This window comes from Roseibium album, assembly GCF_001404515.1.
GTDB lineage: Bacteria > Pseudomonadota > Alphaproteobacteria > Rhizobiales > Stappiaceae > Roseibium > Roseibium album.
The window spans coordinates 57,672-115,342 of the sequence record NZ_CXWE01000008.1 but is presented as its reverse complement, the minus strand read 5'-3'; the positions used below and the strand labels follow the sequence as shown (position 1 = coordinate 115,342).

Annotated in this window: 51 protein-coding genes and 1 tRNA gene (2 of these 52 cut by a window edge); 32 read left to right on the top strand and 20 right to left on the bottom strand. The window is 56.8% G+C overall.

Annotation, left to right across the window (positions count from 1 at the left end):
• The 3 genes in view from yidC to rpmH are tightly spaced (at most 58 nt apart) and all read right to left on the bottom strand, a layout consistent with a single transcriptional unit that may run on beyond the window.
• Positions 1-1,696, bottom strand: partial view of a membrane protein insertase YidC gene (yidC, locus tag LA5095_RS24910; RefSeq protein WP_055120388.1) — the 5' portion only. Its footprint begins 134 nt before the window's first position; the window shows 1,696 of its 1,830 coding nt (coding positions 1-1,696); the start codon lies at positions 1,694-1,696; its stop codon lies off the left edge, out of view.
• A 9-nt stretch (positions 1,697-1,705) separates the two neighbouring features.
• Positions 1,706-2,107: a ribonuclease P protein component gene (gene rnpA / locus LA5095_RS24905; protein WP_055120006.1), complete on the bottom strand. Its 402-nt coding sequence runs from the start codon at positions 2,105-2,107 to the stop codon at positions 1,706-1,708.
• 58 nt (positions 2,108-2,165) lie between these two features.
• Positions 2,166-2,300, bottom strand: a complete 135-nt coding sequence (gene rpmH / locus LA5095_RS32165; RefSeq protein ID WP_006934271.1) for a 50S ribosomal protein L34 — start codon at positions 2,298-2,300, stop codon at positions 2,166-2,168.
• A 337-nt stretch (positions 2,301-2,637) separates the two neighbouring features.
• Between rpmH and LA5095_RS24900 the strand changes: the two genes are divergently transcribed.
• The 8 genes from LA5095_RS24900 to LA5095_RS24865 all read left to right on the top strand — a co-directional run bounded on the left by LA5095_RS24900 (position 2,638) and on the right by LA5095_RS24865 (position 12,153).
• Complete coding sequence (locus LA5095_RS24900; RefSeq protein WP_235808895.1) at positions 2,638-3,447, top strand: TVP38/TMEM64 family protein; 810 nt, start codon at positions 2,638-2,640, stop codon at positions 3,445-3,447.
• 55 nt (positions 3,448-3,502) lie between these two features.
• Complete coding sequence (locus LA5095_RS24895) at positions 3,503-4,933, top strand: dihydrolipoyl dehydrogenase family protein (protein WP_055120384.1); 1,431 nt, start codon at positions 3,503-3,505, stop codon at positions 4,931-4,933.
• A gap of 51 nt (positions 4,934-4,984) precedes the next feature.
• Entirely contained in the window at positions 4,985-6,457 is a 1,473-nt protein-coding gene (locus LA5095_RS24890; RefSeq protein WP_055120004.1) for a sensor histidine kinase, read from the top strand.
• Positions 6,458-6,687: 230 nt separating this feature from the next.
• A tRNA-Arg gene (locus tag LA5095_RS24885) sits at positions 6,688-6,764 on the top strand.
• Between the two features lie 391 nt (positions 6,765-7,155).
• Entirely contained in the window at positions 7,156-7,755 is a 600-nt protein-coding gene (locus LA5095_RS24880) for a VPLPA-CTERM sorting domain-containing protein (RefSeq protein WP_055120002.1), read from the top strand.
• 334 nt (positions 7,756-8,089) lie between these two features.
• Positions 8,090-8,674 carry a VPLPA-CTERM sorting domain-containing protein gene (locus LA5095_RS24875; RefSeq protein WP_055120000.1) on the top strand — a complete coding sequence of 195 codons (585 nt, stop codon included), beginning with the start codon at positions 8,090-8,092 and terminating at the stop codon, positions 8,672-8,674.
• A gap of 255 nt (positions 8,675-8,929) precedes the next feature.
• Positions 8,930-11,602: an AsmA family protein gene (locus tag LA5095_RS24870; RefSeq protein WP_055119999.1), complete on the top strand. Its 2,673-nt coding sequence runs from the start codon at positions 8,930-8,932 to the stop codon at positions 11,600-11,602.
• A 173-nt stretch (positions 11,603-11,775) separates the two neighbouring features.
• Complete coding sequence (locus tag LA5095_RS24865; protein WP_144436159.1) at positions 11,776-12,153, top strand: hypothetical protein; 378 nt, start codon at positions 11,776-11,778, stop codon at positions 12,151-12,153.
• A 15-nt stretch (positions 12,154-12,168) separates the two neighbouring features.
• Here LA5095_RS24865 and LA5095_RS24860 read toward each other — a convergent pair whose 3' ends face one another.
• Complete coding sequence (locus LA5095_RS24860) at positions 12,169-13,128, bottom strand: helix-turn-helix domain-containing protein (RefSeq protein ID WP_144436158.1); 960 nt, start codon at positions 13,126-13,128, stop codon at positions 12,169-12,171.
• Between the two features lie 326 nt (positions 13,129-13,454).
• Here LA5095_RS24860 and LA5095_RS24855 point away from each other — a divergent pair, with 326 nt between their 5' ends.
• From LA5095_RS24855 to LA5095_RS24835, 5 genes are read left to right on the top strand one after another with little or no spacing between them, the layout of a single operon-like run.
• The gene (locus LA5095_RS24855; protein ID WP_055119993.1) at positions 13,455-15,296 is read left to right on the top strand and encodes an amidohydrolase; all 1,842 of its coding nucleotides are present in this window, start codon (positions 13,455-13,457) and stop codon (positions 15,294-15,296) included.
• A 58-nt stretch (positions 15,297-15,354) separates the two neighbouring features.
• Entirely contained in the window at positions 15,355-15,783 is a 429-nt protein-coding gene (locus LA5095_RS24850) for a putative quinol monooxygenase (protein WP_055119991.1), read from the top strand.
• A gap of 28 nt (positions 15,784-15,811) precedes the next feature.
• Complete coding sequence (locus LA5095_RS24845; protein ID WP_055119989.1) at positions 15,812-16,636, top strand: hypothetical protein; 825 nt, start codon at positions 15,812-15,814, stop codon at positions 16,634-16,636.
• Positions 16,637-16,666: 30 nt separating this feature from the next.
• Entirely contained in the window at positions 16,667-17,431 is a 765-nt protein-coding gene (locus LA5095_RS24840) for a DUF3299 domain-containing protein (protein WP_235808900.1), read from the top strand.
• Between the two features lie 9 nt (positions 17,432-17,440).
• Positions 17,441-18,715, top strand: coding sequence for a carbohydrate porin (locus LA5095_RS24835; RefSeq protein ID WP_055119985.1), 1,275 nt, complete (start codon positions 17,441-17,443; stop codon positions 18,713-18,715).
• A gap of 57 nt (positions 18,716-18,772) precedes the next feature.
• On the opposite strand, the gene LA5095_RS24830 is transcribed toward LA5095_RS24835, so the two are convergent.
• Positions 18,773-19,798, bottom strand: a complete 1,026-nt coding sequence (locus LA5095_RS24830) for an AraC family transcriptional regulator (RefSeq protein ID WP_055119983.1) — start codon at positions 19,796-19,798, stop codon at positions 18,773-18,775.
• 461 nt (positions 19,799-20,259) lie between these two features.
• On the opposite strand from LA5095_RS24830, the gene LA5095_RS24825 reads away from it, so the two are divergent.
• From LA5095_RS24825 to LA5095_RS24805, 4 genes are all read left to right on the top strand, one after another.
• On the top strand, positions 20,260-21,612 hold the full coding sequence (locus LA5095_RS24825; protein WP_055119981.1) for an aspartate aminotransferase family protein: 1,353 nt from the start codon (positions 20,260-20,262) through the stop codon (positions 21,610-21,612).
• On the top strand, positions 21,609-22,724 hold the full coding sequence (locus LA5095_RS24820) for an anhydro-N-acetylmuramic acid kinase (protein WP_055119979.1): 1,116 nt from the start codon (positions 21,609-21,611) through the stop codon (positions 22,722-22,724). Before LA5095_RS24825 ends, LA5095_RS24820 begins: the two co-directional genes overlap by 4 nt.
• Before the next feature lie 711 nt (positions 22,725-23,435).
• On the top strand, positions 23,436-24,443 hold the full coding sequence (locus tag LA5095_RS24810) for a YncE family protein (RefSeq protein WP_055119976.1): 1,008 nt from the start codon (positions 23,436-23,438) through the stop codon (positions 24,441-24,443).
• A gap of 79 nt (positions 24,444-24,522) precedes the next feature.
• On the top strand, positions 24,523-25,140 hold the full coding sequence (locus LA5095_RS24805) for a GntR family transcriptional regulator (protein ID WP_029062244.1): 618 nt from the start codon (positions 24,523-24,525) through the stop codon (positions 25,138-25,140).
• 44 nt (positions 25,141-25,184) lie between these two features.
• On the opposite strand, the gene LA5095_RS24800 is transcribed toward LA5095_RS24805, so the two are convergent.
• The 7 genes from LA5095_RS24800 to LA5095_RS24770 form a co-directional block, all read right to left on the bottom strand.
• Positions 25,185-25,796 (bottom strand): pyridoxamine 5'-phosphate oxidase family protein, encoded by a 612-nt coding sequence (locus LA5095_RS24800; protein WP_055119974.1) that lies wholly within the window; start codon positions 25,794-25,796, stop codon positions 25,185-25,187.
• Positions 25,797-25,822: 26 nt separating this feature from the next.
• Positions 25,823-27,037, bottom strand: coding sequence for an aminotransferase class I/II-fold pyridoxal phosphate-dependent enzyme (locus LA5095_RS24795; RefSeq protein WP_199485850.1), 1,215 nt, complete (start codon positions 27,035-27,037; stop codon positions 25,823-25,825).
• Entirely contained in the window at positions 27,034-27,675 is a 642-nt protein-coding gene (locus LA5095_RS24790) for a helix-turn-helix transcriptional regulator (protein ID WP_055119973.1), read from the bottom strand. Before LA5095_RS24790 ends, LA5095_RS24795 begins: the two co-directional genes overlap by 4 nt.
• Before the next feature lie 204 nt (positions 27,676-27,879).
• Positions 27,880-28,284, bottom strand: a complete 405-nt coding sequence (locus tag LA5095_RS24785) for an MAPEG family protein (protein WP_104702420.1) — start codon at positions 28,282-28,284, stop codon at positions 27,880-27,882.
• Positions 28,285-28,425: 141 nt separating this feature from the next.
• The gene (locus tag LA5095_RS24780) at positions 28,426-30,021 is read right to left on the bottom strand and encodes a bifunctional aspartate transaminase/aspartate 4-decarboxylase (protein ID WP_055119969.1); all 1,596 of its coding nucleotides are present in this window, start codon (positions 30,019-30,021) and stop codon (positions 28,426-28,428) included.
• Positions 30,022-30,040: 19 nt separating this feature from the next.
• Complete coding sequence (aspT, locus tag LA5095_RS24775; RefSeq protein ID WP_055119968.1) at positions 30,041-31,750, bottom strand: aspartate-alanine antiporter; 1,710 nt, start codon at positions 31,748-31,750, stop codon at positions 30,041-30,043.
• Between the two features lie 115 nt (positions 31,751-31,865).
• Positions 31,866-33,260 carry an L-serine ammonia-lyase gene (locus LA5095_RS24770; RefSeq protein ID WP_055119966.1) on the bottom strand — a complete coding sequence of 465 codons (1,395 nt, stop codon included), beginning with the start codon at positions 33,258-33,260 and terminating at the stop codon, positions 31,866-31,868.
• A 286-nt stretch (positions 33,261-33,546) separates the two neighbouring features.
• Between LA5095_RS24770 and kynU the strand changes: the two genes are divergently transcribed.
• Positions 33,547-34,767 carry a kynureninase gene (gene kynU / locus LA5095_RS24765; protein ID WP_055119964.1) on the top strand — a complete coding sequence of 407 codons (1,221 nt, stop codon included), beginning with the start codon at positions 33,547-33,549 and terminating at the stop codon, positions 34,765-34,767.
• Here the strand turns inward: kynU and LA5095_RS24760 are convergent.
• On the bottom strand, positions 34,760-36,799 hold the full coding sequence (locus LA5095_RS24760) for a putative bifunctional diguanylate cyclase/phosphodiesterase (protein WP_055119962.1): 2,040 nt from the start codon (positions 36,797-36,799) through the stop codon (positions 34,760-34,762). The genes kynU and LA5095_RS24760 overlap by 8 nt on opposite strands.
• Positions 36,800-37,425: 626 nt before the next feature.
• Here LA5095_RS24760 and LA5095_RS24755 point away from each other — a divergent pair.
• The 9 genes from LA5095_RS24755 (at position 37,426) to hemP (ending at position 45,864) form a co-directional block, all read left to right on the top strand.
• Positions 37,426-38,196, top strand: coding sequence for an ABC transporter ATP-binding protein (locus tag LA5095_RS24755; RefSeq protein ID WP_055119960.1), 771 nt, complete (start codon positions 37,426-37,428; stop codon positions 38,194-38,196).
• Positions 38,193-38,900, top strand: coding sequence for an ABC transporter ATP-binding protein (locus tag LA5095_RS24750; protein ID WP_055119958.1), 708 nt, complete (start codon positions 38,193-38,195; stop codon positions 38,898-38,900). Before LA5095_RS24755 ends, LA5095_RS24750 begins: the two co-directional genes overlap by 4 nt.
• A 5-nt stretch (positions 38,901-38,905) precedes the next feature.
• Positions 38,906-39,778, top strand: coding sequence for a branched-chain amino acid ABC transporter permease (locus tag LA5095_RS24745; protein WP_029062232.1), 873 nt, complete (start codon positions 38,906-38,908; stop codon positions 39,776-39,778).
• 15 nt (positions 39,779-39,793) lie between these two features.
• Positions 39,794-40,759: a branched-chain amino acid ABC transporter permease gene (locus LA5095_RS24740; RefSeq protein ID WP_055119956.1), complete on the top strand. Its 966-nt coding sequence runs from the start codon at positions 39,794-39,796 to the stop codon at positions 40,757-40,759.
• 93 nt (positions 40,760-40,852) lie between these two features.
• Positions 40,853-42,058, top strand: coding sequence for an ABC transporter substrate-binding protein (locus LA5095_RS24735; RefSeq protein WP_029062230.1), 1,206 nt, complete (start codon positions 40,853-40,855; stop codon positions 42,056-42,058).
• Positions 42,059-42,336: 278 nt separating this feature from the next.
• The gene (locus LA5095_RS24730; protein ID WP_055119955.1) at positions 42,337-43,515 is read left to right on the top strand and encodes a BaiN/RdsA family NAD(P)/FAD-dependent oxidoreductase; all 1,179 of its coding nucleotides are present in this window, start codon (positions 42,337-42,339) and stop codon (positions 43,513-43,515) included.
• 95 nt (positions 43,516-43,610) lie between these two features.
• On the top strand, positions 43,611-44,648 hold the full coding sequence (locus LA5095_RS24725) for a LacI family DNA-binding transcriptional regulator (RefSeq protein ID WP_055119953.1): 1,038 nt from the start codon (positions 43,611-43,613) through the stop codon (positions 44,646-44,648).
• Positions 44,649-44,729: 81 nt separating this feature from the next.
• Positions 44,730-45,194 carry an Rrf2 family transcriptional regulator gene (locus tag LA5095_RS24720; RefSeq protein ID WP_029062227.1) on the top strand — a complete coding sequence of 155 codons (465 nt, stop codon included), beginning with the start codon at positions 44,730-44,732 and terminating at the stop codon, positions 45,192-45,194.
• 415 nt (positions 45,195-45,609) lie between these two features.
• Positions 45,610-45,864, top strand: coding sequence for a hemin uptake protein HemP (gene hemP / locus LA5095_RS24715; RefSeq protein WP_235808894.1), 255 nt, complete (start codon positions 45,610-45,612; stop codon positions 45,862-45,864).
• A gap of 173 nt (positions 45,865-46,037) precedes the next feature.
• Here hemP and LA5095_RS24710 read toward each other — a convergent pair whose 3' ends face one another.
• The 4 genes from LA5095_RS24710 to betI form a co-directional block, all read right to left on the bottom strand.
• Positions 46,038-47,321 carry an adenylate/guanylate cyclase domain-containing protein gene (locus LA5095_RS24710; RefSeq protein WP_055119951.1) on the bottom strand — a complete coding sequence of 428 codons (1,284 nt, stop codon included), beginning with the start codon at positions 47,319-47,321 and terminating at the stop codon, positions 46,038-46,040.
• A 145-nt stretch (positions 47,322-47,466) separates the two neighbouring features.
• Entirely contained in the window at positions 47,467-48,930 is a 1,464-nt protein-coding gene (gene betB / locus LA5095_RS24705; protein WP_055119950.1) for a betaine-aldehyde dehydrogenase, read from the bottom strand.
• Positions 48,931-48,976: 46 nt separating this feature from the next.
• Positions 48,977-50,635 carry a choline dehydrogenase gene (betA, locus tag LA5095_RS24700; protein WP_055119948.1) on the bottom strand — a complete coding sequence of 553 codons (1,659 nt, stop codon included), beginning with the start codon at positions 50,633-50,635 and terminating at the stop codon, positions 48,977-48,979.
• 14 nt (positions 50,636-50,649) lie between these two features.
• Complete coding sequence (gene betI / locus LA5095_RS24695) at positions 50,650-51,252, bottom strand: transcriptional regulator BetI (RefSeq protein ID WP_055119946.1); 603 nt, start codon at positions 51,250-51,252, stop codon at positions 50,650-50,652.
• A gap of 204 nt (positions 51,253-51,456) precedes the next feature.
• On the opposite strand from betI, the gene LA5095_RS24690 reads away from it, so the two are divergent.
• The 3 genes from LA5095_RS24690 to choV all read left to right on the top strand — a co-directional run bounded on the left by LA5095_RS24690 (position 51,457) and on the right by choV (position 54,365).
• A complete protein-coding gene (locus LA5095_RS24690; protein WP_082442946.1) occupies positions 51,457-52,404 on the top strand; it encodes a choline ABC transporter substrate-binding protein in 948 nt (315 codons plus the stop codon).
• 75 nt (positions 52,405-52,479) lie between these two features.
• Positions 52,480-53,322, top strand: coding sequence for a choline ABC transporter permease subunit (choW, locus tag LA5095_RS24685; RefSeq protein ID WP_055119944.1), 843 nt, complete (start codon positions 52,480-52,482; stop codon positions 53,320-53,322).
• A complete protein-coding gene (gene choV / locus LA5095_RS24680) occupies positions 53,319-54,365 on the top strand; it encodes a choline ABC transporter ATP-binding protein (protein ID WP_055119942.1) in 1,047 nt (348 codons plus the stop codon). The genes choW and choV overlap by 4 nt, the downstream gene beginning before the upstream one ends.
• Before the next feature lie 260 nt (positions 54,366-54,625).
• On the opposite strand, the gene LA5095_RS24675 is transcribed toward choV, so the two are convergent.
• Positions 54,626-54,838, bottom strand: coding sequence for a cold-shock protein (locus LA5095_RS24675; RefSeq protein WP_029062219.1), 213 nt, complete (start codon positions 54,836-54,838; stop codon positions 54,626-54,628).
• 377 nt (positions 54,839-55,215) lie between these two features.
• On the opposite strand from LA5095_RS24675, the gene LA5095_RS24670 reads away from it, so the two are divergent.
• Positions 55,216-55,572 carry a BA14K family protein gene (locus LA5095_RS24670; protein WP_029062218.1) on the top strand — a complete coding sequence of 119 codons (357 nt, stop codon included), beginning with the start codon at positions 55,216-55,218 and terminating at the stop codon, positions 55,570-55,572.
• Positions 55,573-55,772: 200 nt separating this feature from the next.
• Here LA5095_RS24670 and LA5095_RS24665 read toward each other — a convergent pair whose 3' ends face one another.
• Positions 55,773-56,231 (bottom strand): YaiI/YqxD family protein, encoded by a 459-nt coding sequence (locus tag LA5095_RS24665; protein WP_055119940.1) that lies wholly within the window; start codon positions 56,229-56,231, stop codon positions 55,773-55,775.
• Positions 56,228-57,451: a TIGR03862 family flavoprotein gene (locus tag LA5095_RS24660; RefSeq protein WP_055119938.1), complete on the bottom strand. Its 1,224-nt coding sequence runs from the start codon at positions 57,449-57,451 to the stop codon at positions 56,228-56,230. Before LA5095_RS24660 ends, LA5095_RS24665 begins: the two co-directional genes overlap by 4 nt.
• Positions 57,452-57,653: 202 nt before the next feature.
• Here LA5095_RS24660 and LA5095_RS24655 point away from each other — a divergent pair, with 202 nt between their 5' ends.
• Positions 57,654-57,671: the 5' end (the start) of an HD domain-containing phosphohydrolase gene (locus LA5095_RS24655; protein WP_055119936.1), read on the top strand. 1,176 nt of this gene lie beyond the right edge of the window; 18 of the gene's 1,194 nt are visible here — the first part of the coding sequence; its start codon is at positions 57,654-57,656; its stop codon lies off the right edge, out of view.

Here is a 57,671-nt window from a genome sequence, read left to right as displayed (position 1 = left end):
AGTAAATAACAAGTCCTGCCGGGAACGATGCCAGCATGAAGGTGAAGACAACGGGCATCCAGGTGAAGATCATTTGCTGGGTGGGATCAGGCGGTGCCGGGTTCATTTTCATCTGAACGAACATGGAGATACCCATGACCAGCGGCCAGACGCCCAGCATCAGCAATTGCGGCGGATCCCAGGGGATCAGGCCGAAGAGATTGAAGAGCGAGGTCGGGTCGGGTGCGGACAGGTCCTGAATCCAGCCGAAGAAGGGCGCGTGACGCATTTCGATGGTGACGAACAGAACCTTGTAGAGCGCAAAGAAGACCGGGATCTGTATCAGGATCGGCAGGCAGCCGGCCAGCGGATTGATCTTTTCCTTCTTGTAGAGTTCCATCAGCGCCTGTTGCTGTTTCTGTCGGTCATCGGAGTATTTCTCGCGGATTTCCGTCATCTGCGGCTGCGCAAGTTTCATCTTGCTCATGGAGACGTAGGACTTGTTGGCCAGCGGGAAGAAGATCAGCTTGATGATGACGGTTACCACCAGAATGGCGACGCCGAAGTTGCCTATCAGATGGAAGAAGTAGTCGATCGCGAAGAACATCGGCTTCGTCAGGAAATAGAACCAGCCCCAATCGATCATCAGTTCGAACCGGTTGAGATTGAGCGATTCCTCGTAGGCATCGATCAGCTTCGTTTCCTTGGCACCGGCGAACAGATATGAGCTGGTCTCCGCCGTGCCACCTGCAGGGACGGCAACACCGGTGCCCAGATAGTCAGCCTGGAAATTTCCTGTCGTCCGGGAGAAACTGAAACTCGGCTGGAACTCCTGGCCGGGGACCGGCATGAGCGTCGCGGCCCAGTACTTGTCGGTTATGCCGAGCCAGCCGTTGTCTACGCTGGCCGGACGGATCGTGCCTTCGTCTTCCAGGTCGGAATAGTCGATTTCCTGAAGGCCTTCCTCGCCGAATACACCCAGGAGGCCTTCGTGAAGGATCCAGATGCCCGTGGTTTCAGGCACGCCTTTCCTGGCTATCAGGCCATAGGGATAAAGCGTAACATCTGCCGAAGACGTGTTTTCGACGGATTGGGCAACTGTGAACAGATAATTCTCGTCGACGGAAAAGGTTCGTTTGAAGGTGAGGCCCGCACCGTTGTTCCAAACAAGGGTCAACGGTGTGGTGGGTGTCAGGGTCGTCTCGCCGTCGACCGACCAGACCGTGTCGGGGCCGGGCAGGGGCACGTTGGCTCCCGGATCGGCAACCCAGCCGTAGTCGGTGTAATAGGGGTTCGGGCTGCCCTTGGGTGAAAACAGGGCGATCGTCGGACTGCTCTTGTCGACGGTCTCGTGGTAGTCCTTCAGCCGCAGGTCATCGAGACGCCCGCCCGAAAGGTTGATCGACCCTTCAAGCCGGGGAGAGTTGATCACGACGCGCTTGTCGGCAGCGACAGCTTGTTCCCGGTTTGCAAACACGGCAGGTCGGTCCGCCCCTTGCGCCGGCAAGGCCGCGTTGCTGCCGGGGGCCGCAGAAGGCTGCGGAGCATCCGGATTGGCGCCACCGTTGGCGGCCTGGCGTTCCGCTTCGGCTTGCTGCTGCGTCTGGAGAGCTGCCTGTTGACGCTCCAATTCGGGATTGGCAACGAAATATTGCCAACCCAGCAGAACAATCAGGGACAAAACGATTGCCAGGATCGTGTTTCGGTTTTCAGAAATCAACTGGTGTTACCCCTGTTTCCTGCGCAGTGTCGCTGAAGATGTCCGGTTACTCCGGTGCGGTTTTCCCCGTCCGCGCGGTGTCTCCGGGTCAAGCACTTGGTTAAGGCCAGACTTAAGGTCTGCAACGAGTTTTTGAAAGGGAAGAGTGAGCGCTGAATCGCGAGCGACAAGCACAAAATCCGCTTTTTGCGGAATATCGCCGGTTTTGAGCGCGGCAACGGCAGCCCGCAGCCGCCGTTTGATTCGGCTGCGCACGACGGAATTGCCTGTTTTCTTGGTAACGGTATAGCCCACACGCGGTGCATCATCCGTGTCGCGCGTCAGACCCTGAACGAGAAAAGCGCGCCGACCCAACCGGCCGCCTTTGGCGACCGCCAGGAATTCGGAGCGCTTTTTCAAAGTGTCCATGGCGCCAGATTGGTGTTGGCAGACGCCGCCAACCGACGCACTGCGCGCGGGTTGCCGATCAGGCGCTGAGGCTCTTACGGCCCTTTGCACGCCGGCGAGCAAGCACCTGACGACCGTTTTTGGTTGCCATACGTGCGCGGAATCCGTGGCGGCGCTTGCGGACAAGACGGCTCGGTTGATACGTACGCTTCATTGTTCTTCCCCGCGCGGTTTTGAGCGCGGCCCTTGTTCATTTAAATTCTTTGGAGAAAGCACTCGAAGCGCTGGAAGCGCGCGGCTCAAAACAGCCTTGGGTCCGAATGCATGTCCCGATCGAGCGCGCTTATAAGCGCCGCGCAGCTCCAAGTCAACGTTGCGCTGCAAGAATCTCGGAACGAAATGCAGTTCACGCACAGGTGAATTGGCAACACCTTGGCGTCACTTATCGGTGAAAGACGCTTCTTTTTACCAGCTATAAGGTACATCTGGCTTAAAGAACACCTTGGCGGCAACAAGAACCGCCCTGGAAAGACAAGCTGATGGGAATGGACATGCTGGGGGATAAGGCAGACACCATGACTGGGCCGAAGGAAACAGAGCCGGTAGTCGAAACTCCGTTGAAGGCGTCTGTGTACGGCAGGATCAAAAAGTGGCTTCCGCTGGCCGTATTGCTTCTGCTGATGATCGCTGCCTTTTCACAGGGGTTGCACCAGCAGCTCACGCTTTCCAACCTCATCATGCAGCGGCAGGATCTGGTCGGATTTGTTCAGCAGAATTTCGTCCTTGCCTCACTGGTGTATCTGGTCGCCTATGTTGTTTGTGTTGCTCTTTCCTTTCCCGGAGCGTCGCTGCTGACAATTGCAGGTGGCTTCCTGTTCGGGTGGATCGCCGGAGGCTTTGTCACCGTGATCGGCGCAACGCTCGGTGCCTGCGCTGTCTTTATCGTTGCCAGGTCCTCTTTCGGGGAAGTCCTGACCCGCCGGGCCGGTCCGTTTCTGTCGCGCCTTGCCGAAGGATTCCGCCGGGAAGGTTTCAGCTACCTTCTGTTTCTGCGCCTGACCCCCGTCTTTCCCTTCTGGCTCGTCAACATCGCACCTGCCATCTTCCAGATGCGCCTGCCGACATATGCTCTGGCAACATTCATCGGCATTATTCCCGGGACGTTTGCCTTTGCCTTCATCGGCTCGGGTCTCGACAGCGTTATCGAAGCCCAGGAGGCGGCCAGCCCCGGATGCGCAGCTGCAGGTACTTGCCAGGTCGATGTGTCCGCCCTCGTGACACCCCAGCTTCTGGCGGCATTTTTTGCTCTCGGGATCGCCAGTCTGATCCCGGTGGTTCTGAAAAAAGTCCGTGCGCGCTGACGTCATCCTCTAAACTCGATCCAACAATGTTCACCTAATTGAAATGGAACCCTCCATGACGGAACTGCTGACCCCGGATATTTGTGTGATCGGTGCCGGTTCCGGGGGTCTTTCCGTGTCCGCCGCCGCCGCGGCATTCGGGGTTGATGTGGTTCTGGTGGAAAAGGGCCTGATGGGAGGCGATTGCCTCAATTATGGCTGTGTGCCGTCCAAATCCCTGCTTGCAGCCGCGAAGGCTGCTTCAGGCGTCCGCCGAAACGCCATGTTCGGAATTCATTCCAGCGGTCAGGACATAGACTTCGCCAAGGCGAATGATCATGTGCGCAGCGTCATTGCGGCGATCGAACCGCATGATTCGCAGGAACGCTTCGAAGACCTAGGGGTGACGGTTCTGAGAGAGCCTGCCAGGTTTACCGGAGCCGACACCGTTTTGGTCGGTGACACGGAAATCAGGGCGCGCAGGTTTGTCGTCGCCACCGGGTCGACGGCCTTCATCCCTCCTGTACCGGGTCTCGATGACGTTCCCTATCTCACCAACGAGACGCTGTTTGAACTGCGCGAGGTTCCCGAGCATCTGGCGATCATAGGCGCGGGACCGATCGGGCTGGAAATGGCCCAGGCTCATCGCCGCCTGGGCGCCAGGGTGACGGTATTCGAAGCTGCAAGGGCACTTGGAAAGGATGATCAGGAACTTGGTGCTGTCGTTCTGGAAACGCTCAGGAACGAAGGGATCGAAATCCTCGAAGAGACCGCGGTAGAAAAAGTCGCGAAAACAGACGAGGGCACAGCGATCTCGGCAAGAACCTCGGACGGGGCGGTTGTTGAACTGGTTGCCAGCCATTTGCTTGTCGCGACCGGCAGGGCGCCCAATGTCGACGGCTTGGGACTTGACGCTGCCGGGATCGACTACGATCGCAAGGGGATCAGGGTCGACAAGGGACTGCGCACCACAAACCGCAAGGTCTATGCGATCGGCGATGTCGCCGGCGGGCTGCAGTTCACCCATGTTGCCGGATACCAGGCCGGGCTGATCATCCGGTCCATCCTCTTCCGCATGCCGATCGCAATGGACGACACGATTGTTCCCTGGGTTACCTTTACATCTCCCGAGCTTGCGCATGTGGGGATGTCGGAGGCCGAGGCCCGGGCCGAATACGGGGCCAGGGTCAAGGTTCTGACGTCAACCTATCTCGGCAATGACAGGGCCCAGGCGGAAGGTCTTACCGCAGGGCGGCTGAAACTGATCGCCGGGCCGCGCGGACGCTTGCTCGGTGCCGACATTGTCGGGGCCCAGGCGGGCGAGATCATCAATCTTCTCTCCCTGGCTCTTTCGAAAAAAATGACCATGAAGGACCTCGCGGGTTTCATCGCCCCTTATCCGACGCTCGGGGAACTGGTGCGACGTGCGGCAATTTCGTACTATGCGGAAGCGCCAAAGAATGTTTGGTTGCGACGGGTTATCGGTATGTTGCGCAAGTTTGGATAAGATATTGCAATTGGTGCTGCGCGGCACGGTTGGCATTTGGGACGATTGGACATGAAGCATGAGGGCGCGCCGGAAGGCGCCGCAGTCCCGACAGACGATACGGGCGGACAATCCGGACCGGGCGATCGGTTTGACCGGCACCGGCTCGGCGGCCTGTCGGGAAAACTCCTGCTGCTGACCGTGTTGTTCGTCATGCTGTCGGAAGTCTTCATCTACGTTCCGTCCATCGCCAACTACCGCAACACCTGGCTCATGGATCGCCTGACGACAGCCGGCGTGGCCGCGTCGGTGCTGGCGGAAACCAGCACGATCGCCCCGCGCCTTCAGGAAGAATTGTTGCAGACGACAGGGGCTGTGGCCATTTCGCTTGATCAGGGTTCCCGGCGAAGCCTGATCGCGATGAACGATGTACCGGGCGAGGTTGATTTCGTCGTCGACATGGCCAATGTGAGCGCCTGGTCGTCGATCATCGGCAGTTTTCAAATTCTGACCTACCGGGGCGACGGCGTGATGCGTGTGGTCGGTGTCGGCCAGATGGGCCACACGGAGCGTGTCGATGTCGTGTTGCCGGTCGAACTCCTGCAGCAGGACATGCTGGCCTTCTCCGGGCGCATTCTTGCCCTGTCTCTGTTCATCTCGGTCATCACCGCGGGGCTTGTCTATATTACCTTGCGCGCCCTTTTCATAAGGCCGCTGCGCCGCCTGACCCGTTCCATGGAGCGATTTGCGGAAAATCCCGAGGATACCTCCCGTATTGTCACGGTGTCGGGCCGCCAGGATGAATTGGGGGATGCGGAAATCCGGCTGGCAGCCATGGAAGAAGCCCTGTCGCGCGCATTGCATCAGAAACAGCGACTTGCCGATCTTGGTCTCGCGGTCTCCAAGATCAACCACGATTTGAGAAACCTGCTGGCGTCCGCGCAACTGTTTCTTGAACGTCTGGAACATGTCCCCGATCCGACGGTCAGCCGTCTTGCACCGAAGATCCTGGCAACGCTCGACAGGGCTGTCGGCTACACCCAGGCGGTGATGTCCTATGGCAAGGCCCAGGAGCGCCCGCCTCAGCGGCGCCTGCTGGCGCTCCAGCGGGTCGGCGACGATGTTGCCGATGTACTTGGACTTGTCGATCACGAGACGGTGGCTTTCGAAAACAAGGTTCCGGACCACATCGAGATTGATGCCGATCCTGAACAGATCTTTCGGGTCCTGCTCAATCTCGTCCGCAATGCCCTTCAGGCGCTCGAAGCCGAAAAGGACGAGACGCTGGTGCGCCGGATTTCCATGGATGCGATGCGCGAGGGCGATTGCGTTCATGTCATGATTTCCGACACCGGTCCCGGGATCCCCGGCAATATCAGAAAGGCGTTGTTCAAGGCCTTTCACAGCGGGTCCAAGAAAGGCGGTGTCGGTCTTGGTCTTGCGATTGTCGCCGAACTCCTGAAAGCCCATGGCGGCAGCATACACCTGGACGAAAGCAAGCCCGGGGCGTGCTTCCGCCTCAAGGTGCCGGACCGCTCGTCCTGAAAAGGCATTGTTTTGCACAGGGTGCCAAGGCAGAAACGAATAAGTCACGAGGATTTCTGCGGCTTTGCGGCTCGTGTGACAATTCACCGAAAAAAAGTTCCGCAAGTCCCTTGCAATCCCTGCCGGACCGCAGTACGTAAGCGCCCTGTCCGGGGCACACAGCGCCCCGCAGAGCCAAGGCGGGCTTCCGGTGATTAATCATCAGGATAACCCGATCTTCGCACCCATAAGCACCGGTAGCTCAGCTGGATAGAGCACCAGACTACGAATCTGGGGGTCGGGGGTTCGAATCCTCCCCGGTGCGCCAATCCCGAAAATCCCTGTAAAGTTTCCAGGATCGCCGCGATGGACGATTCTTGAAGACGATCTGGATGAGTGCTTGCAATTTCTGGCGTTTTCAACCAGTGGGCGTTGGCGCCTTTGCCGGTCGTTTTGTGCTTTTGATTGATAAATCATTGAAAATTAACAATAAAAATGCTTCTCGACGGACCTGGCGATACTGCATGTTGTTTCAATGTAAAAACTAACAAAAAGTTAATAATCTGTTTCGTCTTGATACGCGTCATGGTAACGTGCCGCAGCGTAAGAGGGATTTTGCAATCATTGATGCAACCTCGCGCAACAGGGGTTAATACGATTCACTAGAGCGATTTGCTTTAAGTCATCGTGACCAAAAAGTCATTTGGAGGTTAGGGTTTATGAAGCTTCACAAGCTGACAATTGCCGGCGCTGTCGCCGGTGCCGCGATGTTCGCTGGCATATCTGCCCAGGCAGCAGTATTCAACAATGTATCGGGCGTCATTCACGAAGGTGGCGGTGCGGGTACCATCAGCACGGCTCCAGCAGCCAGCTCCGGTATCACCATTTCCGATTTCAGCACGACAACTGCCGATCCGCTGTTCAACGTGATTGGCGACACCAGCATCTATGGTGGCGTCAGACACAGCAGCCCGACGAATTTCGTCGACGGCTGGTCAATGGACTTTGGCTCTGGTGTCTACGATCTCGTGTTCAACTGGCAGCACGACGAAAAAGAGACGCCGAAGGTTGTTGACGGCAGGATCATCGTCAACGGTGTCGCCACTGCGTTCTCCGGTGTCAGCGGCACCATTTTGTCCCTGGGGTCCGTGACCGGACTGGTGACTTTCGTCGTCGACCCGATTTTCGGATCGGTCAAGCCGACGGAAGACATGCACTGGGATCTTCATGCAACGGTTGTTCCGCTTCCGGCGGGTGGCGTATTGCTTTTGACCGGCCTGGCAGGGCTGGCTATGGTCCGGCGCCGCAAGAACGCCTGATTGCGTTCATGTAAGCTGCCTGACAGCAGATTTCGCCAATGCGAAATGCAAAAAACCGCAGACGCCGCCCGAACGGGCGGCGTTTTCGTTTTGTGCGGATGCCTCGCTGATGGCCGGGCAACTTTCGGCGATCCTGTGCAGAACATCGGAATTCCGCTACGTAAGCCTTTCTGGCGTCGTTAACGAAGTTTTAAAAATCTCTTTTGAATCAGAGTGATTTCGATTGTCTCCCACCGAGCAACGCTATAGATGCTTTCCCTGAGAGATCCGGCCCCAAATGCCCTCGAGAGCACAGGCCGGATGATTTGAGACAATGCAAGACAGGGAGTGGAGCATGCGACTTCACGGTGTAGTTTTGGCGGGCGTCATCGCAATGACGGCCCCGCTTGCAGTACAAGAAGCAGCGGCAGTGCCGGTGTCCGGTGTTGCCCATGAAGCTGGTGGTCCGGGTGTGAACCCTGGCGCTCCTGCCGCAAGCCCGGGCCAGTCGTTCGGTGATTTCAGCAATGCTGTCGGTAGCCCGGTTCTGGAACTGACGGGTGATCTGGCTCTTTATGGCGGCGTCACCCACAATGGTGGTGGCGGCAACAAATGGAGAGACGGCTGGACGATGGACTTCGGCAGCTCCGCTTACAATGTCGTCTTCAACTGGCAACCGACAACGAGCGTCTTTGATGGCGAACTCGTCGTGGGCACCACGACCTACATCCTTGGCATGACCGGATTGACTATTGATCTGGGCACGTTGAGCGGCGTAGTGAGCTTTCTCGTCGATCCTATTGCCGGATCGTCTCTTTCCACCAAGGAATCCGCACATTGGGATGTACAGGCCACGGCCGTTCCGATCCCGGCCGGCGGAGTGCTTCTGCTCGGTGGACTTGCCGGCCTGGCATTTTTCAGGAACCGGAAAAAAGCCTGATTGCGTCCGGGCGTTCTGCGACAGCGCCCGAGCATCGAAACAACATCACGAGTTGAAAAACGCCGCCTTGGTCAAGGTGGCGTTTTTTGTTGATTTGGGAGAGGCCAGCCGTTTGGAGCGTCACACCTGCCAAAACGTGACCCCAGGACCGGGCTTTGTGAACCCGGTCAGATTTATTTGGCGCCAAACTTTACCAAAACAGGTTTAGAGTGGGCATCGAGGGCTTTCCTCGGGCACATATTGAAGGCTGGCAGCTTGAGCGACGCGGCTGAAAATCCATCAGGACGAATTGCCAGGCTGTTTCGCGTCCTGGCGTTCGGCTCAGGTGCGCTTTTGGTAGCGGCATTCGCGGTTGCATATTGTGTGGCCACACTCGAACTTTATTCTCCTGTCCGTCAGGAACAGGCAGGCGAGATGCTGACCCGTATCTTCGGCCGGCCGGTTGAGGTTCGAGGCCCGGTCGTTCTGACGCCCGGTCTGCGACTGGGAGTGCGTATCGAGGATTCCTATATCGAGCGGTCATCAGGTGGCGGCAGCGCAAAGGCGCGGGTCTTTGAAACCGTCGAATTCGATGCACCCTATAGCCTGCTGCGAGGTAACGCATCGGGAATTCGAAATTTCCGCATGAGTGGAGCGGAGATCGAGTATCACGCCGACGGGTCTGGCAGCACCGAGCAAACCACTTCGGCGTTCGAATTGCCGTCGACACTCATCAACAGCGCCATATTCGACAATCTTGAACTGACGGACGTGCTGTTCCGTTTTGTGGATGAAGCCGACGGCTGGAACGAAACCTTTCAGATCAAGTCCCTGAAACTCGAGACGCCGGAGGGGGCTCAATCGACGGACGCTCAAATTGACGCCGCAGTGAATGGCACGCCGCTCACTGCAACGGGGACGGTTCCCGCGTCGGCGAGGGCGCTGGAAGAAAAATCAGGTCCGTTTGAGCTCACGATCGCGTTTCCCGGACTGGAAACGGGTTTGAACGGGACCGTCGATACGTCAGAAAAAATAGCACGGATCAAGGGCAACCTTACGTCAAATTCGCCATCGATCGCCGCGTTGCTGGCCTCGTTGGGCCTGGAAAGCGCGGTGGATGGCAAAGCCACGCTGACATGGTCTTCGTCCGGTCCGGTGAACAGCCTGGACATAGACGAACTCAAGCTTGATTTCGAGGGTGACAATGGAGATGCCGTCACGATCGCTGGAAAGGTAGATGACATTTTCCAGGGATCTATATTCGACGTGCGTTTCGATACAAGACTGGCGCCGCCGGAGAAGGCACCTGAAAGTGCATTCGCGGTCAACTTGAAAGAAATATCCGGGCGCGTGAGCGGGCCGCTTGATGCACTGGCAGTGGATCAGGCCCATATCACCACAGATGCCGTTCTATTGGAGTTCGATGAAATCGGGCCGATCACCGTCGGGCGGGTGATCAAGGGTGCGGATGACAGGGTTGGTCTCAAGGACATTACGATACTGGATGGTCCGAAGAACGCGCCTTATCTCGAAATGAAAGGTGAGGTTGAAGACATACTCGCCTTTGCAGGTGTGAGCCTTTCCGGTTCCTATCGCTTCCCGGCGGCATTGCTGCTCAATCGTCCGGCGGAAGATGCACCGGAGCTCGGCCAAGTCAAGGGCACGGTTTCGCTGAACGAGGCATCGGGAGCATTCGGCCTCGATGAGTTGAGCGGAGAAGTAACAGGGTCGGATCTTCTGAAACTGAAATTCGAGATGGCGATTCCGGAGTTCCGGGTGCTTGAAGATCTGGAATTCTCCACGCAACTTGCAATGAAGCAACCGGAAAAGATCCTGAAGGCACTTGGCATCGAAACGGCCAGATCGTTTCCCGCCTTGGGTTTCAATGGTTCCAGCGGCCTGTCACCTGCTGGCGCGAAACTGTCGGGCGAACTGAGCGCAGGGGTTACGCAAATCAGGACAGAACTCGATCTGAAGCCCGAGCAGGACAGCAACGCCCTGATGCTGGCAGGTTCGATTTCTTCAACTGAAATGGACTTCACGGATCTGGCCGATCTGTCCGAATTTGCCAAACTCGCAACGGCCGGTGTGGAAGATGATGACAGCATCGAACTGAACAAGGAGTTCGAGGAAACCTTGCGTGCGGATATAGCCCTCAATGTGAAGAAAATCGTCGCGGGCAAGAAACACGCCGGCAATCTCACCGGAAACCTGAGATATGACAACGATCACCTGCAGCTGGCCGGTCTCAAGCTCGACTTTATCGGAGGCAAGGTAACCGGTGATTTCGGCGTGACCCTTGGAAAGGACAATTGGCCGGCAAGCGCACACGGGCGTATGGAAAAGTTCCCTCTCAGCAGCCTGATGAACGAAGTCGGAATGCAGGCGCCGGTTTCCAGCACCGTCTATGCCAGCTTTGATGTCACGGGCAACGCGGCCTCCGAGACCGGCTTTCTCAAATCGCTTTCAGGCAATGTGACGGCCTCTCTCTGGGGCGGAACGCTGCCCAACCGGCTGCTGGACCTGACCGGCCTCAATGTGTTCACCTGGCTGGTGACAAGCAATCAGGACCATACAACCAAAATCGTCTGCGCCGTGCTGCCCCTGCATTTCAAGAACGGCACTGCAACGTCAAAGCGAATGATCGTCGAAACACAGAACGTTCAGCTCGTCGGAGCGGGCAGCGTCGACTTCAGGTCCGGTGCGCTTGACCTGTCCTTTGCCCCGCGCGCAAAGCGCAAGCAGCTCGTCGAGATCGTCTCGCCCTTTGAAATCCACGGGACACTTGGCAAGCCGGATGTCAAGGTAAGGGATGCCGGGCCGGGCCGGGCAATCGGCGAAGTGGTTTCCCTGCCGCTCAATCTTGTCAGTCACATTTTTCGGGGGTCGGGCCCGATCGACGAAATGGCAAAGCCCTGCGTCCTGCCGAAAAATTCAGGTCCGAAGTAAAGGTTCCGGCTTTCGTGCAACTGCCTCACACCACCCAGTTTCATTTTTAATGTTGTCCCAGCTGACACCGCACCCCCGGCTGTGCAACGCTGCTTGAGACGTTTAACTGCTTGTCACCATTGTGCTTTTTGCCGATGTTGTGCCGGCGTGAAGACTGGATGGGAGGTCTTTCATTGAATTCCGCAAAACTGATTTCGCTCGCAACCGCTTTGCTGCTGGGAGCATCGACCGTGTCGCTGGCCCAATCCGCACGACTCAATCCCACAGCTGATGTTGCCCTGATCAATGGAGCCATCCACACAATGGATGTCGACGGAACGGTTGCCGATGAAGTGGCCGCAATCCGTTTCTCCCATGAGGCGGGAGTGGAATTCGTCCCGTCCGCGGGCCTGCGTCACGTCGAGCACTACGACCTGATCACCAGCATCAATGCCTTGCAAAGCGTCTGGCGGGATGAATTGAGTTACGCGGAGACGGTCGAACGTAACCTGGTCTGGAGCGCAGAAGGTGTCAGGAAAATGACGCTGTCACTTGTGTTTGCATCGAGGTGAATTGGCAAAGCGTGATCATGAACAGTCTTGTGTGGTTGTCCTTTTGAACCGCAACGCGGTCGTCGCCTTGGGGTATTCGTAAAAGAGTTCGCTGTAGCGTCTTGCCGTCCGTCCGGCATTGGTGAAGCCGAATTCCGTCATTGTGTCTGCAATCTTGTGGTTCGTCCGTTCCTCGGAAAGCAAGGCTCGCCTAAGGGCATGAAGGCGTAGCAGTTCGATGTAACGGGTTGGACTCATGCCGAGCTGGTTTTCGAAAGCCCGATAAAATCGTCGTTCCGAGATGCCGATCTGCCCGGCAAGGTCAGAGTTCGTTACCGGCTTTGTCATGCCGGTTTTCATAAGAAGCTCCTCGCACAGGATCAGAACTTCGAAGTCCGACACCCGCACCTGATTTCCGCTGTTTGAGTGACCGCTTGCGATTGCCGGGAAAAGCATCTCTCTCAGCAGGCGCAGGAGATTGTTCCGCTTAAAAAACAACTGCGGACTGGCGTCTCTGTCCGGTTGTTGTGCAGTCAGATCAAAACAGTAACGGACAAATCTTTTTCGCGGTTCGGAGGCGACCGTCATTTGTCCGTTTTTCAGGTCGTGCCAGCCGAGACTCTGGATCAGTTGCTGGCCGATATCGACGTAAATGGCCTGCGTGTTCGCGCCAACGATGAAATGCTGTTCTTCGCCCGTTCCCTGCACGACAACGCTTGCATTCGACATTTCCCTGCCCCGCCAGCGCACGTCTCCTGCACTGTGCAAGGGGATGTAAATAGCGGTGACCGGAATGTGGGGGTACTCGCACCAGCGAAGCGGACGCGTATGCGTGTCAATGAAAACCTTGAGGTCGGGAAGGTTGATGGAAAGACCCGAATACCCGAAGCGTCCCGCTTCCATCTGGGTAACCGTGTGCGTCCAGCCATCAAAGAGGTCGCTGTAGTCCTCGACGTCTTCGCACGATAGTCTTTTGACAAGGGGTTGTTCTTCCAAACCTTCACCCGGGTACGCAGAGTTGCACGCCGATCCGCAATCAGAATATCCCGAACGGGATCAAATGCAACGGTGCGCGTCTGTTTCAGCGTTGGTTGCCTCGTCGCGCTGTTCGTCCAGATGAGGCGGATGCGGTAGTATTGGCAAAAGCAACTAGGTATTCAGCTGCCGATGCTCCGACGTCGGAGGCGCCAAGGGGACAAAACGACGGCGGTTCTGCAAGATTCATTTCTTCTGAAAGTCATATTACACAATAAATACAATGCTTTAATTGAATTTCTTGCCCCGGTTACATTTAGGCAGAATTTGTCCTTTTGGGAAGTACCGTGACCTTTTCACTTGCCGTGGGAAAACCCGTTTCAGATAATTTCAGCTTCGACTTTACGCTCGCTCATTTGTTCGAACCGAGGAAGCACATGATGAAATCCGTCTGGTCAAAAACCATATTGTCGCTTTTGCTCGTCTGTTCATCGTCCGTCGCTGTTGGGCAAACTGCCGACTTGGTTTTCACCAACGCCTCGGTTCTGACGATGAACGATGATAGTCCGACCGCCGAGGCGGTTGCGGTGACCGGCAATCAGATAACCTATGTGGGCGATGCCGCAGGCGCGGAAGCGCTGGTTGGGGACAACACCGAGGTTTTCGATCTTGGCGGAGACACCCTCCTGCCCGGGTTTGTGTCGGGCCATGACCACCTGATTGCCCAGGGATGGAATACGCGTGGGGTCAACCTCTTTGGGGTCGAGAGCGTTGAAGACGCACTCGCTTCGATAAAGGAATATGCAGACGCGAATCCGGACGAGGACATCATCTTCGGTTTCGGTTTCAATCGCAGCGTCTACGGTCGCTGGCCCACCAAGGAAGAGTTGGACGGAGTTTTGCCAGATCGGCCAGCTTTCATCCTGGACTACACAATTCACGACATCTGGATGAACTCCAAGGCTTTTGACCTGGGTGAAGTCTCCATCGATGAACCGGACCAGGTGCCAGGCGTTATGTACTGGCAACGAGACGCTGAAGGCGAGTTCACAGGCATCGGGATCGAGTTTCAGTGGGCACCCGCCTATCGCACCGCAGGTGGCTGGAACATCGAAAGCGACCTTGCAGGCTTTCAGCAGGTGAATTATGCCGCCGCGGTCGAAACGGGCATGACAGCGGTACACGTTCCGTTGATTGCGATGCCGACCGTGACGGACGCTGAACTGGTGAAGGAAGACGAAGCCCTGGTGCTTGAATATCTTCAAGGTCTCGAGCAGGCGGGTGAATTGAATTTGCGGACCTTCGTTGCCACCGCCTTCAAGGACCCGACCGGTGATCCGGCCGCGGTGGTTGAACATACGCTGTCGCTGCGCGAAAAATACGACAGCGACATGTTGCGGATCTGGGGGATCAAGATCCACCCGGAGGGCAACTGGGGCTCCAAGACCTCGTGGCAGCTGGAACCCTACGAGGGAACGGATTCTCGCGGGGCAGCGGCTATTGAAGGCGAGAAGATCATGGCGACTTATCTCCTGGCCAATGCCGCCGGCATCCCGGTTGGCACCCATGTCGATGGTTCCCAGACCGTGCGCAATACGGTGAACGCCATCATGGCCGCCAGGGGTGCCGGGTTCGATGTCCCGAACAACCTGCTGCACCATTACTTCACCGTTCCGGACACGGAACACCGGCTGGTGATCGAGAACGGCATCATGGTGAACACGACGCCCGCGTTTCAGTCCGACTGGGACGGCGAGGACGAAAACGCATTGGCCCTACTCGGCCGTGCGCGGGTAGAGGCCCAATATGCGCGTTACTCTTCGCTGATGGCGATCGGGCACAACGTTTCCATTGCGTCCGACGTGCCCTCGTCGCCCATCGACATGATCGCACCGCTTTTCAATGTCGAGATCGCGATGACCCTGCAAGACCCGCAGAACCCCGAAAGCAAGCCGTTTCCGCTGTCGCGCAAACCGGCGACGTTGGAGCAGGCCCTGAAAGCCATCACGATCCACCCTGCTGCGCAGCAAGCGATGGAAGACAAGATCGGATCGATCGAGGTAGGCAAATATGCAGACCTGGTTGTTCTTGATCAGGACATAACCACCGTCGCGCCGCGTGATATCTCCGACATCAAGGTGCTTGGAACAGTCATGGACGGCCGCTTCACGCACCGCGATGGAATTTGACGCGATCCGAACGGATAGGCCCTTTGTGTAGGTCGGATTTTGTTCAGGAGGAATTGAGGTGGTTCTTCGTTTTCTGAAAACATGCGCAACGGTGTTGTGCCTGTCAGTTTTGATCGGCACGACAGCGAGAGCTGATGTCGCCTTCTTGGTCATATTGAAGGTTCCGCAGGCGAACGAGGACGCTTTTGACGCACTGGCCGAGAAAATGCTCGATGCCTCCAAGGCCGATGAAGGCCTTTTGATCTACGAGTTCGCACGAACAGGGGAGACCGTCTACGGCTATGAGAGATACACCGACGATGCCGCCCACGAACGCCACCAGGTGTTGATCAAGCCGTTTTTGCCGGAGCTGATCGAACTTGCCGAATTCGAAAGAATTGTCACGCTGACTGACATCAGCGAGCGTAGCCGCCCCGGCTTCGAAGCCATGGGAGCAGAGATTGGAGCGTTGATCGGCGGCGTCGCTCAGGGAAGCCTGGGTGACTGAAGTTCGTAATTTGCAGGGGTAAGATCAAATGAAACCGTTTGTATTGCTTGTGGCAACAGTGTTCATGAGCCTTTTGGTGCCGAGGGCATTTGCCGAAGACTGCGACGCGGAGTGCCAGGCGCTCCGCAATGCGCAGGACCCGCTTGCGGACGTGCGCGCGATCATGACCGACAACACGATTGCTTTCGGGACCGCAGACGAGCAGACCGGATACGGCTTCCAGATTCAGCCGGTCTATTCGATCCCGACTGAAAACGGCTTCAACTTCATCGCGCGGGGCGTCATCCCGGTGGTCGGCGTCCATAACGGCGCAGCCTTCCCCAAACTCGGACCGGACCAGATCGGCGGCAGCGGCTACACCTGGGGCCTTTCCGACATCGTTCTCCAGGGCTTTGTCGTGCCGCAACTCGAGAATGCGCCGATCAAGTTCGGTTTCGGTCCACAGGTGTCGTTGAGAAGCCGCACGGATGACGCCGTTGCAGGTCCCGGCTGGGGTGCCGGTCTCGCGGCCGTTGCTTTCGGATTTGCCGGAAATCTCTCCTATGGAGGCATCGTCGGGCACCACTGGGGCGAGGACAATTTCAACCTGACCACGGTCCAGCCGATCGTCTTTTACAATACCGAATTCCTGGGCGGCTCCTATATCGGCTACAATAATTCGATCACTTACAACTGGACGGCAAATGCCGGTGACCGCTGGCAGGTGCCGGTCGGTCTGACCGTTGGCAAGACCTTTCTTCTGGACGGCGGCTATGCGGTCGATGCCAATTTGGGCGGATACGCGCTTGCCGCGCATCCGAACGGCGGTGCGGACGCGCAATTCAAATTCGGCGTGTCCGTGTTCTTTCCTTAAATGGCGAAACGGAGAAGCAAAGTGTCCCGGATGCTCGTACTGGCGTTTTTCTGTGTCGCGGCAGCCTTGTTTTCAACGGCAGGTGTCGCTGGCTCAACCGAAAGCTTGAGAGACCGGGTCTCCACGTTTCAAACGCCGTCCGGTTCGCTTCCCTTCGCGAGATCCATGGTAACCGCAGCGCCTGCTGCTCCGGCCGGCACGACAAATGGCAACACACTTGCCTGGACCGACCTGCGGCCGGTCGCGACGTCGCTTGAGGCACCCTTTGCATCCCTTCCGGAGCCGCTTCTGGAAGCCATGCGAACACACGTCCGGTGGAGAACATCCAAGCGCAGTGCCCGCTCGGAGGAAGAGTTCATCGCTGAAAACGAGGCGGCAATCGCATTGCTCGAAGCGCATGAAATTGATGTTGAAGCATTGATGCGCGAACGCCGGAAGATCATTGCCCGCAACGGACGCATTGCACGTGGGGCGAATCCGGACATCCTGGGTACCACTATCCGCTTACCCGGTTACGTGGTGCCTCTGACTTTCAATGATCAGGCGGTCACGGAATTCCTGTTTGTGCCGGTCGCGGGAGCATGCGTGCACACACCGACCCCGCCTCCGAACCAGATCGTTCATGTCAAGTATCCGGAAGGGATAGCTTTTTCGTCGATCTTCGGTGCTTTCTGGATCGAAGGGGAATTGGCTGCGGAAGATACCAAAAGCGATGTTCTCTTTTATGATGGCGCGGCAACCGGCGTTCAGGCGAGCTATGCGCTCAATGCCACGGATGTCAGATCCTTTCAGTAGCGGGGCAGGATGACCAGATTGCGCCAATACCGCCTGCTTGCAATCGCCGGGCTTTTGATGGTGAGTCAGGGAGCCTCTGCGCAAGACGCCGGGGACGATGATGGTTTCCGCAGCGCCGACGACATTCCGAACATCATCGAGAGCGCCAACACGCCGAAGGAAAGTCGCCTCAACCCACCAGTTTCCCAATCCTTCATTGAAAGATGGAGTGCGTTCAAGAAGAGCATTGACGATGCCGCGGGGATCAAGTTCTCCATTGCCTACACCCAGGTTCTTCAAGCTGCTTCGAGCAACAATCAATGGAAAACAGGTTCGGGTGCGCAGGCCGAGTTCGATTTCACCTGGGAGCTGTTCGGCAGAAATGGGGCCGGGCCGAAGGGCCTGATCGGCGGCAAGTTCGAGACCCGGTTCAATCTTCTGAACGCGACCGCGCCGCAGTCGGTTGCAACGGCTGCCGGGTCGATCTGGTCGGGCGCCATCGGCTATGGCGAACAGGACCCGTCCCTGTCACAGCTTTGGTATGAGCAGCACCTGATCCGCGACCGCTTGCTTCTCCGCATCGGCAAGATCGCGCCCTTCACGGTGTTCGACTATTACAAGTACAAGAGTCCGCGCGTCGCCTTTCTCGGACAGCCGCAGAATTTCAACCCGACGATCCCGTTCCCACCCTCCGCGCTCGGCTTCGGTGCAGCGGCTAGGCTAACCAATGGCGGCTATGTCGTCGGCGGCGTGTTCGATGCAAACGGCTCGCCGATCCGGCCCGGCTTCGACACTTTGTTCGAGGACGGGGAACTTTTTTCCATTGCAGAGGTCGGCTGGGCCCCCGACTTTGTCTTCGGCCTGGAGCCGGGCAAGGACTTCCGGCCCGGCAATGATGATTACCACCTGACCGTCTGGCACTCCGATGCCCGGGAAAAGATCGGCCGCCCCGAAGGCTGGGGCTTTACCGCTTCTGCGCAAAATGGCTTCGGCAATATCGTGCCCTATGCCCGCTATGGTTACTCCAATGGCGGCGCGACGACGCTGAAGCAGTTTGCAAGTATCGGCGCTGGGTTTGAAAACGTCTTCGGGTACGACGCGGATGTCATCGGCATTGGCCTGAGCTGGGGCGACCCCTGGAACTCCGCACTCGACAATCAATATGCCATGGAGGCGTTTTATCGAATGCAACTGACGCCGCAGTTCGCCCTGACGCCAGACGTCCAGGTGATCGTTGATCCGGCAACCGACCCGTCCAGCGAGTTGCTGGGCGTGTTCTCAGTGCGCGGACGGGTAGCATTGTGAGGATTGGAAAGAAACGCAATCCCGCAAGCAGACGACGCAGCGGGCCTGCCAGAAAACCTAGCCTGTTTTCAGGCGTCTGACTTCAGACGCGCGTGCTCCGGGGGTAACGCCGAACCAGCGTTTGTAGGCGCGGATGAACGCAGGTGAATCCGAATAGCCCAGCAGGAAAGCGATTTCCGGCAAGGAGAGATCGCTCTTGTGCAGATACTCCTCCGACAGATTGCGTCTGACATCCTCAAGGACCTCCGAAAAGGTTGTGCTCTCGTCGGCAAGCCGCCTTGCGAAAGTACGTTCGGTCATTCCCAGTTTGCCTGCGACCAGGCTTGCCGAGCTCTGGCCTTTCGACAAGCCGTCAATCACGTGAAATTCGACATTGGCGAGAAAGGACTTCGGAACGGCGCGTCGCTTTTCCAGCATCCTGTCGGCGACATTCGACATCAGCTCAAGAAGATCCCTGTCGGAATGCACGAGAGGCGTTTCAAGGTCCTTTGTGTGAAACACGATGCCATGGATGTCGCTGCCGAAATGAATGGGGCACCCGAAAAAGAGTTTCATTTCCGCGGGTGCTTCGGCTCTCTGGTGATGAAAATGAATTTCCGCCGGACGCAGGATCCTGCCTGTACCGTACCGGTAATTCGACAAGAGCGCGGCCATTCCCGCCTCATTGGCCTGTCTCTTGAAATAGGAGCTGCGATCCACCTCCTGGTAGGAAAGCTTGGCGGTGTTGCCTGTCCTGGCAAGCGAGAGACGGTAACTGTCGACAAAGATATTGACGTATTTGACGTGGTTCAGGATGGCCTGTTCCAGCGTTGCTGAGGAAATGCCGAGATAGGCGATCACACCAAAGGTACCTGTCGGAGTGGTCTTGCCGACATTAAATCCGAACAGGTCATCATCCAGATGCTTCGCGGCCTGTTCCAGGAAAGCGTCGGATTTTCTGAGCGGGACCCGGCGATCAAAACCTTCCAGGTCCGCAGGGGAAAGTCCCGTCGCGTGAAGAGCTTCTTCGTGATCTTCTCCACGTTGTTCCATGATCTTGACAGCAGCCCTGATCAATACGGCATCAACTTCGGCTTCGCTCAATATGGGCCCCCGTAACAATTTGGCACCAAATGACAGCATATTGGCTGTCGCTGACAATCGAAACCACCAATCAATGCATAAATAAATATCGAACAGACGGACACACTACAAAAGCAAATTCCGCGCGATGGTACCGTCGACAATAATAACACGTCATTGCGGAATATCTGGGAACTCTGGCTGAACGGTCGTTTGTCAGGTCTTGTGCTCCCCACAGGATCCGGTGAACGGGCTGCGGTTCCCGGCCACGGCAAACCGTCAGCCCCTTGACCGCGCTTCGGCGCGGTTTTTTGTTTTTGCACCAACAGCAAATGCCGTCACGAAACCGGCTGTCTCCCCTATCTGAAATTTCTCGTTGTGCTTGTCGTTTTGCGGTACTAGCGTGGCTTTGTCGGTGCAGGGCTGTTCAAAGCCAGCTTGCCGCCGAACCATCCAGCAAGCTTTCCAACAAGAGGTGTCTCATGGCGCAGTTGCCGAATTCGCTCGAAGCCCGCGATGTCGCTTTCCAGCTCCACTCCTATGCGGATGCACGCAAGCAGGAGCAAACCGGTTCGCTGGTGATCGACAAGGGCGAGGGCATCTATGTCGAGGACGTGAGTGGCAAGCGCTACATCGAGGGCATGGCGGGCCTGTGGAGCGTTGCCGTCGGTTTCGGTGAAAAACGTCTTGTGGAAGCTGCCGCCCGTCAGATGGAAAAGCTGCCCTATTATCACACCTTTACCTTCAAGACCCACGGACCATCCATCGAGCTTGCAGAGAAGCTGATTGAAATGGCGCCCGTGCCGATGTCGAAGGTCTATTTCACCAATTCCGGATCCGAGGCCAACGACACGGCGATCAAGCTGATCTGGTACCGGTCCAACGCACTTGGCCAGCCGGAACGCAAGAAGATCATTTCCAGGATGCGCGGTTACCATGGCGTGACGGTGGCCTCCGCCAGCCTGACCGGCCTGCCGAACAACCACAAGTCCTTCGACCTGCCGCTGCCGCAGATCCTGCATACGACCAGCCCGCACTATCGCACGATGAAGAAGGACGGCGAGAGCGAGGCGGAATTTGCAAGACGCTGCGCGCGGGATCTGGAGGACCTGATCCTGGCTGAGGGTCCCGAAACCATCGCCGCATTCTTCGCCGAACCGGTCATGGGAGCCGGCGGCGTTGTCGTGCCTCCGGACGGGTATTGGCAAGCGGTTCAGCCGGTCCTCAAGAAATACGGCATTCTTTTTGTTGCCGACGAGGTGATCTGCGGTTTCGGACGAACCGGCAACATGTTCGGGACTGAAACTTACAATTTGCAGCCGGACATGATGACCTTGTCGAAAGCCCTGTCATCTTCCTATCAGCCGATTTCTGCGCTTTTGATCAACGACACGGTGTATGAACCGATTGCAGACGAGTCCCACCGGATCGGTGTTCTGGGACACGGCTATACCGGCAGCGGGCACCCGGTTGCTGCAGCTGTGGCGCTGGAGAATCTGAAAATCATCGAAGAACGGGACCTGGTCGGGCATGTCAGGGAGATCGCACCGACCTTCCAGAAACGGCTGGCAGGTCTTGCCGACAACCCTCTGGTCGTCGAGACACGCGGCATTGGTCTGATCGGCGCGGCCGAGCTGCATCACCCGGCGCATTCGGATACGCCCGGGTCGCTCGGCGCCGCCGCGAATGCCGCCTTTCAGGAAAACGGCCTGATCTCGCGCGCCATGCTTGATGCCATGGCCTTCTGTCCTCCACTGATCATTACGGACGGGCAGGTCAACGACCTGTTCGATATCGCCGAGGAGAGTCTGAAAAAGGTGGCCGCCAGCCTATGACGGGCTGGTCGATTGTCGGAACCATCAGCGGAACCTCCGCTGATGGCATTGACCTGGCTGAAATCGAGACGGACGGCCAAACGGTCAGCCGTTTCGGTCCGGCTACGACGACAGGTTATCGTTCCGATACTCGAAGATTGGTTCTTGAGGCTGCCGGCCGGAAGGGTGAGAATCGGGACACCTGGCCGGAGATCGCCGAAGAAGTGACCGCGGATCATGCGGCTGCCATTGGAGACTTCCTGCAGGAGCATCACCTGACACCGGATGCGATCGTCTTCCACGGACAGACCGTCTGGCACGATCCGAAGAAAGGCGAAACGGTCCAGCTTGGTGACCCGCAGGTGCTTGCCACCGTGCTCGGTCTGCCGGTCATTGGTGACGTCCGGCTTGCCGACATGGAAGCCGGAGGCGAAGGTGCACCGCTTGTGCCGATTTATCACCAGGCACTCGCCAGAACGCTGGTCGGCACGGACAGGGAACCGCTCTGCTTCCTGAACATCGGAGGTGTCTCCAACCTGACCTTCATCAGCGGCGACCATCTGCTTGCCTTTGATATCGGGCCGGGGAATGCTCTCCTGGATGACTGGATCAGGGTGCATGGCGCGGGTGACTATGACGCCGGTGGAGTGATTTCGGCAAAGGGGCGGGCAGACGAAGAGCGGCTGATCAAAGCGTTGAAGCATCCGTTCCTGTCGGAAACCGGACCGAAGTCGCTTGACCGCTACAGTTTTTCCGCGGACTTCGTTGAGGGCATGAGCCTTGAGGACGGAGCTGCAACACTGCTGACTTTCACTGCCGAGGCAATTGCGAAGGCGGAAACGCTCTTGCCCCAAAAGCCCGGCCTGTGGCTTGTTTGCGGAGGCGGTCGCCACAACCCGGTTCTAATGCAGGCGCTCAGGGTTCGTCTTGCAGGCGATGTCGTGTCTGCGGACGACTACGGCATTGATGGCGATGCGCTTGAAGCTCAGGCCATGGCGTTTTTGGGCGCCCGCCTGAAGGCCGGATTGCCGACAACATTTCCCGAAACGACTGGAGCGCGTTCGCCGGTCACAGGAGGGAAAATGTTTCTGCCGAATGCTTGGGATAAGAATGAAGTAAAAAGACCTAAATAGTGAAATTACTCACATACTCGGAGTTTTAATGTATTATTTTTAATTGGCGAGTAGTGAATTTTATTGTTTTAGGGTGGTGGTATGAGTAACAGAGAAATAGTGACGTTTCTGTTTTTCCTGTGTTTCTCTATTTATAATGTAATTCTGTTATTTAGATTTTACAAAGACGTAAAATTCTATGCGAGGAACGGTTGGAAATTTGACCAGATAAGAAAAGGCTCAATGGAAATCTTTGATGGAGATCCACCATCAGGCCCTCCTTTGAAGGGACGAAACAGATTTTTTAGTATGGTGTTTTTAGTGCTTGGGAGCAACGTCGTTGTAAGCGTCTTGTTTTTTGGAGGTGTTCTTCCGGTTATAAAGAGAATTTTATAATAATGAACAATGATCTTAATTTCTATTATTTGTTTAAACCTATTTGAAAAGATAGTTCTATTGAATTTCACGAAGTATAATATTAATATGAGCACGGTTCGAAAATATGTTTATGAAAAAAAGTACTTGAATAAGAATTTTTTGATCTTAAAGAGAGTAATTTAAGTAGAATTTTTAATTGTGTTAAATATAGAGAAATGTATAGAGTCGATTTATTATTAACCAAATTTAATTTTGTGAAATGTAGTTTTATAACCATCTGTCTCTCAAGGCGTTTCTTCTTCGGGTGAAGACAAGGGGTGTCTATCCAAGATTTAAACGGAATGGAGGCAGAAAATGTCATTTACCAGATATCTCATCACCACAGCATCCACGGTTTGTCTTGTTGCCGGCACGGCGCTCTCAGCAAGCGCGGCCACGCTGATCGTCGGCAACAAATATGCGGGGACCGTCAGCTTCATTGATCTGGAATCGGGTCAGGAGGTGAAACGGCCGGTCACAGGCGGCTCGCCTCATGAACTGGTCTTGTCTCCGGACGGTGAGCAGGTTGTGGTCGTTTCCTACCTCGAAGACGGCTATATCGGCCGCGAGCTCAATGTTTTCGATGTTGCCACTGCTGCACATCTGAAGACGATCGATATCTCGCCGCACATGGCACCGCATGGAATCGCGTGGCTTGGAGATACCGACAGCGTAATCGTGACAACAGAGGAAACGCGGGACGTCATTACTGTTGATGTTGTGAAAGGAACAGTCACCGGGCAAGCCGAACCGGGACTGATCGGCACGCATTTGCTTGCACTGTCACCGGATTCCTCGACGGCATACGTGACCAGCCGGGGATCGGACAAGGTCTCGGTAGTTGATGCGGAGACAATGAAAATCACCCACACGGCAAACACGGATGTCGGGCCCGAGGCTGTCGATGTCAGCCCCGACGGCAATCAATTGTGGGTTGGAAACAATCAGTCCGAAACGATCATCGTGTTCGATCCGCAAACCATGGAGAGGCAGGAGGTGATCGAAGCCGGTTTCCTGCCGATCCGGGTCCGGTTTCACCCCGAAGGCCAGGCGGTTGCCGTGGCCGATCTGCGCGGTGATCGCGTAGTTGTCTATGAAAGCGGAAACCGGGAGGTCAAGGCGGAAATCGATCTTGCACCACACGGAGCCTACGGGCCGGCATCGCTGCTCTTTTCACCCGATGGCAATTCCCTGTTTGTCGGTGCGCAGGATGGCGCGCGGGTCGCAGAAATCGATACGTCGTCCTGGTCGGTTATCCGGGTCATCGAAACGGATGAAGGCGCGGACGGCCTTGCTTACAGTGACATGAAGGTCAGCGTTTGACGGCACGGGCAGGGCGGCACGAGACGCCCTGCCCGGACCCGCCCTTGCACAACGTCCTTCTTGCCGCTAACCAGATTGCATGAACGGATCTGAAATCTACAAACGCCTGATCGGTCTGATCGAAGAACGGGTGCTCAAACCGGGAGATCGACTGCGCGAGGCTGATCTCGCCGAGGAATTTGGCGTCTCGCGAACTCCGATCCGGGAAGGCCTAAAGCGCCTGGAGGCACAGGGCCTTGCTGTCCATGAGCCGAACCGGGGCATGGTGGTTCCGACGCTGGACCATGGCCAGATCAACGAAGTCTATTTCATGCGCGAAATGCTGGAGGGAACGGCAGCAGGTCTTGCCGCCAAACATGCCTCGCTGCCTGAAATCGAGATCCTGCAGGATCTGGTCAGGGCGGACAGGCAACGCATTGCCGACAAGGACAGCCTGGTGCGCTCCAACAGGGAGTTTCACCGGCGCCTCTGCCTTGCCTCGCACAACCGCTACCTTGTCGACCTGATCGAACACCTGCGCCTGTCCCTGATCCTGATGGCGGGCACAACTCTGGACACGCCCGAACGCCGTGAAACGGCAGTGGAGGAGCACGCAGCCGTGGTGGCCGCCATTGCCAGGGGAGACAGCGAAGCCGCAGAGGCCGCAGCCAGAACCCACATCGCGCATGCCCACAAGACCCGGCTGCAACAGATCTGATTGCCTGGTGTGCGAGGCGACCGGACGAAAGAAGGTCCGCTCTGTTAAGGCGCGATCCAGTTCAATAATTCCAGATCACCATTGTCATCGTATATGAAACGAGCACGCAGGTTGTTTTGTCGCTCCAGCCGACACCAGTCCAGAGACGCCGCCTTGAAGAAAAGCACGCCAAAACACTGTTTGCCCGTTGCATGCACTTCTGCTTCGGCATTTTTGCTTGAAACCAGCGGACGGGTCGGAAGTTCGTCACCCGGCGGTCCGCCGGCATAGGTCGACCTTGTCTGCGATGACAGCTGGTTCCAGGCCATTTCCGTTTGATCTGACCCTGGATGCGACAACTGGATACTGCCGCGCAGGCGCAACTGCACGCGCGTTCTGTTCGAATATCCAAGCACCGTGGCATTGCCGTTCCGGTGGAACTCCTGCCACTTCGGACTGCGTGTGTCTGTATGGAATTCCAGCCTGTGCCCGGCCCGATCAACGGACCGCAACACGACAGTCCGTGCCTCCGGAAAGTCGCAACGGCCGAGGGAAGCCAGGGTCAGGTATCGATAGGGCAGATCTCGGTCCAGCGTGGCTGACTCAAGGGCTTTCCAGGCGTCTCTTTCGATTGTTTTCAGATTATCCGGCAAACGTGCTCCTGTTTGAAACGTCATGCGATACCTGACAGCACAGGCGCATGTCAGTCGGGCGCAACCTTGTGGTCAGGGTAGTGCTTTTCAAGATGCGCCGCCATGGCCGCAAGGCCCTCCTTGAACACCTGGTTCCTGCCGAAACCGATCCGGAAATGGTTTTGCGGAGTTTCGCTAAGGTCACTTGAATAGATCGACGACGGCAGAAGCAACACTCCGCTCTCTTCAATGAGCTTTCCGGTAAAGGCTTCGGCTCCGTCCGGTCCGCAGTATTTTGGAAACGCAACACAACCCCCCAGCGGCCGGAACCATTCAAACAGGCCTGGAAACATGTCGAACACCCTTTCCAGGGCCAGGACGTTTTCCAGCATGATTGCGCGATTGCGGGCAAGGATCTCGTGCCGAGACTTGAGCGCGATCAGCGCAAGTATCTCGGCGGGTCCTGAATTGCATATGGAAAGATAATGCTTGAACCGTTCAACCCTTTGGAGAAACGCTCGGTCCTGCGACGCAATCCAGCCAATTCGGAGCCCGGGCAATCCATAAGCCTTTGACACTACATTGAGGGAAACACCGCGTTCATAGACGTCTGCAATCTGCGGCATGCGATCTATCGGATCCAGCTCAACGCCCCTGTAAACCTCGTCGGCAAGTATGTAGATGCCACTTTCTCTGGCAATCGAGACGAGGTCTGCCAGGTCATTACTGTTCATGAGTGTGCCTGTCGGGTTGTGTGGAAAATTCAGGGAAATCAGTTTGGTGTTCGGTCTGATCGCATCTCGCAATTGGCCAATATCGATGCGCCACCCGCCTTTTTCAGCGCCTGACCCAATGCCGGAGGGCGATGAATAAACCATGGGAAGCCCGGTTACCTCGCAAATTGAAAGCGGGATCGTTTCCGCTCCCTGGTAGTTGGGTGTCGGCACGATGGCGTGATCGTCACGCGTCAGCAGCACATTCGGTATGGCAAACAGGCCCTCGCCAGCGCCCGCCATGCAAAGGATGTTGTCTGCCGGTATTTGATCATAGGTGCTCGAAATCTCCCGACGTAACTGGGGAGCCCCCCAGGTCTCGGTGTAACCCAGCCATAGCTCCTCGAATGCTTTCCGGTCTTCATTCGAAGCCATGGCCAGCAGATCGGAAAGCGACATGCTTTCCAGGTCCGAGGCCGTCATATGGTGCCTGGCGGTGAATTCCCATTTCGAAAAAAAGACTTCCAGGCCAAAGTCTCTCATGTTGCGCGGGGCTGTCACCTTCAGGTTCATTTCGAACTGTCCTTTTCGCTGTTCCTGACTTCGCGAAGCATTGCGTAGAAGCTTGCGCGGGAAACACCGAGCGCTTCTGCGACATACTCTCCAGACCCTCTTGCAGACAGGACATCAGCCCGAAGCAATCTTCCGATGATTTCGAGACGCTCAGCCTTGCGTGTCTGGTTGGATGAGACCTTCATTTCCTTGAGCGCGTCTTCGATCACCGCATTTGCCAGCTCACGCCAGTCGTTCCTGAGGATGGACTTGCCCGCGCTTTCGTCCTCCAGCTGCGTCAGTTTTCCGAGAAGACCTGTGACAGCCTCCAGATCACCGGTCTTGAGGTTTAGGCACAAAAGCGCGATCGGTACTCCCGCGTCATCTCGAATGATCGCAGAAATGGATTTGATGCGTGATCCGTCAGGGCTGGATTTCCGGTAGGGCCCGATCGTCCCGTCCGGTCGCAATTCGGATGCGTAATTTTCTGTTTCAATCAGGGAATCATCCCCAACGACGCGTTTGGAAAATCCGTTTTCGATATGCGCAACTCTGTTTGTCTTGAGATCGTGAAGCACGACTTCGACCATCTCGGGAAACATCAGCGAAATTGCCTTGCATACCGGCTCGAAGCTTTTGAGGTCCTGGAGAGAGTTCATTTAGATATTATATCCGAAATTGGACTTTATGTCCAATTTCCGGAATCAGGAGGGAACCGGGTTTAGCAAGCCTCGACAGCAGGCCCCCGCCGTTTGGCGAGGAAGGGAAAGTTCAGCCCAAACGAATTCGCCTTGTCGAAAGGTTGCACGCCTGTTGCGCATGCCGACAAGACCCGGCAGCAGCAATTCTGAGGAACCAGGAGCTTAACCGATCAGAAGTGCATTGGTTGCAAGCACCAGGTTCGCGAGGGCCGCCGTGCCGATCACGACGAAGGTCAACACCATTCCGACGACACGGAAATTCATCGGCTCCGGGTCGCTACCGACTCCATAGGCATGGACTGTCCGTCCCACGACCAGGAAAAGACCCAGCCCGTAAAGCAGCCAGTGAGCGCCACCCATCAGCTCCAGCATCAGCAGAAGCAGCAGGGAAAGCGGTGTATATTCTGCAAAATTGGCGTGGACGCGCATCCGCCGCAACAAAATGTCGTTTCCCCTGTCGCCGAGACTGATGCGTTCGCTATTGCGCGCGCCGATTACGCGGACGCTCAGAACCAGATAAAGCAGCGCGAGCAGGCTCGCGACAAGCGGCGTGGTTATGATGGTCAAGGTTCCCTCCAGCATTCAGGCGCATCGGTGATGAGTATGACCGGAAGTGCGAATAAGGACAAAAAAAGACACGCTGCTCCGGCTGGCCCGGTTCAGCGTGTTCTGTAATCAGGTTCCGCAATGGAGTTTCCGGCGCCGTTATCAGCCCTGTTGCCCGGCGTATTCGTCGTGATACTCCGAAATGACCTTGCGTGCGAAGGCACCGATCTTCGCATACTCTGCTTCGGTCAGGTTTGCCAGGGACACCCGCGCCGAGGCATCGACCACTTCAAAACCCTTCCCCGGAAGCAGGACGACGCTGGTTTCCTCGGCCAGCCGGAACAGGAAATCGTAACCCTTCTTGTTGGCCACGAACCAATCGGCGAAAGCATCGCCGTAAAGCCGTCCGCTCAGGTGCTGGAGATTGATCAGCGTGTAGTAGTTGACATCTTCCGGCTCGCGATGAGGTTTCACGCCCATGTTCAGTTCAAGCGTATTGAACCGCTTGCGGATCAGGCTCTTGGCAGCGTTCTTGTAACGGTCGTCGCGATCCAGCAGCCCAGCAAGCGCGAACAGCATCATCTGAATTTGCTGCGGTGTCGAAGACCCTGCCGTGTGGTTGAGCGCCACGGCGCGGCTGTCGGCAACCAGCCTGTCGATGAACCTGATTTCGCGGGGGGCGGTCGTCAGTGAGGAGTAACGCCAGTCGAGCTCTTTCTTTGTGTCTTCAGAAAGTGCGGTGAGCGCCGTGTCGAACACATTGTCTTCGTGGAGCGCAATCACGCCAAGGCGCCAACCGGTCGCGCCGAAATATTTTGAGAACGAATAAACACACAGTGTGTTGCGCGGGCACTTGGCGAACAGAGAAACGAAGTCGTCGGCAAATGTGCCGTAGACATCATCGGTGACGACGAACAGGTCCGGACGTTTTTCATTGATCACCGCAGCCACCCGGTCGAGGTCGTCCGGAGACAGTTTTACCGAGGGTGGGTTGCTCGGATTCACGATGCAGAAGATCTTGATGTCAGGATCTTCCAGTTTTGCCAGTTCCGCGTCGCTGAACTGCCAGTCAGCCCCTTCCTCCATTCGGATATCGACGACCGGCATGTCGTATTCGGGCAATGGCGGGATTTCCAGATAAGGCGAAAAGATCGGCGTGCCGAGTGCCACCTTGTCCCCCTGCTTGACCAGCCCGTTGGCTTTCAGGGTCTGGAAGATATAGGTCATCGCCGCCGTGCCGCCTTCCGTCGCAAAGACGGAAAACGGGCCTTGTTGCGGCTCGCTGCCGAACATCTCCTTGCCGAGATAAGCGCCGACGATTTTTTCCGCGTGCGTCAGCATCCGCGGCGGCACCGGGTAATTGCAGCCGAGAAACCCTGCCACCATTTCATGCAGCAACTCATGCCTGTGAATACCGAGTTGGTCCTTTGCATAGGAAAGAGCCGCTCTCAGAAAGGTGGTGCCATCGCGGTCTTCGTGGCGGTGAATGAAGTTTTCGAAACGCAACAGCATTCCTTCTTTGTCGGGAAGTCCGCCGAAACCGCTGTCGAGATAGGAATAGGACCGCTCGGCTTCCTCGACCGAGAAGTCGCCGAGACGCAGAAAGGCGCGGCGCGGGTGCGTTGCCAGGAAATTGGGATTGCCACGCCCTGCATTCAGCATCATCCGCTCCGACGCCGAGGCAGCGATTTCAATAAGCTTGTCCTTCAGCTCGAACGGGCTGAGTTCCTGGAACTTCGAATAGTCTTGAGTATTCATCTGAATTCTCCCGGGGCGTTCATTGAGCCGGATTTGTCGTGACGAGACCGACAATCAGCGGCCCCCAAAGGGTCAGCAACACGTTGGCGACCGCATATGTCACAGTGAATGTGACCACCGGTGTCGCGTTTTCAGCCTTGCCCAGAAGAGCCGCAAAGGCCGGATTGGCACTGCGGCCGCCGGCAACACAGGCAAGTGCTTCGATCGGGTTCTGGATTCGCAGGACGTAGTAGGAAAAGAAGAACCCGAAAAACTGGGGAATGAGCGTAACACCGATTCCGAACAGGAACAGGCTGATGCCCTGTTCCTGCAGTGTTGTCAGAACCTGCGGACCGGCACTGATCCCGACAACTCCGACAAAAACGGCAAGTCCGAAATCTCTCAGGAAATTGACGGCGCCCGTCGGCAACGCGGCAAAACGCGGATGAGTGCTCCTCAGCCAGCCGAACAGGAGACCGGACAGCAGGCACCCGCCGCCGCTGCCAACAGAGACAGGAACGCCGCCGATCCTGAATTCGATCAGACCCAGAAGCAGGCCCAGCGTCATGCCGAGGCCGAAGAAGATAAAGTCCGTGACCGCTGCCGCGCTGATCGGATAGCCGATTGATTTCTGGACCAGGTTCAGGTCGCGCGGACTGCCGGTCAATTGCAGTTCATCGCCCTTGTGGATCTCGAGATCCGGCAGCAGCGGCAACTCCCTTCCCATCCTGTTGACGCCGGTAACAAAAACATCTCGAAGGGCATTGGATCTGGTGTGATCATGGATGCCCTGCAGCTTGTTGCCGGCATAGTCAGGGTTGGTCAGGACAATGTGGCGGTTCTCCAGCACAAGATGATATCCGTCCGGTGCCTGTGTCTCAGTCGCCCAGTTCATGGCTGGGCTGTCGAGCGACGAAACCAGGCCGGTCATCGCGACAACATCGTCAGATTGAAGAACCTCCGCGGTATCAAGGTCAATTTCCCTGCCTGCACGCAGAACGGCTTCGACCGCGACTTCATCGATGGAGGCGTCCAGGTCTTTGGCTGATCTGCCGAGCCATTCACTTCCGTCGCTCAATTGGTAAAAGCGTGTGTCGATGCGGCGCGCCGCGTTGAACTGGCCCGGCTCGAGCTCGGCCGAGCCACCTGACATCTTCTCGGCGAGCCTGAGTGCTTCCTTCCGGATATCCCAGCGCATGACGGTGGGGAAAAACCACGTGACCATGATGATCGGGCCAATCGACCCGAAGATGTAGCAGACCGCGTATCCGACCGCGATGTTGGTCTCCATGATCTGCTTCAGGTCCGCAGAGACGCTGAGTTTCTGTATGGTCTCGCCGGCCGTGCCGATGATTGCAGACTGCGTCAGTGCGCCTGCGGCAAGACCCGCGGCCGTTCCGCGGTCCAGACCGAAACCCCAGGCAAAGGCGAGCACTGTGAACAGTCCGAGAATGCACATGACGGCTGCCGATAGCAGCTGATTGAGCGACTTGAGTGACAGGGCGCGGAAGAACTGGGGCCCACCCTGATAGCCGACTGCGTAGATGAAGAGCGCGAAGAAGATATCCTTGACCGCGGAATCGATCGTGACACCTACCTGCCCAAGGATAACACCCATGATGAGCGTTCCGGCGATGCCGCCCAGAACGAAATTTCCGATTTTCAGCTTGCCGGCGAAATAGCCAAGAGCAACGGCAACGAACAAAAACACCAGCGACGACTGTGTCGCCAGCCATTTCAAGAGTTCCATCTTGTCCTCCCGCGATCGACGCAATGGATAGCTGCGGCAACCTGGGAGACGACTATTGTCTCTTTTTCGCGATCAGGCAATCTGTTTTCAAGAAATTGTAAATTTTATCAGTGTGTTAGCACTCAACAATATTGACGGCGAGTCCACCTTGCGAGGTTTCCTTGTACTGCTCCATCATATCCATGCCGGTCTGCCGCATGGTTTCGATGCAGCCGTCAAGGGGGACGAAGTGGGACCCGTCGCCGCGAAGGGCCAGGGACGCGGCGGTTACCGCCTTCACAGCCCCAAGTGCATTCCGTTCGATACACGGAACCTGAACAAGTCCGGCGATTGGATCGCAAGTCATGCCGAGATGATGCTCCAGGGCGATTTCTGCAGCGTTTTCGATCTGCTCGTTCGTGCCGCCGAGCGCGGCGCAAAGACCGGCGGCCGCCATGGCGGAAGCGGAGCCGACTTCACCCTGACAACCGACTTCTGCGCCCGAAATCGAGGCGTTTGCCTTGATGATGCCGCCGACGGCGGCAGCAGTCAGAAGAAAGATGCGAACTCCCGCCTGATCTGCTCCGGCGCAATGGTCGAGATAATAGCGGGTCACCGCCGGTATGACGCCTGCCGCGCCATTCGTTGGGGCAGTGACAACCCGGCCACCGGCGGCATTTTCCTCGTTGACGGCCATCGCATAGACGCCGAGCCAGTCAACGACGTTGTGTTCAAACAGCGGATTGCTGCGGCCCTCGCGAATGAGCTGCTGGTAAATGTCCGCGGCTCGGCGCTTGACCTTTAGTCCACCTGGCAGGATGCCGGCCTGGGTGATGCCGCGGTTGATACAGGAATCCATGGCAGACCAGAGTTTGTCGATGCCTGTTTCCACGTCCTCGCGTGATCTGTCGCTGCACTCGTTCTCAAGCTTCATTTCGGCGATGGAAAGAGCCGCTTCGGCTCCCATTTCAAGCATCTGTTTGGCGGAAGAAAACGGAAAGGGGACGTTTTGCGTGGTCAATTCATTGACGGGTTCGTTGGTGGTCTTGCGCAGTTCCGCCTCGCTGACAACGAAACCGCCGCCGATCGAATAGTAAATGATCGTGTCGATCAGTGATCCACCCGCATCGTGAAGTTGAAAGGTCATGCCATTGGCATGCAGCGCCAGTGGCGGCCCGTAGTCGAATAAGACGTCTTCGTCAGGGTTGAATGCCATCTCCGGAAGTCCGGGGATATTGAGCCTTTTCTCGGTCTGCAGGGAAGCCAGCATCGGCTCTACCCGGTCGGGGTCGAGCGTATCCGGTTGCGCCCCCAGCAGACTGAGGCATACCGCCTTGTCGGTTGCGTGACCTTTGCCGGTAAAAGCAAGCGAACCGTGTAGCGTGATGGTAATGCGGGCAGCGCCCTGTTCCGCTCCGGCAAGCCCTCTTATCCTGTCGAGGTACCGGTGAACTGCGACCATGGGGCCGACGGTGTGCGAGCTTGAAGGGCCGATTCCGATCTTGAATATGTCGAAGACGCTTATGAACATCTGAATTGGACCACATTTCCAATGGTTGCTGACCGGATCGGCCTTGAGGCAAAGCTAGCAGACGGCACGATGAGGTCCGGCGCCCGAACGGGCAATTATGTGCTGATTGCGACATCGCGGGTTTTGCTGCCGGCCAACAGGAACTCTGATCCCAAGAAATGGAATACAGATATAGTTGTTTGCGGGATTGGCCTTTGATAGCGTGCGGCCTCTTTCCCGCAGGCCAGCCCCCGCTGGCCAGCCCCCGCAGGCCAGCCCCCGCAGGCCAGCCAATGACGAGCAATCAATGACTTCGCAGCATCCGTCCGATCAGAACGACAACTTGAGACACAAGAAAGATGCATTTCATCTGCCTGAGGGCGTCATCTATCTAGACGGCAATTCACTCGGGGTTCTGCCGAAACATGTCCCGGGACGCGTTGCCGACGTGGTGACGGAGCAATGGGGCACCAGTCTGATCAGGGCATGGAACAGCCACAGCTGGTTCGATCTGCCTTTGCGCACCGGTGATCGGATTGGTCGGTTGATCGGCGCGCCGAATGGCACCGTCGTCGCCTGTGACAGTACATCGGTCAATGTCTTCAAGGTCCTCTCGGCGGCACTGTCTCTTCGTCCGGAACGGAAAGTCATACTGTCGGACAGCGGAAACTTCCCCACGGATCTCTATGTTGCCGCAGGACTCAAGGATCTCCTGGCGAAAGGACACGAGCTGAAAATCGTTGCGCCGGAAGAGGTCGAAGCGATGCTGGATGACCAGGTTGCTGCGATGATGCTGACCCAGGTCGACTACCGGACCGGACGGGTGCACGACATGAACGACCTGACCCGGAAGGCCCATGATGCCGGCGCCATAGCGATTTGGGACCTTGCACATTCGGCTGGTGCGATCGAAGTTGACCTGTTGGGAGCCAAGGCGGATTTCGCAATCGGATGTGGTTACAAGTATCTGAACGGTGGTCCTGGCGCACCCGCCTTTCTGTATGTTTCACCGGACCATCTGGACAAGGTTTCATCTCCTTTGACGGGCTGGATGGGGCACGAAGCCCCGTTCGCTTTCGACCTCGATTATCGCCCGGTGTCCGGCATCGCGTGCATGACCGTCGGCACGCCGGCCATTCTGGCTCTTTCAAGTCTCCACGCTGCGCTGGACATCTTTGAGGATGTCGACATGGCCGACATACGCGCCAAATCGATATCCCTGAGCGAACTTTTCATCGCAGAGGTCGAGGCCAGATGCCCGCAGCTGACACTTGCAAGCCCCCGTAGTCCGTCTGAACGCGGCAGCCAGGTGTCATTCCGGTTCGGTGAGGGGTACGCGGTTATGCAGGCCCTGATTGCACGCGGTGTTATCGGTGATTTCCGGGCGCCGGATGTTATGCGCTTCGGGTTCGCGCCGCTCTATCTGTCACATCAGGATATCGTCGACGCGGTCGCAATTCTTGCGGACATTCTGGATACGGGCAGCTGGGATCGACCTGAGTTCAAGACACGTGCCAAGGTCACATAGCAGCGATCTGCGACTGCGTTTCTAGCATGGACAGGAAACGTTCTTCGGGGACAGGTCTTGAATAGAGGTAGCCCTGGTAGCGGTTGCAGCCGTTTTGCGACAGCCAGGATCGCTGCTCGATCGTCTCAACACCTTCTGCAACGACACCTGCATCGAGTGCATTTGCCAGCGACAGGATCAGTTTGACGATTTCCCCGCCCGTGCCGATGTCTTCCATGAACATCCGGTCGATCTTGATTCCGTCGATCGGGTAGTTGTGGAGGTAGGCTAGGTTGGAGTAACCGGTGCCGAAGTCATCGATGACGATTTGATAACCGCAATGTTTGAGCGCCGTCAGCGTTTCGCGCGCGTTCGGAATATCTCCCAAAATCACGGACTCCGTGATTTCCAGCGAAATGTCGGACGGGTCACAGCCTGTTGCCAGGGGCAGCGATTGCATCAGGCTCAGGAATGAGGAATCGGAGAGTTGCCGCGGTGAGACATTCAAAGCGAGTGGAACTGCATATTGCAGATTGTGAAGGCGGTGCTGCAGGTGTGCGACCTGTTCGGCAACCCAGGTACCGATTTCATCGATAAGCCCGGCGTCTTCGGCAATCTTTATGAAATCATCCGGTCCGACCATGCCACGTTCCGGGTGTTGCCAGCGCAGCAGGGCTTCTCCGGACACCACCTTGTCGGTGCGGGTGCACGCAATTGGCTGATAGTAGAGGATGAACTCGTTCTTCTGCAGTGCGCGTTCAAGGTCCTTCTTGATGGCGCGGTGTTCATCTCGCAAACGTCGCATACGGTCGCGGAACCTGACACACTTCGCGGAAGGATCTGATTTCGCCTGGTAGAGGGCGAGATCCGCGTGCCGCATGAGCTGGTCTATGTCGCGTCCATCGTCCGGATAATGTGCGTAACCGATACTGAGGCCGACCTGCCTTCGCTTGCCCTCAAGAACCTGGGGTTTGGCAAAGGAGCGCAGAAGCGAACGGCCGAACCAGTCCGGATCCACCGAACCCGGTTTTTCGAGGTGGCAAATCAGAAACTCGTCACCGCCGAGCCGTGCAACGATATCTTCCGGGCCGGCGATTGCTTTCAATTCTTCGGCAACCAGCTGCAACAGCACGTCGCCAGCCGCGTGGCCAAGTGAATCATTCACAAGCTTGAAATCGTCCAGATCGAACAGGTAAAGCGTTGCAGTCTGGTTCTTCGTATCCGCCGTATTCAGGATATGGGTCAGCCGTTCCTGCAGGAAGGTCCGGTTGGACAGGCCGGTCAGCGTGTCATGGCTCGCGAGATACTGTGCCCGCTCCTTGGTTTCATGCAATTCTGTGACATCGATCTCGCTGACGAGATAGGCCGGTTGTCCTGAAACCGCGTCATGGCATGCGCGAATGGTGAGTTCATGCCATTTGAAGCCCAAACTCGTTTTCACATGCGCGACGAATTTCAGCGTTCGCTCCTGCTCGACCAGATCAAATATGTCCTTCACATCCTCCTCGCGGACAAACTGGTCGGGAAAGCGGGTTTCCAGAGTGATGCAGGACGCCCGGGAGGCAGTATTGCGGTAGAGCGGACTTCCGTCTTTGGAAAAAAGCGCGATCATCACCGTCGTGTGCAACAGGGCTTCCGCACTTCGCAACGTTTCGGGCTGCTGTTCGTGATGCTCGCGGCCTTCGCACAGCAAAGCCATACGGCCATCGCGCAGCTGCACACCGCTCATTTCGATTTGCAGGACCTTGGGCTTGCCCTTTGGATAGAGCGTCCAGATTTCCGAAAAGCTGACATCACCCTTGCAGAAGTCCTGTTGGTACTGACGCAGGCGTTGCTCCACTGCCGGCGACATATCGGCGCCGAGATCCCGTGATTGCAGTTCTTCCAGACTGTCTGCTTCGGTGATTTCCAGGGTCTTGCGATTGGCCCACAAGTATCTCTTGTGGTCGAAATCAAATATCCAGACCGCTGTATCGAGTCTGTCATAAAGTTGCAGGATGAGGTTCGCGTCGACTTTGCCGTCGGCCACGTTGACGGGGTCGAGGAATGTCATGTCGTCGATGTCCAATGACAATTCTGATCGGCTCGACAGTTTCCCCTCCAAGTTTGGTCACGGCCTTTGTCAGGCTCTGATGTCGGCAGGCTTGCGATCGGTTTTTGTCTCGCGCAAGGAGCCGGTGCAACATGGCATTAGTCTCACCGAACTCTAGTCAAGAATTCCTGCGGCAGTATTTATTATATTGTTTCAAATTGAATTCTTTGAGGATAAGTGAAAGGTGTATTGTAATTTATACGTAGATGTTGCTGTCGGATTCAAGTCATTCGACAGGCCTTTCAACTAAACGCGACCAACACCGTCAAGATTCTCTCATGCTCGGCACATTGCCTGGTACTTTCCGCAGAATACTTGCGCTCACTGCAGGCCTTGGCCGCAGCAATTCCTCAGGAAAATTGCCTATGTCGGGAACTGGATGTTTCCGTGATCGGCGAATTCTGGAAAATCTTGCCCTTTCTGCGGTGGAAGCGGGTGATTATCGGTTGATTGCTCTGCCAATAAAGTTAGAAGGTCAGGATGCCGTGAGGGACAGACATCAAATGTCTGCTTCTACAAGTCTAAAAAGGCGGGGCACGGCCAAAACGCAATAAGAAAGACCGCTTGGGGGGCGGCGAGGAGCATGAATGCTTGAGCTTGATCAGCTCGAAATGGATTTTGGGGGGTTCCGGGCAGTCAACGGCTGCACGTTCCGCGTCGAAGAAAACAGTATAACTGGCTTGATTGGGCCCAACGGGGCAGGGAAAACAACGCTCTTCAACCTGATTGCAGGGGCTTTGACGCCAACGAGCGGCGCCATTCGTTTTCTGGGTGAGGACGTGACGGGCCTTGCCAGTCATCAGCTGTTTCACAAGGGTCTCGTCCGTACGTTCCAGATCCCGCACGAGTTTCACAAGCTGACCGCGCTGGAAAACCTGATGATGGTGCCGCCCTCGCAACCAGGTGAAAGTCTGTTTGCCAACTGGGTTGCCTGGAGCCGCGTCAGGTCCACGGAAAGAGACGTGGAGAGCAAGGCTTACGAGACGCTCGAGTTTCTGGAATTGACGCATGTCGCCCACGAGCGCGCCGGCAATCTTTCCGGAGGTCAGAAGAAGCTTCTCGAGCTCGGCCGGACGATGATGACCGACGCCAGACTGGTACTGCTGGACGAACCGGCCGCCGGTGTGAACCGGACATTGTTGCGAAAACTCGAAACCAAGATCGAGATTCTCAACAAGGAACGCGGCTACACCTTTATCTTGATCGAACACGACATGGAGATGATCGAAAAGCTTTGCGATCCGGTCGTTTGTATGGCGGAAGGCAAGGTGCTGATCGAAGGCGATTTCCAGGCAGTCCGCTCCGATCCGCAGGTGCTTGAAGCCTATCTCGGCGAGACAACGGGAGATGCAGCATGAGTGCGCTTCTTTCGATGGAGAACCTGACGGGTGGATACGGCGAAGCCGACATTCTCCAGGACGTGTCGTTGACCGTGGCCCAGGACGAGATTGTCGTGATTGTCGGTCCGAACGGTGCCGGGAAATCAACGGCGATGAAGTCGGTTTTCGGTCTTCTTACAATCCGCGGCGGCAAGATGCTGTTTGACGAGGATGACATCACTGGCTGGGTACCGAACCGCATCGTTCAGCGCGGGATTTGTTACGTGCCTCAGGTCGACAATATCTTCCGGGAAATGTCTATTCACGAGAACCTCGAAATGGGCGGTTTCCTGAAGACTGGCGATTTGTCGGCAGCCTATGACCGGGTCTACACGCTGTTTCCGGATCTCAAGGAACGACGCAAGACCATGGCAGGCAGTCTGTCCGGCGGACAGCGCCAGATGGTCGCCATGGGGCGGGCATTGATGCTCGATCCCAAGCTTCTCCTGCTGGACGAACCGACAGCCGGTCTGTCGCCGAAATACATGGAGCAGATTTTCCAGATCTGCCGTGATGTGCGCGACACGGGCGTTGCCATTCTTCTTGTCGAACAACATGCCAAACAGGCGCTGGCCTTTGCTGACAGAGGGTATGTGCTGGCGGCAGGCAAGAACCGTCACGAAGGCACTGGTGCGGACCTTCTGGCTGACCGTGAAGTCGCCGAAATGTTTCTGGGTGGGTGATCGGTATGGACCTGTTCGAACTTGTCAATTTCTACGTTGTGCCGGGCATTGTTCTCGGTTCGATCTATGCGCTCGGTGCCGTCGGCATCACGCTGATTTTCGCAATCCTGCGCTACGCACATCTGGCGCATGGTGATCTGGCGACCCTTGGAGCCTTTATCGCGCTGGCGGCGGTCACGGGCATGGGTGTGTCACCCTATGTTGCGCTTCCGATCGCCGTTCTCGGCACTGCCGCCGTTGCGGTCGGCATCGACAAGGTCTTTTACGAGCACTTGCGCGAGCGTCCCAAGATCGTGACCGTGATGGCCTCGCTTGGCATCGCGCTGATGATCCGGGCGGTGGTTCAGGTCGTTTGGGGTGTCGATACCCAGACCTATTCGCGCGGCATTGTCCGTCCTGAGGATTATTTCGGTATCCGCATTCGTGACCGCGAGATCTATACGCTCCTGGCGATGGTGGTCCTGGTGGGTGTTTTGCAGCTCTTCCTGACGCGATCCAAATGGGGCAAGGCGATGCGTGCCATGTCCGACAACCCGAACCTGGCGCTGCTTTCCGGTATCGACAACAAGAAGGTTGTCATGCTGACATGGGTGATTGCCGGCGGCCTCTGCGCGGCGTCCGGTTTCTTTCTCGGCATCAATACGGAACTGAAAGCCATGATGGGCTGGCACATGCTGCTGCCGATGTTCGCCGCGGCCATTCTTGGCGGCGTCGGAAGGGTTGAGGGGGCCGTGCTCGGCGGTCTGATCGTGGGGATCGCTGAAGAACTCTCGGTTCTTGTCATCCCGAGTGAATACAAGGCTGCGATGGCGTTCGCCATTTTGCTGTTCATGCTGCTTGTGCGCCCGACCGGGCTGCTCAAGGGCAAGGTTCTGTAAGGGGAGGGATGCAAGATGGAATTTGCGGGTCTTGTCAACTACGCCCTCTTCATGGCGATCTTCATATGCATCTATGCGTTGCTGGCGCTTGGGCTCAACATCCAGTGGGGCTTCGCCGGGCTGTTCAACGCGGGTATCGCCGGTTTCTTCGCGGTCGGCGCGTATACGTCCGCGATCATATCGACGGCGCCTGCCGATGGCCGCATTGGCGGCTTTGACCTGCATTTTGTCATCGGCTGGATCGGAGCGATGCTGGCGGCTGGGCTTGTTGCCTGGCCGATCGGAAAGATCTGCCTGCGTTTCCGGTCCGACTACCTTGCAATCGCCACCATCGGGATCGCCGAGATTATTCGACTGGTGATCAAGTCCGAGCCCGTGCTCACCAATGGAGCGCGCGGCATATCCGGCATTCCCCGGCCGGCTGGTGATATGGGCTACATGGAATCGCAAATCGCCTATCTGATCATCGTTCTGGCGGTTCTGATTGTTGCTTATGTCCTCGTCGAGCGGCAGTTCAACGCACCATGGGGCCGTATGATGCGCGCCATCCGCGACGATGAGGATGCCGCCAGGGCCATGGGCAAGAACGTGGAGTTCCGGCGGCTGGAAGCATTCATTTTCGGTGCCGCACTGATGGGACTCGGTGGCGCAATGTTTGCCCATTTCAACAGATCGATCACGCCTGAGGCGATCGATCCGATGGTGGCAACGTTCCTGATCTGGATCATGCTCATCCTTGGCGGATCGGGTAACAATCGCGGCGCGATTCTCGGAGCTGCTGTTGTTTGGATCATTTGGTCCGTTTCAGAGATTGCAACCGACCGTCTTCCGCATGAATATGCGGTACAAGCAAAATACCTCCGCTTGTTCCTGATTGGTCTCATGCTGCAGCTTGTGCTGCGGTTCAGACCGGAAGGACTGCTCCCCGAGCCTTTGAGGGGAGACCAGCGGTCGACGAAATCCGGGGCGGACCGGCATTAGGCCCGCTCCCCGGGGTCCACGCGCCTTTGCAAAGCGTGGGAGCCGAAATTCCTAAAGACCCGGCGAAGACCGGATAATTGAGGAGGTACTCATATGAAAACCAAACTTTTTGCACTTGCCGCAGGCATGATGGCTGCAACAGCTCTCGCGTCCGTTCCCGCACAGGCCGACGTCAAGATCGGTCTGATCGGCGGCGTTTCCGGCCCGATCGCTGCCATGGCTCCTGCCATGATCGATGCGGCCCAGCTGGCCGTTCAACAGGTCAATGAGCAGGGTGGTATCGGCGACGGCGAAAAACTGGTTGGCGTTGTCGGCGACAGTGCCTGCAACCCGCAAGGCGGTACGGATGCCGCGACCAAGGCAGTCAACATCGAAGGTGTTGTCGGTCTTGTCGGTCCGCATTGCTCCGGCGCGGTTCTGGCAGCAGCCGGTTCGGTGACCATCCCGGCGGGTATCACGTTGATCACTCCGTCCGGAACGTCTCCGGAAATCTCCGGACTGGAAGACAAGGGCACCGTGTTCCGCACCGTCCCGTCGGACGATTTCCAGGGCCGTGCCCTGGCGCGTACGATGAAGGAAATGGGATACGGAAAGGTCGCGGTTGCCTATCTGAACAACGACTACGGCACCGGTCTCGCCAATGCGTTCAAGGCTGAATATGTCGACGAACTCGGTGGTGATATCACCCAGTTTGCAGCGCATGAAGAAGGCAAGGCTTCCTACCGTTCCAACCTGGCAGAGCTCGCCAAGGGCGGCGCCGACACTCTGGTCATCTTCGACTATGGTGACGGAACCGGTCTGACGATCCTGCGTCAGGCGCTGGAGAACGGTTTCTTCGACAAGTTCGTTGGTGGTGACGGCATGAAGTCCGACGCCGTGATCAACGAACTGGGCGCGGAAAACCTGTCCAACTTCGTGTCGTCTTCTCCGGTCGGCGAACAGTCCGAATCCCTCGACAAGTTCAACGAAGCTTTCAAGGGCGTCGGTGGCGATCCGGATGCGATCTTCGCAAACACCTCCTATGACGCAGCCTTCCTGCTGGCTCTGGCCGTGGAAAAGGCCGGTGGCAAGAAGGAAGATGTTGCTGCAGCCGTCACGGAAGTTTCCAATGGCGAAGGTGAGGCTATCCTTCCAGGTGAATGGAAGAAGGCCAAGGAACTGATCGCAGCCGGCAAGGCCATCGACTACAAGGGCGCCGCAGGTGAGCACAACTTCGACGCCAAGGGCGACGTTCCGGGCACCTATGCCCTGTTCGAAGTCGGTTCCAACGGCTTCGAGGTCGTGACCGAAATGCAATAAGTTTCTTCTTTTTATGGAAGAGATTTTGCCAGGCCGGCGGTTCGAAAGAACCGCCGGCCGTTTTTTTGTGGAGTAAGCTCAATGTTGGCGCTGCGGCCTTGAATCGAGGCTTGTGAAGCTCAACTGCCCTGTTTTTTCGCTGCGCTGAACATGAATCTTTCTGCATGGCCGGTGTCTTGATCTGCGCGTGGACCCCGGATCTGCGTTTGAGTTTTCACAAGGTGACGCCAAAAAATCGTCCCTTACCTCCATCTCCCAAACCCGCTATAAGCGCGCCCATGCGTGATCTGGATGTACTTGTGCTCGGTGGCGGCGCCGCCGGTTTGATGTGTGCGATTGAAGCTGCAAAGCGCGGGCGCAAGGTTCTGGTCATCGACCACGCCAGACGGCCGGCGGAAAAAATCCGTATCTCCGGGGGTGGACGCTGCAATTTCACCAATCTGCACTGTACGTCCGCAAATTTCCTGTCGCAGAACCCGCGCTTCTGTGTCTCGGCTCTGAAACGCTACACACAACACGACTTTCTGGGTCTTGTCGAAAGGCACCGCATCCCCTGGCACGAAAAGACGCTCGGCCAGCTCTTTTGCGATGAAAGTGCGAAAGACATCATCCGGATGCTGCTCACCGAACTGGAAGCTGCGGGTGGGACCCTGCAGCTTGAAACGGATATCAAGGCGGTTGAGAAACCGGACGAACGGTTTTCCGTTGCAACGTCGAAAGGGCCGCTAAGGTCGCATTCCCTTGTCGTCGCCACAGGGGGGCCGTCGATCCCGAAAATGGGAGCGACAGGTTTTGGCTATGAGCTTGCAAAACAGTTCGGACTGAAGGTCATTCCACCACGGGCGGCCCTGGTGCCGCTGACATTTTCCGATGCCAATAAGGAACTCTGCGGACGCCTTGCCGGTGTTTCGCTCGATGCAGCGGTCTCTTTCGGCAAAACGACCTTTCGCGAAGGTCTGCTGTTCACCCACCGCGGTCTGTCTGGACCCTCGATCCTCCAGATTTCGTCTTTCTGGGAGGAGGGCAGACCGATCTGGGTCAATCTGCTTCCTGAGACTGATGTCTTCGAAACACTGCGGGGTGCGCGGCAGGACAGCCCGAAACAGGATCTCAAGACAGCGCTTGGCCAATGGCTTCCCAATCGGCTCGCCGACGAACTGTCCAGCGCGTTTTCACTGAAAGGCCGGCTTGCGGATCAGTCCGACAAGGTGTTGCGCCGGGCGTCAGAGCAGCTCAATCGCTGGCAACTGACGCCGGTCGGCACGGAAGGGTATCGCACGGCTGAGGTGACGCTTGGCGGGTTGGATACGAAGGAGCTTTCGTCCAAGACCTTTGAATGTGTCAGCGTGTCCGGACTTTTTTTCATTGGTGAGGTTGTTGATGTCACGGGACATCTGGGTGGCTTCAATTTTCAATGGGCCTGGTCGTCCGGTCATGCAGCCGGCCAGTTTGTATGAAGAATGCACTTACGCCTTGAATTAGTGCGTTGCAGCATTTTTTGATGACCGTTCCTCATTCGCTTGTATACTCGCCTTGAATGCGAGAGGACCGAATGAAACGCGTGACGATCCATGACGTGGCGAATGCCGCCGGTGTCAGCCTGGCAACGGTTGACAGGGTACTCAATGGCCGGCCGGGGGTGCGCAAGGCGACGATCGAGCGCGTGGAACAAGCGGTTGAAAGTCTGAATTACAAACCTGACGTCTTTGCTGCCGGTCTTGCCAAGAAACGGGTGTACAGGCTGCATTTTCTCATCCCCAACGGACCCAACGCATTCATGGAAGACCTGACCCGTGAGGCAGCGTCCCATGCTCAAACCATGAGCGGTGATCGCATGCAGGTGCATGTTGAGCCGATCGACGCATTCGACGGCCATCGGGTCGCCGGGACGCTTGCGATCCTCGACAGGTCCGTATGTGACGGTGTGGCGGTCGTCGCTCCGGCCTTTCCCGAAGTCAGGGCGGCGATCGACCGGCTTCAGGATCGTGGCGTTCCGGTGGTGACCCTTGTTTCCGACCATCCGGCTTCGTCTCGCCAACACTTCGTCGGCATCGACAACATGGCCGCAGGTCGTACTGCCGGCCGGTTGATCGGCCGCTTTCTCCCTGAAAGTCCCGGTAAGATCGGATTGATTGCAGGGTCATTGGGATTGCGCGACCATGCCGAACGCTACGCGGGTTGCGAGGAGGTCATTGCTTCCAGCTTCCCTCATCTCAAAATGTTGAAGGTTCGCGAAGGCCGGGACGACAACAAAAGGAATGCCGACCTTGTCAGGAAACTTCTGGAAGAACACGCCGACCTTGCGGGTCTCTACAATATTGGCGCAGGAAATCGCGGAATCATTTCCGCACTGAACGCCCCCACGCAAGCAGGCAGTCTTGTTTTTGTAGGGCATGAACTGACGCCCTATACGCGAGATGCCTTGAATTCCGGCGTGATGGATGCGGTGATCGCCCAGGACCCGGGTCATGAGATCCGCAGCGCGATACGGGTGTTGAAAGCGCTCTGCGACGGGGTGCCGATCATCGAGGGACAGGAACGGATCGGCATTGATGTTTTTATCAGGGACAACCTGCCAGAGCTGTCCTGAACTAGCCCGGATTTCTAAAAGTACACTCGTACATTCAAATTTTGCATTGACGTTTGAGGCAGCGCGACGCATATCTACGGGATGCGATTGACACAACAGACCAATTATGCCGTGCGCGCACTTATGTATTGCGCCGTCAACCCGGACAAGCCGAGCAAGGTTGCCGACATCGCAGCTAGCTTCGACATGTCTGAAACCCACCTGTTCAAGATCATGAAAGTGCTGGTCGACGCGAATCTGATCAGAACGATCCGAGGCCGAAACGGCGGTGTCATGCTGGCCCGCCCGGCGGAAGAGATAACCGTCGGAGAAGTTGTTCGGGCTGCCGAGGAAAGCTTTCTTCTGGCAGAGTGTTTCGACTCCGGCCGCAAGGATTGCCCGCTGATCATGTCCTGCGGCTTCAACGGCTTGCTGCATGAAGCTCTTGAAGCCTTTATGGATGTTCTGGACACCAAGTCGATTGCGGATCTGTCTGAGGACCGGTTCGGCATGCGCGATCTCTTGAAGATCGATGTCGGCGAAACACCGATCGCTGCCAACGCATAAAAGCGGCCATTTTTGTGTTTTGAAAGGCGCCACCGTCAGGTCGGCGCTTTTTTCGTATCCGCCATCCAGATACATCGCACCGCTTGCTGCGTGAGCATTGTATTATCCGGCGTTGATGCAAACGGGTTCATTCGCAAAACACTCAAGACAATCGCGCGCCGGTCGGCGCCTGAAGAAAAGGCCGGGCTGGCTAGCCGCTGAGGGAGAGGAGAGGGCGGTTGGCTGGCCTGGCATTTTTCGTCTCCGGTGAACCGAAGACCCTGTCTCTTTCAAAACCGGAGGACGCGATTTCCAGTTCCGTTTCGATCAGGCATTGCCTTGATAGGAAAACTTGAGTATGAGTGTCAAGTATAAAGTTGAGTAAGAAACTCACCTTTTAATTGTTCTTATCTGGACGCTCCGTGGAAACCCATTCGTGGAGCGCAAAAGCAAAGGCCAGGGACCGATTGCGCGTATGACACTTACCGCCAACAGCCAAAAGCGCCGCCTCTCAATTACTTCCTCGGGCAGCTCCCCTCACGTCTTGGTAGGAAAGCTGCCACCACAGGCAAAAACAGAATTTGATTCGCGCGACCTCTTCAGCGGTCTGCGCCAGATCCAGATCCTGCACAATGAAGACACCTATCGCCTGTCGATTACGAAACAGGGCAAATTGATTCTGACGAAGTGATCTGCCAGACCTGCTACCGTGTCATCCCGGTTGGCCGCGTTGGTGGTGAGACCGGGATCCGGTGTTCCACTCCGTCCGGATTTGGAATACTGCCCTCTTCAGAGGCTGCTGGCTCCCTGCCCGCAAGGGTATGACACCTGCAGCTTCGTCAAGTTACTGGCCGCATTCTCTCTTCAGGCAGCAAAAATGGCGACCGGCTTGCCAACGCCGCGCAAGGCGTGTTCCCCCATTTCATTGAGACCGGTCTGCAGGTCACCCGAAAGTGCCTCCTTGACGGGCGCGGTCATCAACAGTTCCTGTCCGAGAGGCTTGCACAGGGATTCCACGCGGCTGGTCTCGTTCACTGCACGGCCGATGACGGTGAAGTCCAGTCTGTCTTCCCCGCCGACATTGCCGAAAAAGACCTCGCCGCGATGCAATCCGATGCCGATCTTGAGTGGTTGCCACAGGTCGGGATCAGGCAGGGTTGCAGGCGGCGTATCGTTGAGCTCGTCGATGGCCGAAAGCGCCTCCCTGGATGCCTTCACCGCTGCTTCCGCTGCAGCCTTTTCCCCGAGGACTTCCTGATCGAAGACGGCAAGAATACCGTCTCCCATGAATTTCAGAATATCGCCGCCATGGTTCAGAACGGCGTCGGACACACGGTCGAAATAAGCATTCAGGATGCAGGTGACTTCGGGCCCGCTGAGGCGGTCCGCGAGCTGCGTGAAACCGCGCATGTCCGACATGAACACCACTGCCTTGATCGCTTCGCCATCGCCGCGCCGGATTTCGCCATCAAGGACGCGGCGTCCGGCAATCGGTCCGAGGTAGGTATCGGCAACATTGCGCGCGATCCGTTGCACGATGTGCCGTTCAACATGCAGTGCCAGGAGGTCGATCAAGCCGCGAATGCGTTCCTTGTCGACGGGCGGAAATCCTCCAGGCCGTTTCGTCGCGAACGTCATGGCGTTGTGCATTTCGCCCGCCGTGCTCAGGGGAAGGGCGACATAAGCCGTGTATCCCTGTTCGGCGAGATCCTGCATGAGCGAACCGGAATTGACACCTTCCTCGGTCTCAAGATCCACCTTGATGATCTCGCCCTCCCGCATCACCCGGTAGAGCGGGTTCTTTGTGAAGGCGACATTGTTGACCGCGTTGGCATCTGCCGCGATTTCGTCGCACAGTTCATCCGTGCTGTTCCAGACCCAGGAAAATCCGACGACCCTGGGGTGGAGTGTACCGATATGCAGCGTACACCTGTCGATGCCAAGGTTGGCCGCTCTGCAACGCCACATGAATTCCTCGAACATCAGCATGACATTGTCGATCCGGGTCGCATCATGCAGCAACCAGTCATGCACATCTTGCAGGTTTTGTGTGTCTGGCGCACAGGCCGCGCCCCTGTTGGAGCGAGCAAGCAGATAGATATGCTGTACGTAGCTTCTCGGTGCAGGGTCTAGCACTTGCCGGTTCATGCGATCTCCAGTCGGAGTTGAATGGGTTGCCTTCTAATCTGGCTGTCGCACAATAAACTTCAATGTGAAAAAACGCGCGGAAACAAAAAAGGCGGAATCCGGGTCACGTTCCCGGAAACCGCCCTTGTCAGATACGGGGACGCCTCTAGAACGCCGCTTCCACCCCGTCCATTTCAACATAGATGCTTTTGATCTGGCTGTAATACTCGATCGCGGCGTGACCGTTTTCCCGGCCGATGCCGGATTTCTTGTAACCGCCGAACGGCATTTCAATCGGGGTCAGGTTATAGGTATTGATCCAGCAGGTGCCTGCCTCCAGTTTGCCGATCACACGATGCGCCCGCTGGATGTCCTTGGTAAACACGCCGGCTGCAAGACCGAATTCCGTGTCATTGGCACGCGCAACGACCTCGTCTTCATCTCCGAAGTCGAGTACGCTGAGCACTGGACCGAAAATCTCTTCCCGTGCAATACGCATGTTGTCCCGAACGTCCGCAAAGACCGTCGGTTGGACGAAATAGCCTTCAGGAAAACTGTCGACCTGTGCAGACCCGCCACCGCAGACCAGGCGGGCGCCTTCGTCCTGGCCTATCTGCATGTAGGACAGCACCTTGTCGAATTGCTGCCTGGAAACCAGCGGGCCGATGTTTGTTGCTTCATCCAGCGGATCGCCGAGCACGGCACTGGATGTTCGTTCTGCAAGGCGGGAAAGGAATTGTTCCTTGATAGCCTTGTGCACGAAGACGCGTGTGCCGTTGGAACAGATCTGGCCGGTGGAATAGAAATTTGCATTGATCGCCGCTGAAATCGCATTTTCAACATCGGCATCGTCAAAGATGATCAGAGGCGATTTGCCGCCAAGCTCAAGCGTTGTCTTCTTGAGATGCTCACCTGCCAGCGACGCCACTTTCGCTCCAGTCGGCACGGACCCGGTCAGAGACACTTTGGCAATGTCCGGATGAGCCACCATCCTTGCGCCGACATCGCCGAACCCCTGTATGACGTTGTACACACCGTCCGGCAGACCTGCTTCGGTCAGAGCTTCCGCGAACTTCAACGCACTCAACGGGGTGACTTCCGACGGCTTGAAAATCATCGCATTGCCGCAGACAAGAGCCGGAGCCGCTTTCCAGCAGGCAATCTGGATCGGATAGTTCCACGCACCGATCCCGAAGCAGATGCCGAGCGGTTCCCGCTTTGTGTAGGCAAACGAGCCGCCAAGGTCGATATGCTCACCGGTAAGTGTCGCCGCCAGGCCGCCGTAATACTCCAGGCAATCGGCACCGGATGCTGCATCCGCAATCAGTGTTTCCTGCAGCGGCTTGCCCGTGTCCAGAGTTTCGAGGACTGAAAGTTCGCGGTTCTTTTCCCGCAGAATGTCTGCAGCCTTGCGCAATATCCGGCCGCGTTCGGCCGGCGGCATGGCCGCCCAGACCTCCTGGCCGGTGCGCGCTGCGGAAATCGCAGATTCGATGACCGCATCATCGGCGGTGTGGACCCGGGCGATCACTTCACCGGTTGCCGGGTAGAACGAATCGAAAGGTGTGCCTGTCTGGCTTTCCAGATAAGACCCGCCGACATAGTGCGAAGCTTTCGGTTGGGCGCGCATTGGATTGCTCCTGCTTGTGTCTTGAGACCGGCTGTCCGGCAATTCTTTAACGTTGACTGTTTTCCCAGTCCGGATGGATCCACGGTTGCTGGTTCGAAGGCGGCAGCGGATCCTTGCCAAGGATATGATCGGCTGCCTTCTCGCCAACCATAATGGACGGTCCGTTGAGGTTGCCATTGGTGATTTGCGGAAAGATCGAGCTGTCCGCCACGCGCAGACCATCGACACCGATGACACGGCACTCGGGATCGACCACCGCCATCGGGTCGTCTGAAGCGCCCATCTTGCATGTGCCGCATGGATGATAAGCACTTTCCACGTGCTCCCGGATAAAGTCGTCGAGCGCTTCGTCGCTCTGCACGCTGTCTCCCGGCTGGATTTCCTTGCCACGATAAGGGGCGAACGCTTCCTGACTGAAAATTTCCCGGGTCAGACGGATGCAAGTCCTGAAGTCCTCCCAGTCCTCGTTGTGGGACATGTAGTTGAAGAGGATCGAGGGTTTGTCTTTCGGGTCGTTCGACGACAGTTTCACCCGGCCGCGTGACTTCGACCGCATCGGGCCGACATGTGCCTGGAAACCATGACCTTCCGCCGCTGCCTGACCGTCGTAACGCACGGCAAAAGGCAGAAAATGATACTGGATATCGGGATATTGCACGCCGGCTTTCGTGCGGATGAAGGCGCAGCTCTCGAACTGGTTCGACGCGCCCAGACCATTTTTGAAAAACAGCCATTGTGCGCCTATCAGCGCCTTGGAAAAGAGATTCCAGTGTTTATAGAGCGTGATCGGTTGGGTGCAGGCCTGCTGAATATAAAGTTCCAGGTGATCCTGCAGGTTGGCACCGACACCCCGGCGGTCAGAGACAACATCGATGCCGAGATCTGTAAGCTGGTCGGCAGGACCGATCCCGGACAGCATCAAGATCTTGGGTGAGTTGACGGAAGAGGCTGAGAGAATGACCTCGCGCTGTGCCTTGGCAACGCGTATTTCCCCTCCGATTTCGAATTCCACACCGACAGCCCGGTTGTTCTCGATCAGAACCTTGCGAACCAGGGCCCCCTTTATGAGTTCCAGGTTGCCGCGCTTCAGGGCTGGCTTCAGATAGGCATTGGCAGCTGACCAGCGTCGGCCCTTGTGGACCGTCATCTCCATGTCGCCGAAGCCTTCCTGTTTTTCGCCATTGTAGTCTTCGGTAACGCCGTAGCCGGCCTGACGGCCCGCATCGCGGAACGCGTGAAACAGCGGGTTCCATTTGGTGCCCCGCTGAACATGCAGCGGTCCGTCGGTCCCGCGCCAACCTTCCTGACCCTGCGGATTCTGCTCCATGCGCTTGTAGTAAGGAAGCACATGCCGATAGCCCCAGCCGCTGGCACCCATCTCTTCCCAGGTATCGAAATCACACGCATGGCCGCGCACATAGACCATGCCGTTGATGGAGGACGAGCCGCCGATGACTTTGCCGCGAGGAGTTGCCAGGCGGCGTCCTCCAAGGTGCGGTTCAGGCTCGCTTTCGTAACCCCAATCATAAAACGGCATGTTCATCGGATAGGAGAGGGCAGCCGGCATCTGGATCAGCGGGCCGATATCCGTTCCGCCGAATTCCAGCACCAGGACCTTGTTGCTCGGGTCTTCGGAGAGGCGGCTGGCCATCGCGCAGCCGGCCGATCCGGCGCCCACGATGATGAAATCAAACTGGTCAGGCATGAAAAAGCTCCGGCTCAGCAGCCGTTGGTGCGACCCGCAAGGGCGGCAATCTGGGTTTCGACGTAGTCTTCGACCATTGCGATAGCGGCTTGATGGTCGGATCGGGCACCGCTCAGGGCCTGCCGGATCCACACACCGTCGATCATGGAGGCTGTGCCCTCGGCGATCCGGCGGGCTTCTTCCTGTGGCATGAACGATCTGAGGTTGTGGGTGAGGTTGGATGCAAGCCGGGCGGCGTAGATTCGCAAGAGACGATTGTTGCTGTCGGTGGTTCTGGACTGGACATAAAAGGCCAGCCACGCCGCTATGACGGCTGGTTGAAACTGGTCAATTGCGAAGTTGCCGGCGATAATGGCGGAGATCCGTTCTCGCGGTGTTTCGGCCTTCGCCAGCTTGTCACGAATGGCACGGCCGAGTTCGGTCAGAAGATGCCGCATCGTTGCTGCAAGTAATTGATCCTTCGAGCCAAAATAGTGATGTACCAAACCACCGGAAACACCAGCCCGCTTGGCGATCTGGGCCATGGTAATGTCACTGTATCCACGCTCGTGGATCGCATCGACGGTTGCGTCAATGAGACTGCGCCGTCGTTCCGCTTCCATTCCGACCTTGGGCATCGTGATCTCCGAGTTTCTTTTTTCTTATTTTTAATTGATCAGTCAATCAATGAAAACTTGCAAAATTTTTCCGTGGATGTTTGGATTGGTCAGGAACAGGCTATTGGAGAATAAATCGGGGGCACTTAAGCCTGAGCGTGAATTCGCTTCCAGTTTTTCAAAATGGCCCAAACAATAATTTCACATTCCACAGGAGGTATACTCATGAAAATCGCAGCGACACTCGCTGGAGGTCTTGCACTTGGCCTGATGCTGTCCGGAACAGCGCTTGCAAGCGAGCCGGAAGCCTGCAAGACGGTTCGTTTTTCTGACGTGGGCTGGACGGACATCACTGCAACCACCGCGGCAACGTCCGTCGTTCTGGAAGCGCTCGGTTATGATCCTGAAGTCAAGATCCTGTCTGTTCCGGTGACCTACGCCTCAATGAAGAACAATGACATTGATATTTTCCTCGGTAACTGGATGCCGACGATGGAAGGTGACATCAAGGCCTATCGGGAAGATGGTTCGGTCGAAACCGTGCGAGCCAATCTGGAAGGTGCCAAATATACGCTGGCCGTTCCGAAATACACCTATGACAAGGGTCTGAAGAGTTTCCAGGACATTGCCAAGTTCCAGGATGATCTCGATGGCAAGATCTATGGCATTGAGGCGGGCAATGACGGCAACCGTCTGATCATCGGCATGATCGACCAGAACCTTTTTGGTCTGGCGGGGTTCGAAGTGGTTGAATCCTCCGAGCAGGGCATGCTCGCGCAGGTCGCCCGGGCTGGAAAGCGTGATAACGACATTGTATTCCTCGGATGGGAACCGCATCCGATGAACGCCAATTTCGAGATGGCCTATCTTGAAGGCGGTGACGAAGTTTTCGGCCCGAATTTCGGAGGCGCGACGGTCTACACCAACGTCCGTGCAGGCTACACCAAAGAGTGCCCCAACGTTGGCAAGTTTCTTGAAAACCTCGAGTTCTCGCTGGCAATGGAAAACGAGATCATGGGCGCAATCCTGAATGATGGCGAAGATCCGAACAAGGCGGCCGCTGCGTGGCTGAAGGTACACCCGGCAACGTTCGAAAGCTGGCTTGTCGGGGTCAAAACCTTTGATGGCGGCGATAGCTTCGCTGCGGTGAAAGGCGCCCTTGGCGTCGAGTAAAGCCCAGTTTGGCGCCGGTGCGGATCATCTGCCCGGCGCTTTTTCCAAAATAAGAACAAGTACCGGAGCAGCGGGTTGGACTGGTTGACAGAAAACAAATTGCCGATCGGACCATGGGCGAAGGCCTTTTTTGATTGGCTGACTGATAACGCCGCATGGGTGTTCGACGGCATTTCAATTTTTCTGGAGACGTTGATCGATGGCATATTGTGGCTTCTTCAAACACCGCCACCACTGGTCATTGTCGTCTTGGCGGTTGCACTCGGCTACGCCGTCCACCGGAAAATTGCGTTTGCGTTATTTGTCGCAATCGCGCTGCTGCTCATCATCAACCAGGGCTATTGGGAAGAAACGACTGAAACGCTCGCTCTTGTTGTTGCAGCCGCGGTTGTCTGCATGGTTGTCGGCGTGCCGGTGGGCGTCATGGGAGCCCATAACCCGCGCTTTTATGCAGCAATGCGCCCGGTTCTCGACCTGATGCAGACCATTCCCACTTTCGTTTATCTCATCCCCGCCTTGATCCTTTTTGGATTGGGTATGGTTCCGGGGCTGATCGCAACCGTTATCTTCGCGATCCCGGCGCCTATTCGCCTCACCCAACTGGGCGTCTCTTCGACACCGAAATCTTTGCTTGAAGCAGGGGAGGCTTTCGGCGCAACGAAATCTCAACTCCTATGGAAAGTAGAGTTGCCTTACGCGCTTCCTCAAATCATGGCCGGGCTGACCCAAACGATCATGTTGTCGCTTTCCATGGTCGTGATTGCCGCTCTGGTTGGTGCCGATGGTCTCGGTGTGCCAACGCTGCGAGCGTTGAACACAGTGAATATCGCGCAGGGCTTTGAGGTTGGCGTTTGCATTGTTCTCATTGCCATCGTGCTTGATCGGTTCTTCAGAAAAGAAGAAGGAGGCAAGCGATGACCGATGCATCCAGAACACCCGTTGTCACCTTCAGGGATGTTGACATCGTCTTCGGTGAAAACCCCAGGTCCGCATTGCCGCTGATCGATGCGCGCAAGACAAGGCAGGAGATTCAGGCCGAAACGGGTCAGATCCTGGGCGTAGCCGGAGCCAGCCTGGACATTTACGAGGGAGAAGTGCTGGTGCTGATGGGCCTGTCGGGCTCCGGCAAGTCCACACTGCTGCGCGCGGTCAATGGCCTCAACCCGGTCATCCGTGGCGAGGTGCAGGTGCATGACGGCAATCAGTACGTCAATCCGGAATCCTGCTCGGCAAACGACCTGCGTGAACTGCGAAGGCACCGCATCGCCATGGTGTTTCAGCAATTTGGCCTGCTGCCCTGGCGCACAGTGTCCGAGAACGTCGGGTTCGGCCTCGAGCTTTCAGGCATGTCACCCAAGGAACGCACCTCGAAAGTGGACGCACAGCTGAAACTTGTCGGCCTGGGCGGATGGGGTGAGAAATACGTCCATGAACTTTCCGGTGGCATGCAGCAGCGCGTAGGCCTCGCCCGTGCCTTTGCAACCGATGCACCGATACTGTTGATGGACGAACCGTTTTCGGCTCTCGACCCGCTGATCCGCGACAAGCTGCAGGACGAGTTGCTCGATCTTCAGAAAGAACTGAATCGGACAATCATCTTTGTCAGCCACGATCTGGATGAGGCAGCCAAGATCGGTTCACGCATCGCGATCATGGAAGGCGGCCGGGTCATTCAGCTCGGCACGCCCCAGGAGATCGTCAAGAATCCAGCCGATGACTATGTCGCCGATTTCGTCAGTCACATGAATCCGCTCAACGTGCTCCGTGCCCGGGACATCATGGTGCCTCCGGGAAGCCTGCCGGGCTCCCTCGCCAGCGGCCTGACCTGCGAAAGCGCCACACCGGTCCGTGAGGTTGCAAAGCTGAAGAAGTCCAGTTCAGAACCCGTTGTGGTTCAAAAGGACGGTGCTATCGTCGGAGTGATAGGCGAAAAAGAATTGCTCGACTGCATGCTCAAGTGACGGTGAGTGCAATCAAGATTCCATAGCTTCGCTCAAAAGGATCGCGCACCTTTCATCACGGTGCGGGCGGGGGCGACGAAACAGTGCGTTTGAGTTGCCGATGAAAGCGTCCCGGCCACGATACGTAGAGGCCGACTTTTTCGCCAACGCCGTCTTTGTACCTGCGGGTCATTTGTCTGGGAAACAAAAACGGGGCCGCTGGGCCCCGTTTTCGTTTTGCTCGTCTCGAGCGGCTCAGAATTGGTCCGCAGACCAGAAACTCAGAGCATTTCGAGTTGAGCTGCCTGCTTGCCGCGGCCACGGCGATCGTCTTCAGCGACGAATGAAATCTTTGCACCTTCGACCGGTGCACCGATTCCGGCCTGCTCGAATGCAGTCACGTGGACGAATACGTCCTTGCCGCCATTGTCCGGTGTGATGAAACCGAAGCCGCGGTCGTGATTGAAAAACTTGATGGTGCCGTTCTCACGCATGGAGAAACCTTTCCGTTGATTTGTGCGCATTCCCGTTTCCGGCAAGGCGCGGATAAACGAGAAGTCAATAAGAAACGGAAAGCTTGGGTTTTCAGAGCAGCACTCCAAAGAGCTCTGCCGAAGTCAGTCTAACCGGGTCTTTCGTCATGTCCCGTACGACGCAACGCGCGCCGATGAGGGTCAATGTATGTCTGAGGTGGCTCTTAGGCAAGTGAAACTAGTGTGAGAGATGAATTCACGGTCAAAAATGCCGATTTTCAACAAACGGAATCCTTGTGACCCCGGTCACAGAGCCCCGGACAGTGCTGGTCTAGTGTCCTTTCATGAGTTGAGGCGGAGAGACAACGAGTGCCTCGCAACCAAGAAGGGACACCGAAATGTTCAGGAAGATCGCAACCACCACCACCGCCCTCGCTCTTGTCGCAGGTGTCATGCTGACCTCGCAGTCAACAACCGCTGAAGCTGGAAATGGCTGGCGTGTCGGCGCAGGGATCGCAGGTGGCCTTGCTGCGGGCGCAATCATTGGCTCCGCGCTGTCACAGCGTCGCTACGCGGCACCACGCTACTATGCACCGCCGCCTGCCTACTACCCGGCACCGGCTCCGGTTGTCACCTACCGCGCAGCTCCCTGGTCGCCGGCCTGGTTCAACTACTGCCGTGCCAAGTACCGGTCCTTCAATCCGAACACCGGTTATTTCCTGGCCTATTCCGGTCAGTACAAGTTCTGCCGCTAAGGCTTTCAGTTTACCGGGACCGGTCAGCGGTCCCGGCAGATCAAAAGACAATGCAATAACAAGCCGGTCCATATACGACACTTGCGAGTGTCTCCGGCGTCTCCCTGCAAGGTTTCCTCCCAGCCTTGCAGGGAGTTTTCGTTTTAATCTTATGTCCAGACCGTCCGGGCGGAGATTGCCGTCGTCGTCAATTGAACCGGCTAACCTGTCGAGATTCTCTTCGCCGCGCGCATGGTCGTTTCAAGTTGATTGAGGAACCGGGACCGGTCCGCCTTTGTAAATGCCGGACCGCCTTCCCGGATTTCACCGGTTTCCCGCAAATGCGTATTCAGATCGCGCATGGCCAGACGCATGCCTATGCCGTCCTCGCGGAAGGGTTTCCCTGATGGTCCGATGACAAGCGCCCCGGCCTTCACGCAACGGGCAGCAAGTGGCACGTCTGCCGTCACGACGACATCGCCGCGCTGGGCTCGTTCCGCAATCCAGTTGTCGGCCTCGTCCGGCCCTTCGGGAACCACCACTCGCTCGATCAGGTCTCCCTCGGGCAGGCGCATCCAGCTGTTGGAAACGAATTTGATTGCGACCTCGTGACGTTCGCCGACGCGGACTGCTTCGTTTTTCACCGGACAGGCGTCCGCATCCACATACAGGACCGTCATCCGGCTTCTCCTTTTGTCAGTTTGTCCAGATAGCGCACGATACCTTCTGCCGCATGGCGGCCGGTGGCGAAACAGGCTTGCAAAAGGTATCCGCCCGTCGGAGCTTCCCAGTCCAGCATTTCTCCGGCCGCAAAGACACCGGGCATTTTCCTGAGCATCAGGTCCGGGTCGAGTTCTTCAAGGGCGATGCCACCGGCAGACGAGATCGCCCGATCCATTGGATAGGGCGAAAGACAAGTGACGGGTATCGACTTGATCCGTTTAGCAAGAAGATCCGTGTCGCCCGGCAATGGACCCGATTCTCGAAGAAGAGCCAGTTCGACGGCATTCAGTTTGAGCGTCTTCTTCAAGAAAGTGGATTGTGACTGTTTTCCGCGTGGTCGCGACAGTTTCGCGGCAAGGTCCGATGCACTCATCGCGGGACGGAGATCCAGCAGCAGGCTTGCCGATCCTTCCCGGTTGATGATCTCCCGGATGTCCGCCGAAAGCGCGTAAATCGCACCGCCTTCCAATCCCCTTGCCGAGAGGATGGCTTCTCCAAGTATGGACCGGTCGCCGACACTTATTCCAATTCGCTTCAAGGGAGATCCGGAAAATCTTTCAGTCAGAAAGGGGCTCCAGGACACCAGGAACCTGCAATTGGCGGGCTGAAATGGTGTCACTGTTATGCCTCGTTCCTCGAGCACGGGACTCCAGGTTGCCGTGGCGCCGAGTTTGGGCCAACTCGCCCCGCCGAGCGCAAGCAGAACCGTGCGTGCGGACAGGGTCTCCGAACCTCCGTTCCCGGTCTCGACCAGCACTGAACCGTTGTCGTCCAGGCCGGTAAACCTGTACCGCACCCGGAGTTGAACCCTGTTGGCTTGCAGTCTGAGCAACAGCGCACGCAGCAGTGGTGAGGCTTTCATGGTCTTCGGAAAAACTCGCCCGCTTGATCCAACGAAGGTTTCCTGACCCAGATCGTGGCACCAGTTTGTCAGCGCCGGTGGTGGAAAGGCGTTTATCAAGGGAGTGAGAAAACGCTCTGCCTCCCGATAGCGGGACAGGAAAGTAGGCAGGTCTTCACTGTGCGTCAGATTGAGACCGCCCCGACCAGCCATGAGAAATTTGCGGGCCGGCGACGCCATCTGGTCGATAATTGTGACCGAGTGTCCTCGCGTGGACAGATGATCAGCAGCAAATAGGCCAGCCGGGCCGGCACCGATAACAAGCACATCAAGCATGGGGCCTTATAGGGCGACTTTCGCGTAAAAGGCCACCGTCGAACGCACAAACTTCTGGGAACATTACACACCCCCGCGAAAAGTGCTGACAGTAGATGCCGAGTTTCGCAAGTATTTGTTATCCGTCACATGAGATCCTGCGCGGAAGATACGGCTGACGAAAGCACAAGTTCCGGTCGGTCTTTGGCATGAGGCACGATTCATGGAAACAGCAACTGAC

Bases quoted from the DNA above. Each gene is read 5' to 3' on its own strand.
- rnpA (WP_055120006.1), bottom strand. From the start codon at position 2,107: ATGGACACTTTGAAAAAGCGCTCCGAATTCCTGGCGGTCGCCAAAGGC.
- rpmH (WP_006934271.1), bottom strand. From the start codon at position 2,300: ATGAAGCGTACGTATCAACCGAGCCGTCTTGTCCGCAAGCGCCGCCAC.
- LA5095_RS24900 (WP_235808895.1), top strand. From the start codon at position 2,638: ATGCTGGGGGATAAGGCAGACACCATGACTGGGCCGAAGGAAACAGAG.
- LA5095_RS24895 (WP_055120384.1), top strand. From the start codon at position 3,503: ATGACGGAACTGCTGACCCCGGATATTTGTGTGATCGGTGCCGGTTCC.
- LA5095_RS24890 (WP_055120004.1), top strand. From the start codon at position 4,985: ATGAAGCATGAGGGCGCGCCGGAAGGCGCCGCAGTCCCGACAGACGAT.
- LA5095_RS24880 (WP_055120002.1), top strand. From the start codon at position 7,156: ATGAAGCTTCACAAGCTGACAATTGCCGGCGCTGTCGCCGGTGCCGCG.
- LA5095_RS24875 (WP_055120000.1), top strand. From the start codon at position 8,090: ATGCGACTTCACGGTGTAGTTTTGGCGGGCGTCATCGCAATGACGGCC.
- LA5095_RS24845 (WP_055119989.1), top strand. From the start codon at position 15,812: ATGAAACCGTTTGTATTGCTTGTGGCAACAGTGTTCATGAGCCTTTTG.
- LA5095_RS24840 (WP_235808900.1), top strand. From the start codon at position 16,667: ATGCTCGTACTGGCGTTTTTCTGTGTCGCGGCAGCCTTGTTTTCAACG.
- LA5095_RS24835 (WP_055119985.1), top strand. From the start codon at position 17,441: ATGACCAGATTGCGCCAATACCGCCTGCTTGCAATCGCCGGGCTTTTG.
- LA5095_RS24825 (WP_055119981.1), top strand. From the start codon at position 20,260: ATGGCGCAGTTGCCGAATTCGCTCGAAGCCCGCGATGTCGCTTTCCAG.
- LA5095_RS24820 (WP_055119979.1), top strand. From the start codon at position 21,609: ATGACGGGCTGGTCGATTGTCGGAACCATCAGCGGAACCTCCGCTGAT.
- LA5095_RS24810 (WP_055119976.1), top strand. From the start codon at position 23,436: ATGTCATTTACCAGATATCTCATCACCACAGCATCCACGGTTTGTCTT.
- LA5095_RS24805 (WP_029062244.1), top strand. From the start codon at position 24,523: ATGAACGGATCTGAAATCTACAAACGCCTGATCGGTCTGATCGAAGAA.
- LA5095_RS24800 (WP_055119974.1), bottom strand. From the start codon at position 25,796: ATGACGTTTCAAACAGGAGCACGTTTGCCGGATAATCTGAAAACAATC.
- LA5095_RS24795 (WP_199485850.1), bottom strand. From the start codon at position 27,037: ATGAACCTGAAGGTGACAGCCCCGCGCAACATGAGAGACTTTGGCCTG.
- LA5095_RS24790 (WP_055119973.1), bottom strand. From the start codon at position 27,675: ATGAACTCTCTCCAGGACCTCAAAAGCTTCGAGCCGGTATGCAAGGCA.
- LA5095_RS24780 (WP_055119969.1), bottom strand. From the start codon at position 30,021: ATGAATACTCAAGACTATTCGAAGTTCCAGGAACTCAGCCCGTTCGAG.
- aspT (WP_055119968.1), bottom strand. From the start codon at position 31,750: ATGGAACTCTTGAAATGGCTGGCGACACAGTCGTCGCTGGTGTTTTTG.
- LA5095_RS24770 (WP_055119966.1), bottom strand. From the start codon at position 33,260: ATGTTCATAAGCGTCTTCGACATATTCAAGATCGGAATCGGCCCTTCA.
- kynU (WP_055119964.1), top strand. From the start codon at position 33,547: ATGACTTCGCAGCATCCGTCCGATCAGAACGACAACTTGAGACACAAG.
- LA5095_RS24760 (WP_055119962.1), bottom strand. From the start codon at position 36,799: ATGACATTCCTCGACCCCGTCAACGTGGCCGACGGCAAAGTCGACGCG.
- LA5095_RS24755 (WP_055119960.1), top strand. From the start codon at position 37,426: ATGCTTGAGCTTGATCAGCTCGAAATGGATTTTGGGGGGTTCCGGGCA.
- LA5095_RS24750 (WP_055119958.1), top strand. From the start codon at position 38,193: ATGAGTGCGCTTCTTTCGATGGAGAACCTGACGGGTGGATACGGCGAA.
- LA5095_RS24745 (WP_029062232.1), top strand. From the start codon at position 38,906: ATGGACCTGTTCGAACTTGTCAATTTCTACGTTGTGCCGGGCATTGTT.
- LA5095_RS24740 (WP_055119956.1), top strand. From the start codon at position 39,794: ATGGAATTTGCGGGTCTTGTCAACTACGCCCTCTTCATGGCGATCTTC.
- LA5095_RS24735 (WP_029062230.1), top strand. From the start codon at position 40,853: ATGAAAACCAAACTTTTTGCACTTGCCGCAGGCATGATGGCTGCAACA.
- LA5095_RS24730 (WP_055119955.1), top strand. From the start codon at position 42,337: ATGCGTGATCTGGATGTACTTGTGCTCGGTGGCGGCGCCGCCGGTTTG.
- LA5095_RS24725 (WP_055119953.1), top strand. From the start codon at position 43,611: ATGAAACGCGTGACGATCCATGACGTGGCGAATGCCGCCGGTGTCAGC.
- LA5095_RS24720 (WP_029062227.1), top strand. From the start codon at position 44,730: ATGCGATTGACACAACAGACCAATTATGCCGTGCGCGCACTTATGTAT.
- LA5095_RS24710 (WP_055119951.1), bottom strand. From the start codon at position 47,321: ATGAACCGGCAAGTGCTAGACCCTGCACCGAGAAGCTACGTACAGCAT.
- betB (WP_055119950.1), bottom strand. From the start codon at position 48,930: ATGCGCGCCCAACCGAAAGCTTCGCACTATGTCGGCGGGTCTTATCTG.
- betA (WP_055119948.1), bottom strand. From the start codon at position 50,635: ATGCCTGACCAGTTTGATTTCATCATCGTGGGCGCCGGATCGGCCGGC.
- betI (WP_055119946.1), bottom strand. From the start codon at position 51,252: ATGCCCAAGGTCGGAATGGAAGCGGAACGACGGCGCAGTCTCATTGAC.
- LA5095_RS24690 (WP_082442946.1), top strand. From the start codon at position 51,457: ATGAAAATCGCAGCGACACTCGCTGGAGGTCTTGCACTTGGCCTGATG.
- choV (WP_055119942.1), top strand. From the start codon at position 53,319: ATGACCGATGCATCCAGAACACCCGTTGTCACCTTCAGGGATGTTGAC.
- LA5095_RS24675 (WP_029062219.1), bottom strand. From the start codon at position 54,838: ATGCGTGAGAACGGCACCATCAAGTTTTTCAATCACGACCGCGGCTTC.
- LA5095_RS24670 (WP_029062218.1), top strand. From the start codon at position 55,216: ATGTTCAGGAAGATCGCAACCACCACCACCGCCCTCGCTCTTGTCGCA.
- LA5095_RS24665 (WP_055119940.1), bottom strand. From the start codon at position 56,231: ATGACGGTCCTGTATGTGGATGCGGACGCCTGTCCGGTGAAAAACGAA.
- LA5095_RS24660 (WP_055119938.1), bottom strand. From the start codon at position 57,451: ATGCTTGATGTGCTTGTTATCGGTGCCGGCCCGGCTGGCCTATTTGCT.